Annotated in this window: 51 protein-coding genes (1 of these 51 only partly in view); 29 read left to right on the forward strand and 22 right to left on the reverse strand. The window is 76.4% G+C overall.

Annotated features, from left to right (window positions below; translation table 11 throughout):
- The 8 genes from ACYVQV_RS12620 to ACYVQV_RS12655 form a co-directional block, all read left to right on the forward strand.
- Positions 1-803, forward strand: an 803-nt coding sequence (locus tag ACYVQV_RS12620) for a D-glycero-alpha-D-manno-heptose-1,7-bisphosphate 7-phosphatase (RefSeq protein ID WP_461023651.1), incomplete at its 5' end; no start/stop codon positions are given.
- Positions 800-1,981, forward strand: coding sequence for a glycosyltransferase family 9 protein (locus tag ACYVQV_RS12625; protein WP_461023652.1), 1,182 nt, complete (start codon positions 800-802; stop codon positions 1,979-1,981). The genes ACYVQV_RS12620 and ACYVQV_RS12625, both read left to right, overlap by 4 nt.
- A complete protein-coding gene (locus tag ACYVQV_RS12630) occupies positions 1,978-2,937 on the forward strand; it encodes a glycosyltransferase (protein WP_461023653.1) in 960 nt (319 codons plus the stop codon). Before ACYVQV_RS12625 ends, ACYVQV_RS12630 begins: the two co-directional genes overlap by 4 nt.
- The gene (locus ACYVQV_RS12635; protein WP_461023654.1) at positions 2,934-4,178 is read left to right on the forward strand and encodes a glycosyltransferase; all 1,245 of its coding nucleotides are present in this window, start codon (positions 2,934-2,936) and stop codon (positions 4,176-4,178) included. The genes ACYVQV_RS12630 and ACYVQV_RS12635 overlap by 4 nt, the downstream gene beginning before the upstream one ends.
- 65 nt (positions 4,179-4,243) lie before the next feature.
- Complete coding sequence (locus ACYVQV_RS12640; protein WP_461023747.1) at positions 4,244-4,897, forward strand: D-sedoheptulose-7-phosphate isomerase; 654 nt, start codon at positions 4,244-4,246, stop codon at positions 4,895-4,897.
- Positions 4,894-6,558, forward strand: coding sequence for a PfkB family carbohydrate kinase (locus ACYVQV_RS12645; RefSeq protein WP_461023655.1), 1,665 nt, complete (start codon positions 4,894-4,896; stop codon positions 6,556-6,558). The genes ACYVQV_RS12640 and ACYVQV_RS12645 overlap by 4 nt, the downstream gene beginning before the upstream one ends.
- On the forward strand, positions 6,555-7,283 hold the full coding sequence (locus ACYVQV_RS12650) for an SDR family oxidoreductase (RefSeq protein WP_461023656.1): 729 nt from the start codon (positions 6,555-6,557) through the stop codon (positions 7,281-7,283). Before ACYVQV_RS12645 ends, ACYVQV_RS12650 begins: the two co-directional genes overlap by 4 nt.
- Positions 7,280-8,386, forward strand: coding sequence for a glycosyltransferase family 9 protein (locus tag ACYVQV_RS12655; protein ID WP_461023657.1), 1,107 nt, complete (start codon positions 7,280-7,282; stop codon positions 8,384-8,386). Before ACYVQV_RS12650 ends, ACYVQV_RS12655 begins: the two co-directional genes overlap by 4 nt.
- 95 nt (positions 8,387-8,481) lie before the next feature.
- On the opposite strand, the gene ACYVQV_RS12660 is transcribed toward ACYVQV_RS12655, so the two are convergent.
- The gene (locus ACYVQV_RS12660; protein WP_461023658.1) at positions 8,482-9,576 is read right to left on the reverse strand and encodes a UDP-glucuronic acid decarboxylase family protein; all 1,095 of its coding nucleotides are present in this window, start codon (positions 9,574-9,576) and stop codon (positions 8,482-8,484) included.
- The gene (locus ACYVQV_RS12665; RefSeq protein WP_461023659.1) at positions 9,573-10,517 is read right to left on the reverse strand and encodes a glycosyltransferase family 2 protein; all 945 of its coding nucleotides are present in this window, start codon (positions 10,515-10,517) and stop codon (positions 9,573-9,575) included. The genes ACYVQV_RS12660 and ACYVQV_RS12665 overlap by 4 nt, the downstream gene beginning before the upstream one ends.
- Before the next feature lie 302 nt (positions 10,518-10,819).
- Between ACYVQV_RS12665 and ACYVQV_RS12670 the strand changes: the two genes are divergently transcribed.
- From ACYVQV_RS12670 to ACYVQV_RS12685, 4 genes are all read left to right on the forward strand, one after another.
- Complete coding sequence (locus ACYVQV_RS12670) at positions 10,820-11,146, forward strand: hypothetical protein (protein WP_461023660.1); 327 nt, start codon at positions 10,820-10,822, stop codon at positions 11,144-11,146.
- A gap of 179 nt (positions 11,147-11,325) precedes the next feature.
- Positions 11,326-12,468 carry a glycosyltransferase family protein gene (locus ACYVQV_RS12675; RefSeq protein ID WP_461023661.1) on the forward strand — a complete coding sequence of 381 codons (1,143 nt, stop codon included), beginning with the start codon at positions 11,326-11,328 and terminating at the stop codon, positions 12,466-12,468.
- Positions 12,465-13,328, forward strand: coding sequence for a SigB/SigF/SigG family RNA polymerase sigma factor (locus tag ACYVQV_RS12680; protein WP_461023662.1), 864 nt, complete (start codon positions 12,465-12,467; stop codon positions 13,326-13,328). Before ACYVQV_RS12675 ends, ACYVQV_RS12680 begins: the two co-directional genes overlap by 4 nt.
- A 44-nt stretch (positions 13,329-13,372) precedes the next feature.
- Positions 13,373-14,173, forward strand: a complete 801-nt coding sequence (locus tag ACYVQV_RS12685) for an MBL fold metallo-hydrolase (protein WP_461023663.1) — start codon at positions 13,373-13,375, stop codon at positions 14,171-14,173.
- Positions 14,174-14,233: 60 nt separating this feature from the next.
- Here the strand turns inward: ACYVQV_RS12685 and ACYVQV_RS12690 are convergent, their stop codons facing one another.
- A complete protein-coding gene (locus ACYVQV_RS12690; protein ID WP_461023664.1) occupies positions 14,234-14,686 on the reverse strand; it encodes a DUF4383 domain-containing protein in 453 nt (150 codons plus the stop codon).
- A gap of 154 nt (positions 14,687-14,840) precedes the next feature.
- On the opposite strand from ACYVQV_RS12690, the gene ACYVQV_RS12695 reads away from it, so the two are divergent.
- The gene (locus ACYVQV_RS12695; protein ID WP_461023665.1) at positions 14,841-15,719 is read left to right on the forward strand and encodes an SDR family oxidoreductase; all 879 of its coding nucleotides are present in this window, start codon (positions 14,841-14,843) and stop codon (positions 15,717-15,719) included.
- 27 nt (positions 15,720-15,746) lie between these two features.
- On the opposite strand, the gene ACYVQV_RS12700 is transcribed toward ACYVQV_RS12695, so the two are convergent.
- From ACYVQV_RS12700 to ACYVQV_RS12710, 3 genes are read right to left on the reverse strand one after another with little or no spacing between them, the layout of a single operon-like run.
- Positions 15,747-17,963 (reverse strand): catalase, encoded by a 2,217-nt coding sequence (locus tag ACYVQV_RS12700; RefSeq protein WP_461023666.1) that lies wholly within the window; start codon positions 17,961-17,963, stop codon positions 15,747-15,749.
- The gene (locus ACYVQV_RS12705) at positions 17,929-19,023 is read right to left on the reverse strand and encodes a glycosyltransferase family 2 protein (protein ID WP_461023667.1); all 1,095 of its coding nucleotides are present in this window, start codon (positions 19,021-19,023) and stop codon (positions 17,929-17,931) included. Before ACYVQV_RS12705 ends, ACYVQV_RS12700 begins: the two co-directional genes overlap by 35 nt.
- 2 nt (positions 19,024-19,025) lie before the next feature.
- On the reverse strand, positions 19,026-20,069 hold the full coding sequence (locus tag ACYVQV_RS12710) for an iron-containing redox enzyme family protein (RefSeq protein WP_461023668.1): 1,044 nt from the start codon (positions 20,067-20,069) through the stop codon (positions 19,026-19,028).
- Positions 20,070-20,485: 416 nt separating this feature from the next.
- Here ACYVQV_RS12710 and ACYVQV_RS12715 point away from each other — a divergent pair, with 416 nt between their 5' ends.
- On the forward strand, positions 20,486-20,683 hold the full coding sequence (locus ACYVQV_RS12715) for a CDGSH iron-sulfur domain-containing protein (RefSeq protein WP_461023669.1): 198 nt from the start codon (positions 20,486-20,488) through the stop codon (positions 20,681-20,683).
- A gap of 43 nt (positions 20,684-20,726) precedes the next feature.
- Here ACYVQV_RS12715 and ACYVQV_RS12720 read toward each other — a convergent pair whose 3' ends face one another.
- Positions 20,727-21,533, reverse strand: coding sequence for a tryptophan-rich sensory protein (locus ACYVQV_RS12720; RefSeq protein ID WP_461023670.1), 807 nt, complete (start codon positions 21,531-21,533; stop codon positions 20,727-20,729).
- Positions 21,534-21,703: 170 nt separating this feature from the next.
- On the opposite strand from ACYVQV_RS12720, the gene ACYVQV_RS12725 reads away from it, so the two are divergent.
- Together ACYVQV_RS12725 and ACYVQV_RS12730 are read left to right on the forward strand one after the other, a co-directional pair.
- The gene (locus tag ACYVQV_RS12725; RefSeq protein WP_461023671.1) at positions 21,704-22,117 is read left to right on the forward strand and encodes a CBS domain-containing protein; all 414 of its coding nucleotides are present in this window, start codon (positions 21,704-21,706) and stop codon (positions 22,115-22,117) included.
- A gap of 15 nt (positions 22,118-22,132) precedes the next feature.
- Positions 22,133-23,680, forward strand: a complete 1,548-nt coding sequence (locus ACYVQV_RS12730; RefSeq protein WP_461023672.1) for an FAD-dependent oxidoreductase — start codon at positions 22,133-22,135, stop codon at positions 23,678-23,680.
- 106 nt (positions 23,681-23,786) lie between these two features.
- Here the strand turns inward: ACYVQV_RS12730 and ACYVQV_RS12735 are convergent, their stop codons facing one another.
- Complete coding sequence (locus ACYVQV_RS12735; RefSeq protein ID WP_461023673.1) at positions 23,787-23,996, reverse strand: dsRBD fold-containing protein; 210 nt, start codon at positions 23,994-23,996, stop codon at positions 23,787-23,789.
- 304 nt (positions 23,997-24,300) lie between these two features.
- Here ACYVQV_RS12735 and ACYVQV_RS12740 point away from each other — a divergent pair, with 304 nt between their 5' ends.
- On the forward strand, positions 24,301-24,714 hold the full coding sequence (locus tag ACYVQV_RS12740) for a DUF2795 domain-containing protein (RefSeq protein ID WP_461023674.1): 414 nt from the start codon (positions 24,301-24,303) through the stop codon (positions 24,712-24,714).
- A gap of 182 nt (positions 24,715-24,896) precedes the next feature.
- On the opposite strand, the gene ACYVQV_RS12745 is transcribed toward ACYVQV_RS12740, so the two are convergent.
- Positions 24,897-26,549, reverse strand: coding sequence for an FAD-binding oxidoreductase (locus tag ACYVQV_RS12745; RefSeq protein WP_461023675.1), 1,653 nt, complete (start codon positions 26,547-26,549; stop codon positions 24,897-24,899).
- Between the two features lie 17 nt (positions 26,550-26,566).
- Between ACYVQV_RS12745 and ACYVQV_RS12750 the strand changes: the two genes are divergently transcribed.
- The 6 genes from ACYVQV_RS12750 to ACYVQV_RS12775 all read left to right on the forward strand — a co-directional run bounded on the left by ACYVQV_RS12750 (position 26,567) and on the right by ACYVQV_RS12775 (position 35,487).
- Entirely contained in the window at positions 26,567-27,259 is a 693-nt protein-coding gene (locus ACYVQV_RS12750; RefSeq protein WP_461023676.1) for a TetR/AcrR family transcriptional regulator, read from the forward strand.
- The gene (locus ACYVQV_RS12755) at positions 27,256-28,842 is read left to right on the forward strand and encodes a glycerol-3-phosphate dehydrogenase/oxidase (RefSeq protein WP_461023677.1); all 1,587 of its coding nucleotides are present in this window, start codon (positions 27,256-27,258) and stop codon (positions 28,840-28,842) included. Before ACYVQV_RS12750 ends, ACYVQV_RS12755 begins: the two co-directional genes overlap by 4 nt.
- 129 nt (positions 28,843-28,971) lie before the next feature.
- The gene (locus ACYVQV_RS12760) at positions 28,972-30,732 is read left to right on the forward strand and encodes an HD-GYP domain-containing protein (protein ID WP_461023678.1); all 1,761 of its coding nucleotides are present in this window, start codon (positions 28,972-28,974) and stop codon (positions 30,730-30,732) included.
- 46 nt (positions 30,733-30,778) lie between these two features.
- A complete protein-coding gene (locus tag ACYVQV_RS12765; RefSeq protein WP_461023679.1) occupies positions 30,779-32,710 on the forward strand; it encodes a DNA/RNA non-specific endonuclease in 1,932 nt (643 codons plus the stop codon).
- A gap of 104 nt (positions 32,711-32,814) precedes the next feature.
- Positions 32,815-34,830, forward strand: a complete 2,016-nt coding sequence (locus tag ACYVQV_RS12770) for a putative bifunctional diguanylate cyclase/phosphodiesterase (protein WP_461023680.1) — start codon at positions 32,815-32,817, stop codon at positions 34,828-34,830.
- A gap of 87 nt (positions 34,831-34,917) precedes the next feature.
- Positions 34,918-35,487: a DUF1360 domain-containing protein gene (locus tag ACYVQV_RS12775; RefSeq protein WP_461023681.1), complete on the forward strand. Its 570-nt coding sequence runs from the start codon at positions 34,918-34,920 to the stop codon at positions 35,485-35,487.
- 106 nt (positions 35,488-35,593) lie between these two features.
- On the opposite strand, the gene ACYVQV_RS12780 is transcribed toward ACYVQV_RS12775, so the two are convergent.
- Positions 35,594-35,797, reverse strand: a complete 204-nt coding sequence (locus tag ACYVQV_RS12780) for a PLD nuclease N-terminal domain-containing protein (RefSeq protein ID WP_461023748.1) — start codon at positions 35,795-35,797, stop codon at positions 35,594-35,596.
- A gap of 226 nt (positions 35,798-36,023) precedes the next feature.
- On the opposite strand from ACYVQV_RS12780, the gene ACYVQV_RS12785 reads away from it, so the two are divergent.
- A complete protein-coding gene (locus tag ACYVQV_RS12785) occupies positions 36,024-36,386 on the forward strand; it encodes a nuclear transport factor 2 family protein (protein ID WP_461023682.1) in 363 nt (120 codons plus the stop codon).
- Between the two features lie 28 nt (positions 36,387-36,414).
- On the opposite strand, the gene ACYVQV_RS12790 is transcribed toward ACYVQV_RS12785, so the two are convergent.
- A complete protein-coding gene (locus ACYVQV_RS12790; protein ID WP_461023683.1) occupies positions 36,415-37,758 on the reverse strand; it encodes an aminotransferase class III-fold pyridoxal phosphate-dependent enzyme in 1,344 nt (447 codons plus the stop codon).
- 80 nt (positions 37,759-37,838) lie between these two features.
- Here ACYVQV_RS12790 and ACYVQV_RS12795 point away from each other — a divergent pair, with 80 nt between their 5' ends.
- Complete coding sequence (locus ACYVQV_RS12795) at positions 37,839-38,690, forward strand: hypothetical protein (RefSeq protein ID WP_461023684.1); 852 nt, start codon at positions 37,839-37,841, stop codon at positions 38,688-38,690.
- Between the two features lie 72 nt (positions 38,691-38,762).
- Here ACYVQV_RS12795 and ppdK read toward each other — a convergent pair whose 3' ends face one another.
- Positions 38,763-41,471, reverse strand: coding sequence for a pyruvate, phosphate dikinase (ppdK, locus tag ACYVQV_RS12800; protein ID WP_461023685.1), 2,709 nt, complete (start codon positions 41,469-41,471; stop codon positions 38,763-38,765).
- 222 nt (positions 41,472-41,693) lie between these two features.
- Between ppdK and ACYVQV_RS12805 the strand changes: the two genes are divergently transcribed.
- Positions 41,694-43,109, forward strand: coding sequence for an amidase (locus tag ACYVQV_RS12805; RefSeq protein WP_461023686.1), 1,416 nt, complete (start codon positions 41,694-41,696; stop codon positions 43,107-43,109).
- 4 nt (positions 43,110-43,113) lie between these two features.
- On the opposite strand, the gene ACYVQV_RS12810 is transcribed toward ACYVQV_RS12805, so the two are convergent.
- Positions 43,114-43,842: an NYN domain-containing protein gene (locus tag ACYVQV_RS12810; protein ID WP_461023687.1), complete on the reverse strand. Its 729-nt coding sequence runs from the start codon at positions 43,840-43,842 to the stop codon at positions 43,114-43,116.
- A gap of 79 nt (positions 43,843-43,921) precedes the next feature.
- Here ACYVQV_RS12810 and ACYVQV_RS12815 point away from each other — a divergent pair, with 79 nt between their 5' ends.
- Positions 43,922-44,317: a VOC family protein gene (locus tag ACYVQV_RS12815; RefSeq protein ID WP_461023688.1), complete on the forward strand. Its 396-nt coding sequence runs from the start codon at positions 43,922-43,924 to the stop codon at positions 44,315-44,317.
- Positions 44,318-44,359: 42 nt separating this feature from the next.
- Here ACYVQV_RS12815 and ACYVQV_RS12820 read toward each other — a convergent pair whose 3' ends face one another.
- From ACYVQV_RS12820 to ACYVQV_RS12855, 8 genes are all read right to left on the reverse strand, one after another.
- A complete protein-coding gene (locus ACYVQV_RS12820; protein WP_461023689.1) occupies positions 44,360-44,536 on the reverse strand; it encodes a hypothetical protein in 177 nt (58 codons plus the stop codon).
- 17 nt (positions 44,537-44,553) lie between these two features.
- Complete coding sequence (locus ACYVQV_RS12825) at positions 44,554-44,688, reverse strand: hypothetical protein (RefSeq protein ID WP_461023690.1); 135 nt, start codon at positions 44,686-44,688, stop codon at positions 44,554-44,556.
- 118 nt (positions 44,689-44,806) lie between these two features.
- Positions 44,807-45,787 (reverse strand): Gfo/Idh/MocA family protein, encoded by a 981-nt coding sequence (locus tag ACYVQV_RS12830; protein WP_461023691.1) that lies wholly within the window; start codon positions 45,785-45,787, stop codon positions 44,807-44,809.
- Complete coding sequence (locus ACYVQV_RS12835) at positions 45,784-47,313, reverse strand: GH1 family beta-glucosidase (protein WP_461023692.1); 1,530 nt, start codon at positions 47,311-47,313, stop codon at positions 45,784-45,786. The genes ACYVQV_RS12830 and ACYVQV_RS12835 overlap by 4 nt, the downstream gene beginning before the upstream one ends.
- A 103-nt stretch (positions 47,314-47,416) precedes the next feature.
- Positions 47,417-48,313 (reverse strand): carbohydrate ABC transporter permease, encoded by an 897-nt coding sequence (locus ACYVQV_RS12840; RefSeq protein ID WP_461023693.1) that lies wholly within the window; start codon positions 48,311-48,313, stop codon positions 47,417-47,419.
- Complete coding sequence (locus ACYVQV_RS12845) at positions 48,310-49,353, reverse strand: carbohydrate ABC transporter permease (protein ID WP_461023694.1); 1,044 nt, start codon at positions 49,351-49,353, stop codon at positions 48,310-48,312. The genes ACYVQV_RS12840 and ACYVQV_RS12845 overlap by 4 nt, the downstream gene beginning before the upstream one ends.
- Before the next feature lie 112 nt (positions 49,354-49,465).
- Positions 49,466-50,767, reverse strand: coding sequence for an ABC transporter substrate-binding protein (locus ACYVQV_RS12850; protein ID WP_461023695.1), 1,302 nt, complete (start codon positions 50,765-50,767; stop codon positions 49,466-49,468).
- Between the two features lie 201 nt (positions 50,768-50,968).
- Positions 50,969-51,991 carry a LacI family DNA-binding transcriptional regulator gene (locus ACYVQV_RS12855; protein WP_461023696.1) on the reverse strand — a complete coding sequence of 341 codons (1,023 nt, stop codon included), beginning with the start codon at positions 51,989-51,991 and terminating at the stop codon, positions 50,969-50,971.
- A gap of 182 nt (positions 51,992-52,173) precedes the next feature.
- On the opposite strand from ACYVQV_RS12855, the gene ACYVQV_RS12860 reads away from it, so the two are divergent.
- Together ACYVQV_RS12860 and ACYVQV_RS12865 are read left to right on the forward strand one after the other, a co-directional pair.
- Positions 52,174-54,657, forward strand: a complete 2,484-nt coding sequence (locus tag ACYVQV_RS12860) for a transketolase-like TK C-terminal-containing protein (protein ID WP_461023697.1) — start codon at positions 52,174-52,176, stop codon at positions 54,655-54,657.
- Positions 54,658-54,664: 7 nt separating this feature from the next.
- Positions 54,665-55,915 carry an ROK family transcriptional regulator gene (locus ACYVQV_RS12865; RefSeq protein WP_461023698.1) on the forward strand — a complete coding sequence of 417 codons (1,251 nt, stop codon included), beginning with the start codon at positions 54,665-54,667 and terminating at the stop codon, positions 55,913-55,915.
- A gap of 9 nt (positions 55,916-55,924) precedes the next feature.
- Here ACYVQV_RS12865 and ACYVQV_RS12870 read toward each other — a convergent pair whose 3' ends face one another.
- On the reverse strand, positions 55,925-56,685 hold the 3' portion of the coding sequence (locus ACYVQV_RS12870; protein WP_461023699.1) for a DivIVA domain-containing protein. It continues 481 nt past the right edge of the window; 761 of the gene's 1,242 nt are visible here — the last part of the coding sequence; its start codon lies beyond the right edge, outside the window — the gene reads right to left on this strand; it ends in the stop codon at positions 55,925-55,927.

A 56,685-nucleotide genomic window follows, 5' to 3' on the forward strand; every position in this document is an offset into this window, starting at 1 on the left:
GCCTGACGCTGGACCTGCTGGTCCGCCGGCTCGCGCCCGGTCCGCGGCCGTGGCAGCCCGGCGGGGCCGCGGAGTGGCGCCGGATGCTGCTGACCACGCCCCTGCTGCCCTTCGCCGCCGCCCGGCACCGGGTCGCCGGCGAGGTCCGGCACCGCGGTGCGGGCCCGTGGCCGCCGCCGCTGCGCGCGGTGCTGCTGGACCGCGACGGCACGCTCGTGCACGACGTGCCGTACAACGGCGACCCGGACCTCGTGCGCCCCGTCGACGGGGCGGCGTCCGCCGTCCGCCGGCTGCGTGCCGCGGGCCTGCGGGTCGGCGTGGTGACCAACCAGTCCGGCATCGGGCGCGGCCTGCTCACCCGCGACCAGGTGGACGCCGTCAACGCCCGCGTCGAGACCCTGCTCGGCCCGTTCGGCACCTGGCAGGTCTGCCCGCACGCGCCGCAGGACGGGTGCCGCTGCCGCAAGCCCGCCCCGGGGATGGTCGAGTCGGCCGCCCGGGCGCTCGGGGTGCACCCGAGCGAGTGCGCCGTGGTCGGCGACATCGGTGCCGACGTCCGGGCCGCGCTCGCAGCCGGCGCACGACCCGTCCTCGTCCCCACGCCCGTCACCCGGCCGGAGGAGGTGGCCGCCGCACCCGAGGTGGCGACCAGCCTCGCGGCCGCGGTCGACCTGCTGCTGGGTTTGGCGCCCGGGGAGCGCTCCGCGGACGACGTCGAGAGGCCCGCGGGTCGCCCCGTCGACCGCCCCGTCGACCGCACCGTCGACCGCCCCGTCGAGACGCCCGCGCAGGTGCGCTCGTGACCGCCGAGCACGCCGGCGCGCGCCGCGCCGAGCACCCCGGCGGCCAGCCCGTCGGCGGGACGGTGCTCGTCGTCCGCCTCGACAGCGACGGCGACGTCCTGCTCAGCGGTCCGGCGGTCCGCGCCCTGGCCGCGACCGCGGACGCCGTCGACCTGCTCGTCTCGCCCGCCGGGGAGGCGGCCGCGCGGCTGCTGCCCGCCGTGCGGGACGTCCTCGTCTTCGACGCGCCGTGGAGCGGGTACCGGCCCCCGCCGGTCGACCCGGCGGCCACGGAGCGTCTCCTCGAGGACCTCCGGGCCCGGCGGTACGACCGGGCCGTCGTCCTCACCTCCTTCCACCAGAGCCCGCTGCCCGCCGCGCTGCTGCTGCGGCTGGCCGCTGTGCCGTTCGTCGCCGCGACCAGCGAGGACTACCCCGGCTCCCTGCTCGACGTGCGGCACCACCGCCCGGACGGGGCGCACGAGGTCGAGGCGGCGCTGGACCTGGCCCGGGCCGCCGGCGGTCACCTGCCGCCGGACGACACCGGCGCCCTCGCGGTGCGGCGCCCGTTGCCGGACCACCGCGACCTCGTCGCGGCCGAGCGGTACGTGGTGCTGCACCCGACGGCGTCGGTGCCGGCGCGATCACTCACCGTCGAGCACGCCGGAGCGGTGGTGGCCGCCCTCGCCGCGGCGGGCCGGCACGTCGTCGTCACCGGCGCCCCGGCCGACACCGGTCGGGTCGGCGCGGTGGTGGCGCGGGCGTGCGCCGACGCCGCCGCGTGGAGTGGGCACCCCGGGGTGACCGACCTGTCCGGGTGCACCGACCTGCCCCGCCTGGCCGGGGTCCTCGCCGGCGCGGACTGCGTCGTGGCGGTCAACACCGGACCGGCGCACCTGGCGGCCGCCGTCGGCACCCCCGTGGTCAGCCTCTTCGCCCCGGTCGTCCCCGCCGACCGGTGGGCCCCGTGGTGCGTGCCCGTCGAGCTCCTCGGCGACCAGCACGCGGCCTGCGCGGGCAGCCGGGCCCGCACCTGCCCGGTCGAGGGCCACCCGTGCCTGGCCGGCGTCGACCCCGCCGCCGTCGCGGCGGCCGTCGACCGGCTCGCGCCCGCCCCCGTGCCCTCCGCCCCACCCGGTAGACCACCCCGCGGCGCGACCGCCAGCGCCGCACTGACGCCGACCGGAGGTGGCGCGTGAGGATCCTCGTCTGGCACGTGCACGGCTCCTGGGCCACCTCGTTCGTCCAGGGTGGCCACGAGTACCTGGTCCCCGTCCTGCCGGGCCGGGGACCCGACGGCCGCGGGCGCGCGCGCACCTGGGACTGGCCCGCCTCGGTGCGCGAGGTCACCCCGGAGCAGCTCGCGGACGAGCCGGTCGACGTCGTCGTCCTCCAGCGCCCGCACGAGCACGACCTCGTCCGGGACTGGACCGGTCGGGTCCCGGGCGCCGACCTGCCCGCCGTGCACGTCGAGCACGACACCCCCCGCGAGCACCCGTTCGCGCAGCGGCACCCCGTCGCGGACAGACCCGGCACGCACCTGGTCCACGTCACCCACTTCAACCGGCTCGCCTGGGACGCCGGCGACGCACCGACCAGCGTCATCGAGCACGGCGTCCTCGACCCCGGACCGCTGTGGACCGGGGAGCTGGAGGCGCTCGCCGTCGTCGTCAACGAGCCGGTCAAGCGCAGCCGCCTCGCCGGCACCGACCTCGTGGCGGGCCTGGCGCGGCAGGTGCCCGTCGACGTCTTCGGCATGGGGATGGCAGCGCTCGAGGACGCCGTCCCGGCGCTCGCCGGGCGCACCCACGACGACCTGCCGCAGCACGCGATGCACGCGGCCCTCGCCCGGCGCCGGGCGTACCTGCACCCGTTCCGCTGGACCAGCCTGGGTCTCGCCCTGGTCGAGGCGATGACCCTCGGGATGCCCGTGCTGGGCCTGGCCACCACCGAGGCGCCGCGCGCCGTCCCGCCCGGCGCCGGCGTCCTCTCCTGCGACCCCGAGGAGCTGCTCGCCGTCGCGCGGCGTTGGCTCGCCGACCCCGACGAGGCGCGGGCGGTGGGCCACGCGGCCCGCGCCCACGCCCTCGACCGCTACGGACTGCACCGGTTCCTGGACGACTGGGACCGCCTGCTGGAAGGAGTGACCCGATGAGGATCGCGATGGTCTCCGAGCACGCCAGCCCCCTGGCCGTGCTCGGCGAGGCGGACGCCGGGGGCCAGAACGTGCACGTCGCGTCGCTCGCCGGGGCGCTCGCCGACCGGGGGCACGACGTCCAGGTCCTGACCCGCCGGGACTCGCCCGGGCTCGCCGAGGTCGAGGCGCTGAGGCCGGGGGTGGACGTCGTCCACGTCCCCGCGGGACCGCCCGAGCACCTGCCGAAGGACGACCTGGCCCCGCACATGCCGGCCTTCGGCCGCTGGCTCGCGCGCCGGTGGCAGGCCCGCCCGCCGGACGTCGTCCACGCGCACTTCTGGATGTCCGGGGTCGCGGCCCTGGAGGCCCGCCGGTCGGTCGGCGTCCCGACCGCGCTGACGTTCCACGCGCTCGGGGTCGTCAAGCGCCGCCACCAGGGCTCCCGCGACACCAGCCCGGCGGACCGGGTGGACGTCGAGCGCCGCATCGCCTCGGCCGCCGACGCGGTCGTCGCCACCTGCACCGACGAGGTGCGCGAGCTCGCCGCCCTCGGCGTGGCGACCGGGCACGTGGACGTCGTCCCGTGCGGCGTCGACACCGCGCACTTCACCCCGCTGCACGACGTCGGGGACGACCCCGGTCCGTGGACCCGGCCCCGCGGCGGCGGCAGGCTGCTGTGCCTCGGCCGGATGGTCGAGCGCAAGGGCGTCGACACCGTCATCGAGGCGCTGCGGCACCTGCCGGGCGCCGAGGTCGTCGTCGCCGGTGGCCCCGCCGCGGCCGAGGTCGCCGACGACCCGGAGGGACGCCGGCTGTTGGACGTGGCCCGCCGGGAGCGGGTCGCCGACCGGGTCCGGCTCGTCGGGCGGGTCGGCCACGACGACGTCCCGGCCCTCGTGCGCTCCTGCGACGTCGTCGTGACCACGCCCTGGTACGAGCCGTTCGGGATCGTCCCGCTGGAGGCGATGGCGTGCGGGCGACCGCTCGTCGGCAGCGCCGTCGGCGGCCTGCTCGACTCGGTGGCCGACGGGGAGACCGGGCTGCTCGTGCCGCCCCGCGACCCCCTCGCCGTCGCCGCGGCCGTGCGCAGGGTGCTCGACGACCCCCGCCTCGCCGCCCGGTTGGGGCGGGCGGCCCGGCGGCGCGCGGTGGAGACCTACGACTGGGCCCGCGTCGCCGAGGCGACGGAGCGCGTGTACGCCGGGATGACGCGGCGGGTCGACCTCACGCAGGTGCGGACCCGGGTGGGCGCCCTGTGAGCGCGCCGAACGGGCACCCGCGCCGCGCGCCGGCTCCCGAACCGGCCCTCGACCCGAACGGCTGGCTGGCGCCGCACCTGGAGGAGCTGCACCGCGGCCTGGACAGCCTGACCGCGCAGCGCGGCACCGTCGAGGCGTGGGGACGTCACCTCGCGCGGACCCTGTGCGGCGGCGGCCGTCTGCTGGCCGCGGGCAACGGCGGCAGCGCCGCGGAGGCGCAGCACCTCACCGCCGAGCTCGTCGGCAGGTTCTGCGGCGAGCGGCGGCCGCTGTCGGCGCTGAGCCTGTGCTCGGAGACCTCCAGCCTGACGGCGCTGCTCAACGACTACGGCGCCGACGAGGTGTTCGCGCGCCAGGTCGACGCGCACGGCCGGCCCGGGGACGTGCTCGTCCTGCTGTCGACCAGCGGCCGCAGCCCGAACGTGCTGGCCGCAGCCGAGCGGGGTCGTGCGGGCGGGCTGACGGTGTGGGCGCTGACCGGTCCGGCGCCGAACCCGCTGGCCGCGCTCGCCGACGAGGTCCTCGCCGTCGACGCCCCGTCCACGGCTGCCGTGCAGGAGGTCCAGCTCGTGGCCGTGCACGCCCTGTGCGCCGCGCTCGACGCGGCCGTCGCGGACGCTGACGACGCCGCCGCCGCCGATGACGCCGACGCCGCCGCCGCCGACGACGCGGTGGTGACGGCGGACCTGACCCTCGACGTCCGGGAGGTGCGGGTGTGACCGGCCCGCGCCGGACCTCCGAGCGGACGTCCTTGGCCTCGGAGCGGACCGGCACCGGGCCGGCCCGCCGGCCCCGGGTGACGGTGGTCGGTGACGTCGTGCTCGACGTCGACGTCGTCGGCGAGGCCACCCGGCTCTGCCCGGACGCGCCGGTCCCGGTCCTCGACGCGACCGACCGCCGGTCGAGCCCGGGTGCGGCGGGCCTGACCGCGCTGCTGTGCGCCGCGTCCGGCGCGGACGTCACGCTGGTCGCCCCGCTGGCGGACGACGACGCCGGGCGGACCCTGCGTGCGCTGCTCGAGGGCGCCGTGCGGGTCGTCGCGCTGGGGCACGACGGCCCGACCCGGACCAAGACCCGGCTGCGCGCCGGCGGGCAGTCCCTGCTGCGGCTGGACGAGGGCGGGCCGGCCGCACCGACGGGCCGGGTGCCTGCGGAGGCCGCCGAGACGGTCCGGGACGCCGACGTGGTCCTGGTGTCCGACTACGGCGCCGGGACCGCGGCCGAACCGGCGCTGCGGGACCTGCTGGCCCGCCGCGCCGCCACCGGCCGGCGGCGGCTCGTCGTGTGGGACCCGCACCCCCGCGGACCGCTGCCGGTGCCGGGGTGCACGGTCGTCACCCCGAACCTCGCCGAGGGCCGCGGCGCGCTCGGCGACGGGCACGCCGCGAGCGCGCCGGACGAGGTGGCTGCGGCTTTGCGCGAGCACTGGCGCGCGACGGCGGTGTGCGTGACCACCGGGGCGTCCGGCGCCGTCGTCTCGCTGTCCGGCAGCGAGCCGCTGCGGGTGCCGGTCCCGGCCGCGGCCTCCGGTGACCCCTGTGGCGCGGGGGACCGGTTCGCGGCGACGGTCGCGGTCGGCCTGGCCTCCGGCGCCGTCGTCACCGACGCGGTCGTCGCGGCCGTGCGGGACGCGAGCGCCTGGGTGGCGGCCGGGGGAGCCGCGGGGTTCCGTGACGTCGACGGCGTGCACGACGTCGACGACGCGGGCCCCGGCGGTCCGGCGGTGCCGGGTCGTGCTCCGTCCCGCGACGTCGAGGCGCCCGGCGGTGAGTCGCCCGGCGGTGAGTCGCCCGGTGACGAGGTGCCCGGTGACGAGGTGCCCGGTGCCGAGGTGCCCGGTGCCGCGCACGAGGACGTGGACGCCGTCGTGGCCAGGCTCCGCCGGCCCGGCCGGACCCTCGTCGCCACCGGAGGCTGCTTCGACGTCCTGCACGCCGGTCACGTCGCCTGCCTGCAGGCCGCGCGCGGTCTCGGGGACGCGCTCGTCGTGCTGCTCAACTCCGACGCGTCGGTCCGCCGGGCCAAGGGCCCGGACCGGCCGGCCGTTCCGCAGGCCGACCGGGCCCGCGTGCTGCGCGGGCTCGCCTGCGTCGACGCCGTCGTCGTCTTCGACGAGGACGAACCCACCGCCGTCCTCGACCGGCTGCGTCCCGACGTGTGGGTCAAGGGCGGCGACTACGGCGGGACCGAGCTGCCGGAGGCCGAGACCGTCCGCCGCCACGGCGGCCGGGTGGCGCTGCTGCCGTACCTGCGCGGCCGGTCCAGCACCCGGATCCTCGCGCGGGCCGCCAGCACCCCATCACCGTCCCCGACCAGCGGGCCGCCGCCGGCGCCCGCACGACCGCACGCACCCGACCACCGAACCGGAGGAACCCCGTGACCACCACCCCCCAGACCGCCACCACCGCCGCGGACGAGGCCGGCGTCCTCGCCCGCGTCTACGTCACCGGCGGGGCCAGCGGGTTGGGCGCTGCCGTCGTCCAGGCCGTCCGCAAGCACGGCGGGCAGGCCTACGTCCTCGACCTGGAGGCGCCGCAGGAGGACGTCGAGCACGAGCTCGTCGACCTGTCCGACACCGGGGACGCCGCCCGGGCCGTGGCCGCGCTCGCCGAGCGCGTCGGACCGCCGACGGCCGTCGTCACCGCCGCCGGCACCGACGCGTGCGGGCCGCTGGAGACGGTGCCCGTCGAGACGTGGGAGCGGGTCGTCAAGGTCAACCTGCTCGGGACGGCGGCCGTCGTGCGCGCGGCCCTGCCGCACCTGCTCGCCTGCCACGGCGGCGTCGTGACGGTCGCCTCCACCCTCGGTCTGAAGGCGGTCGGGGACGCGACCGCCTACTGCGCCAGCAAGTTCGGCGTGGTCGGGTTCACCAGGGCGCTCGCCACCGAGCTGGCCGGCCGGGTCGGGGTGACCCTGCTCGTGCCCGGGGGGATGAGCACCCGCTTCTTCGACGGCCGCCCCGACCAGTACAAGCCCGGTCCGGACGCCGTGCTCAACGACCCCGGCGTCGTCGCCGACCTCGTCGTCACCGCGCTCACCCAGCCCCGCGGCTCCCAGCTGCGCGAGCTGGTCGCCTGCACCGAGACCGAGCCCTCCTGGCCGTGACGGCCGGGCCGGGCGCCGGCCGCGACGGCGGGCCGGTCGCCGCTGCCGGTGACCGGCCCGTCGTCCTGGTGCTGCGGGCCCTGGGGCTGGGTGACCTGCTGACCGCCGTCCCGGCCCTGCGCGGCGTGCGCCGGGCCTGGCCCGGGCACCACGTGGTGCTGGCCTGCCCGCGGCCGCTGGGCGACCTGCTGCGCCGGCGCGGGCTCGTCGACGAGGTGCTCGACGTCACCGGCGTGCGCACCCTGCCGCGGGCGCTGCCCCCGCTGGTGCGACCGGACGGCTCGCTGCGGCCCGTGGACGTCGCGGTCAACCTGCACGGCCGCGGGCCGCAGAGCCACCGGCTGGTAGCCGGCACCGGCGCCCCGCGGGTCGTCGCCTTCCACCAGCCGGCGGCCGGTCACCACGACGGGCCGGCGTGGCGGGACGACGAGCACGAGGTCGACCGGTGGTGCCGGCTCCTGGAGTGGGCGGGCGGACCCTGCGGCCGCGAGGACCTGCGGCTACCCGTCGACCCGGCGCCGGTCACCCACCGGGGGGCCGTCGTCGTCCACCCGGGCGCCGCGGCGGGCTCCCGCCGCTGGCCGGTCGAGCGCTGGGAGCAGGTCGTCCGCGCGCTCGTGGACGCCGGGCACCCGGTGGTCTGCACCGGCAGCGGCGCGCAGGAGGCGGCGGCGTGCGCTGCGCTGACCGCGGCCGGGGCGAGCGACCTGTGCGACCGCCTGGACCTGGAGGGGCTGCTCGGTGTCGTGGGTTCGGCCGCCCTGGTCCTTTGCGGGGACACCGGTGTCGCGCACGTCGCCACGGCGACGGGAACGCCGTCCGTGGTGCTGTTCGGGCCCGTCAGCCCGGCCCTGTGGGGACCCGCCGTCGACCCGCACCGGCACACGGTGCTGTGGGGCGGTGACACGGACGCGGGCTCCCTCGACGGCGGCCTCGACGGCCTCGACGCCGGCCTCGACGCCGGTCCCGACGACGGTCTCGAGGACCGCCGGGGCCCCGGGGACCCGCACGCCGACGCGGTCGACGCGCGCCTCGCCGCGGTCACCGTCGACCAGGTGCTCGCAGCAGCCGAGCACCACCTGCCGCGCCCCGCCATCACCTGACCTGCTCCCCCCACCGGGGTTTGCGCACCGAGACGGGGTGATCGCGGCTGGATCACCCCGTCCTGCTGAGCAAAGGTGCACGAGGTGAGCAGGGGTCAGGGGACGAACTGGGCCCCGTAGCGGTGGCCGTTGCCCGCGAACCACCCCACGGTCGCCTCCAGCCCCTCCTGCCAGGGCACGACGGGCTGCCACCCGAGCAGCTCGCGCGCCCGCGTCGTGTCCGGGCGGCGCACCTGCGGGTCGTCGACGGGCCGGCCGACGTGCAGGACGCCCGACCGCGACCCGGTCGCGGCGATGACGTCCAGGGCGATCTGCAGCACGCTCATCTCGTCGGGGTTGCCGAGGTTCACCGGACCTGGCAGGTCGCTGCGGCACATGCTCAGCAGGCCGTCGACCAGGTCGTCGACGTAGCAGACGGAGCGGGTCTGCGACCCGTCCCCGGTCACGGTGAGGGGTTCGCCGGCCAAGGCCTGCCGGATGAAGGTCGGGATGGCCCGGCCGTCGTCCGGGCGCATCCGCGGCCCGTACGTGTTGAAGATCCGCACGATGCCGGTGTCCACGCCGTGGGTGCAGCGGAACGCCGTCGTCAGCGCCTCGGCGTACCGCTTCGCCTCGTCGTACACCGAGCGCGGTCCCACCGGGTTCACGTTGCCCCAGTACGTCTCCGGCTGCGGGTGCACCTGCGGGTCGCCGTACACCTCGGAGGTGGACGTGAGGACGAAGCGGGCGCCCTTGCGCCGGGCCAGGTCCAGGGCGTTGCGGGTGCCGACCGACCCGACCTCGAGCGTCTCCAGCGGCAGCCGCTGGTAGTCGACCGGCGACGCGGGGCAGGCCATGTGCACGACCAGGTCGACCGGGCCGGCGACGTCCAGGCCACGGGTCAGGTCCGTGCGCACGCTGCGGAACCGCGCGTGCGCCGCGACAGGGGCCAGGTTCACCGGCGACCCGGTGACGAAGCTGTCGACGGACACCACCTCGGCGCCGCCCTCGACCAGCGCCTGGCACAGGTGGCTGCCCAGGAAGCCCGCGCCTCCGGTCACCACCACCCGGCGCGGCCACGGCCGCCGCGACGGGCCGTCCCGCAGGTCGACCTCCCGCAGGTCGACGTCCTGAAGGTCGACCTCCCGCAGGTCCACGACGGGCCCGTCGGCCCGTCGCCCCGCGCCGTCCACGACCCCCTCGTCAGTCATGGCCGTCTCCTTCCCCGTACGGGTGCCTCCATGCGCCCTGCCTGCGCAGCGGCCTGCGCCGCCGCGTCGCCGGCGACCGCGCGCAGCAGCCGCTCGACGTCCGGGTCCGGCCGTCGGCGGTCCCGGACCAGCCAGGGCAGCGCGGCCACGACGTCGCTGAGCGCACCGCGCGTCGCGGGGTCCCCCGGTGCGGTGCGCACGGCGTCCACCAGCCCGGCCAGCGCCACCCGGGCGGGCCGGCGCAGCAGCGCGGTCCACAGGTCGTTGCGCAGGGCCGTCCGGGAGCGCCCGGGCCGGTGCAGGCCCGCGGGCGCGTGCTCCGCGACGACGTCCGGCACGTGGGCCAGGTCCCAGCCCGCCCGCAGCAGGTCGACCGCGAGCAGCTGCTCCTCGCCGCCGACGCCGTAGCGCGGGTGGAAGCCACCGGCCTGCAGGTAGGCCTCCCGGCGCACCACCGCCCCGCACGCGACGAACCCGGTGACGCGCGGACCGGCGCCCGGCACGGTCCCGGCCCGACCCTCCGCGAGGACGGTGTTCAGCGGGTCGGGTTCGCCCTGCGGCTGCACCGTCACCGACGCGGCGACCACGGCCAGGCGTGGCACGGCGTCCAGGACGTCGGCCGCCAGGTCCAGCGCACCGGGCGCCCACCAGGAGTCGTCGTCGGCGAAGGCGACGTACGGGGTCCGCGCCGCGCGCACACCGAGGGTGCGACCGGCCGAGCCGAGGTTGGTCCCGGCGGCCACGACCTCGACGCCGGGGAACCGCGTGCGGACGGCGTCCGCCGTCCCGTCCCGGGAGTCGTTGTCCACCAGGACGACGCGCGGCCGCGGACGCAGCCCGAGCAGCCGCGGCAGGGTCGTCAGCACCCGCTCGCGGCGGTCCCGGGTGATGACGACGACGGTGATGCGCCGGTCCCGGGGTCCGTCCTGCGGCGGGCTCACCGGCCCGGCGGGAGCGCCGGGCGGGGGCAGCCGCCCGTCCCGTCCTCGATCACCACGCCTCCCGTCCCGGCGCCTGGACGACGCCGCGTGGCGCCCCGTACCCCGTCCCGTGACTCGGATGCCTGCCCGCTCGGACGGGCGCTCGGACGGCGGGGTCCGACACGCACGGTGACGCGCTGCCCTGCACACGGGCACGGAGGGTGTGCGGCGCTGCCGACGGGGTACGGCCTGCGCGTACCGGCGCCGGCACCCCGGGCCCGCGTCGCACGCACCCGCACGGCTCGCACGACGGAGGAGGACACGTGGACGGTCAGCCGCTTCCCGACCTGGACCACCTCGCGCTCGGGGAGGTCACCCACCGGATCCGGACCCTGGAACGACCCGACGTCGAGGCGACGGTCGAGCACGAGCGCCAGCACGCGAACCGCCCCGCGGTGCTGCAGGTGCTGGAGGCGCGGCTGCGCGAGCTCGACGAGGGCGCCGAGCCGACCGGCGGCAGCAGCCAGGCACCGACACCGCCGCCGCCCGAGGGCGGCTCCGCGGTCGGTCCCGAGACGCAGGGGCCGGTCGTCAACCCGCCGAGCCAGGGGGTCCCCACGAACCCGGCCCAGCCGCGGTCCACCGGCTGAGCCGGGGGCCGGGCAGGGTCGCCGCAGCGCTGCGGCGGGCGCGGCGGCCGGGGCTGCGGCTGGCCGCGGCGGTCGAGGTGCGGGCCCGCGGGACCGCGAGTAGAACCGAGGGGTGGGGTCCCCGGGCCCCGCACGGGTCGAGAACACGGCCGCTCCGACCACCGTCAGGACGTCGCACCGTGAGCGCACCCCTCGCACACTCCCTCCTGCTCGTCCGGCCCCGAGGGCGGGACGGGCAGGACGACCACTCCGCCCACGCCGCCCTGCTGGCGGCCCTCGACGAGGCCACGGGTGGCGACGTCGTCGACGTCCCCGTGCCGGTCGGCGGGGACGACGTCGAGCAGTGGCTGCCCGCCGCGGTCCGCCAGGTCCGTGCCGCGCTGGACCGGTCCGGCGGACCGCGCGGAGGCGGCGACGTGCCCGTCGTCCACGCCGTGGGCTGCGGGGCCGTCCTCGCGGCCACCGCCGCCTGCGCGCCGCCCGGGACGACGGTCGTGGCGCACGTCGGCGACGGTCCGCCGCCGTCCGCCGACCGTGCGGACCGACGCTGTGGCCGGCTGCTGTGGGCGGCAGCGCGGACGGCGCAGGTCGTCGTCACCGACTCGGGCTGGGCCCGGGAGCGGGCGGTGGCGCACGGCGTCGACCCGGCGCGGGCCGTCCGCGCCATGCCCGTCGCCGCGGCGGCGGACGCGGACGCGTGGGCACCGGCCGGTCACGGTCGGCGGGTGCTGCTCGTCGGCGCCCTCGGCCGGGGGAGCGCGGGAGCGGACGTGCTCGCGGCGCTCCGCCCGCTGGTGCACGTGGACGTCGTCGTCGGCGTGCCCGCCGGGTCCGGCGCCGCGTTCCGCCGGGGGGTGGAGGAGGCGCTCGCAGGTCTGCCGGAGGCGTGCCGACCGCCAGGCGCGCGGCTGCGTGTCGCCCCGCTCGACGGCCGCTCGCTGGCGGAGGCGGACCTCGTCGTCGACGCGGGCTGCGAGGACGAGGGCTCCCACGGGGTCGTGGCGGCCATGACGCACCGGCGGGCGGTCGTCGCGCCGGCGACCGGCCCGCGGCCGGAGGTCCTCGTGGACGGCGTCACCGGGCGCCTCGTCGACGGCCACGGTGCGCGGGAGTGGGCGCGCGTGCTCGGCCCCCTGCTCGACGACCCGTTCCGGTTGGAGGCCTACGGGGAGGCGGGCGCGGACCGGGCCCGCGCGGTGCTGTGCCCCCGCCGCCGAGCCGGTCTGGTGCTGCGGCTCCACGACGGCGGGTCCGAGGCGTCGGCGAACGGTCTTCCGCGGCTCCTGCCCGGTGACCACGCGCTCGTGGGCGTGGCGTCGTGAGCCGCGGCGCGGGAACGGCGACCGGCCCGTCCGACGACGTCGTCGTGCGGGGGGCCGCGAGCGGCCCCGGCGGTCTCGCCGACGTCCCGGACGAGGAGTCCGACCGGCAGGCGCTCGAGCACTCGGTCCCGGACCGGCTGCTGCGGGAGGCGGCCCGCTGCGGTGACCCCGGTCGTGCCCGCAGGCTGCGGGAGGAGGCGGTGCGCGCGGCGATGCCGGTCGCCCGCTCCATCGCCGTGCGGTACCGCGACCGGGGAGAGTCGTTGGACGACCTGGTGCAGGTGGCCTACCTCGGACTGGTCAAGGCGGTCGACGGCTTCGACGCCGAGCACCCGTCGGACTTCCTCGGCTACGCCACCCCGAGCATCAGCGGCGAGGTGCGCCGCTGGTTCCGCGACCGCGGGTGGGACGTGCGCCCGCCGCGCCGCGTGCAGGAGCTGCGGAGCACCGTCGGGCAGGTGGTGCAGGAGCTGACGCAGACCCTCGGCCGCGCCCCCACCGTCCGGGAGATCGCCGAGCGCGCGGCCAGCACGCCGGAGCAGGTCACCGAGGCGCTGGTCGCGGCGTCCGCGTACAGCTCGGACTCCCTGGACGCGCCCGTGGGTCGCCGGGACGACGTCTCGCTGGGGGACACGCTGCCGGAGCCGGACGACGACCTGGACGGCGTCGAGGACCGGGTGGCGCTCGCACCGCTGCTCGCCGCGCTGCCCCCACGGGACCGGCACGTGCTGGCGCTGCGGTTCTACCGGGGCCTGACCCAGAGCGAGATCGCCGAGGACATCGGCGTCACGCAGATGCAGGTCTCCCGGATCATCAGCAAGTCCCTGACGGTCCTGCGCCGTCAGCTGCTCGCCGGCTGACCGGACCGCGTTTGCTGCCGCGGTCCGGCGGGTACGGCGTCCCCGTGGACCCTGCCGACGACGCGACGCTCGAGCACGTGGGGACCGCCACGACGGTCCTGCGGCTCGGGCCCTTCACCCTGCTCACCGACCCGAACTTCCTGCACCGCGGGCAGCGGGCCTGCCTCGGCAAGGGGCTGTTCTCCAAGCGCCGCACCGAACCCTCCCTGCAGCCCGCCGACCTGCCGGCGCTGGACGCGGTGGTGCTCTCGCACCTGCACGGCGACCACTTCGACCGGGTCGCGCGCCGCGAGCTCGACCGCGACCTGCCCGTGCTGACGACGCCGGCGGCCGCGCGCCGGCTGCGGTCGTGGGGGTTCGCCGAGGCCGACGGGATGTCGACCTGGCAGAGCCGGACCCTCACCCGTGGGGACGCGACCCTGGAGGTGACCTCCGTGCCGGGGGAGCACGCGCCCGGGCCGGCGAAGGCGCTGCTGCCGCCCGTGATGGGGACCGTCCTGGCGCTGACCGAACCGGGCCGGCCGCCCCTGCGGGTCTACGTCACCGGCGACACCCTGTACCGGCCGTGGCTGCGCGAGGTCGGTGACCGGTGCGGCCCGCTGGACGCGATGGTGGTCCACCTCGGCGGGACGCGGGTGCTCGGCCTGCTGGTCACGATGGACGCCGACCAGGGCGCGCAGCTCGTCAGCCTCCTACGGCCGGGCGTGACCGTTCCCGTCCACTACGACGACTACACCGTGTTCCGCTCACCGCTGAGCGACTTCGTGGCCGAGTGGGAGCACCGGCGCCTGCCCGGCCAGCTGCGCGTCGTCCGGCGCGGTGAACGGGTCAGCCTGCGTCCCTGACCGGCGCCCTCGACCCGCCGTCCCCGACGGGGGCAGGGCGGGGTGAGGGTGCGGGTCGGGTCAACGACGCGCGGTCCGCGCGCTGCGGCCGCCGAGGGCCAGCCCCAGGCCGACCATGCCGACGCCGAGCACCAGGTGCAGCCAGTCGTCGGCGGTGTTCAGCGGCACGAAGTTCCCCGCCGACTCGGAGTCCACGAGCAGCCCGTACAGCCACAGGACCAGGTAGACGACCCCGCCGCCGACGAGGAACGCCCGGGCGCCGGACGCCGTCCGTGACATCGCGATCCCGGCGATCCCGAACAGCAGGTGCACGACGTTGTGCAGCACCGACACCTGGAAGATCCCGAGCAGCATCGCCTCGGACTCGTGACCGGCGACCTGCATCGCGTCGTAGTCCGTGGTGATGCCCGGGACGAACCCGGCGACCCCCACGAGCAGGAACGTCGCCCCGACGACCAGGGCGGCCATCTGGACGGTGCTGCGCCCCGAGGTCCGGTGAGCCTGCGTGGTCATGGTGCCCCCTCTCGGTCCGGCCGGACCGACCTGCGGCCCGGTGCCTGGTCCGGCCCGGAGCACCCGGGCCGGCACCGGACGACGTACCCGCCGGGCCAGGGCCCATGCGTGCGGCCGGCGTGCGCTGCGCGGAGGTGCGGGCGACGCTGGTGCGATGACGTCCCTGGAGATGCTCGCCCGTTCGCTGCGTCCCCGGTCACTGACGGGCAAGGTCGCGCTGGTCACCGGCGCGACCGCCGGGATCGGCCGGGCCGTCGTCGAGCGGCTGTCCGACGCCGGGGCCGTGGTCGTCGCGGTCGCACGGGACGACGCGGCGCTGGCCGAGCTGGCCCGGACGCTGCCCGGGGTCAGCGCCCACCCCGCCGACCTCGCCGACGACGTCGAGCGCCGGGACCTCGTGGAGGCGGTGCTGCGCCGCCACGGCCGCGTCGACGTGCTGGTCGCCGACGTCGGGATCGGGTGGGTCGGCGAGGTCGCCGACATGACCACCGAGCAGGTGCGCCGCGTCGTCGACGTCAACGTCACCGCCACCGTCGACCTGACCCGCCAGGTGGTGCGCCACCAGCTGGACCGCCGGGACGGCGACGTCGTCCTGCTCGGCTCGGGGGCCGCGTGGTTCTCGATGCCGCCGCTGACGGTGTACTGCGCGACGAAGGCGGCGGTCGAGGGCTTCGGGGAGGGCCTGCGGCGCGAGGTGATGACCCGCGGCGTGCGCGTGCACGTGGTCAACCCCGGTTTCGTCGCCACGGAGTTCGCCGCCCGCTCGGGTGGTGACGAGCCGGGGGAGGTCGACGGCACCCCGCGTCCCGGGCCCGGGCTGGCGCCCGAGCGCGTGGCCCGGGCCGTGGAGCGGGCCCTGACCCGTCCCGGCTGGCACACCGTCAGCGTGCCCCGGGTGATGGGGCTGACCCGCGTCGCGCGGCTGCCGTTGGCCCAGCAGGTGGCCGACGTCGTCGTCGGCGTGGCCGGGCCGGCACTGGCCCGGCTCGGCCCGCGGATGGCCGCGGACCGAGCCGGATCCGGCCTGCGCTGACACGCAGCCCGCGTCGACGCGCCGCCCTCAGGGGGCCGTGAACAGCGGCGGCATCCGGTCCCAGACCCGGTGCTCCGCCATCAGCGTCGCCACCTCGGCGAGCACCGCCTCGGCGTCCTCACCGACCACGACGCCCGGCCCCGCCGTCGGCACCGCGGACGCCCCGAGCGCCCGCTCGGCGTCGCCCCAGCCGCCGAGGGCCTTGCCGTGCCGGTACGCCTCGGACAGGAACAGCACCACCCGGGGGTCGAGCTCGTCGCCACCCGTGCCCGGCGCCGCGCCGGCCACGAGGACGGCGTCGAACTCCACCGACCGCGCCGTGGCGTAGCTGCGCTGGGCCGTCACCGTCGTCCCGCCGCCGTCGACCTCGCCGCCGGTGGGGGCGACGACGTGCGGGACCATCCCCGCGGCGTCCACCGCGTCCCGCACGGACGCGACCTGATCGACGTCCGCGCCGGGCAGGACGACGACGGCGACCTGCCGCCCGCTCGTCGGCCACCGCTCGCCCACCTGGCGCAGGGCCGGGCTGGGCTCGGCGTGCGGCAGCGGCCCGTCCGCGTCGGGGGCCGGCAGCCCGAGCAGCGCCGCCACGCGCGCGCACAGGTCGGTGTCGACGCGGGCCAGGACGGCGAGCTGGCGCTCGCGGATCGACTGCTCGTAGCACTTGCCCAGCTCGAACGCGTACGCGTCGACGACGTGCTGCTGCTCGACCGGCGTCAGGCTCAGCCAGAACAGCCGGACCTGGCTGAGGTGGTCGGCGAACGACGCCGGCGCCTGCCGGACCTTGGCCCCCGACACCGCGGTGGGCACCTCGACGAGCACGTCGGTGGCGTCGAGCTCCTCGCCCGGGACGGGCACGCCGCCGTCCAGGCTGTTCGGCTGGTACGGCGCAACGCCCTCGTGCACGGCGTGCTGGTGGAAGCCGTCGCGCAGCATGTCGTTGACGGGCGCGTGCGACCTGTTCACGGGGATCTGCGGGAAGTTCGGCCCGCCGAGCCGCGTCAGCTGGGTGTCCAGGTAGGAGAACAGGCGACCCTGCAGCAGCGGGTCGTCGGTGACGTCGATCCCCGGGACGAGGTGCCCGGGGTGGAACGCGACCTGCTCGGTCTCGGCGAAGTAGTTCGTCGGGTTGCCGTTCAGCGTCAGCCGCCCGATCCGCTGGACCGGCGCGAGCTCCTCCGGGACGATCTTCGTCGGGTCGAGCAGGTCGATGCCCTCGAACGTCTGCTCCGGGGTGTCGGGGAAGACCTGGATGCCGAGCTCCCACTCGGGGAAGGCCCCCGCCTCGATGGCGTCGCCGAGGTCGCGCCGGTGGTAGTCGGGGTCCATGCCGGCGAGCATCTGCGCCTCCTCCCACACCAGGGAGTGGGCGCCGAGCACGGGCTTCCAGTGGAACTTCACGAGGGTGGTGCCCCCGTCGGCGTCGACGAGGCGGAACGTGTGGATCCCGAAGCCCTCCATCATCCGGTAGGAGCGCGGGATCGCCCGGTCCGACATCTGCCAGATGACGTGGTGCTGCGCCTCGGTGTGCAGGGACACGAAGTCCCAGAAGGTGTCGTGGGCGCTCTGCGCCTGCGGGATCTCGCGGTCCGGGTGCGGCTTCGCGGCGTGGACGATGTCGGGGAACTTGATGGCGTCCTGGATGAAGAACACCGGGAAGTTGTTGCCGACGAGGTCGAACACGCCCTCGGAGGTGTAGAACTTCGTCGCGAACCCGCGGGTGTCGCGGACCGTGTCGGCGGAGCCCCGGGAGCCGACGACCGTCGAGAAGCGCACGAAGACGGGCGTCTCGACGTCCTTGGCGAGGAACGCGGCCCGCGTCACGGACGCCGCCGTGCCGTAGGCGCGGAAGACGCCGTGCGCGCCGGCGCCGCGGGCGTGCACGGCGCGCTCGGGGATCCGCTCGTGGTCGAAGTGCATGATCTTCTCGCGCAGGTGGTGGTCCTGCAGCAGCACCGGTCCGCGCGGGCCGGCCTTCAGCGAGTGGTCGGTGTCGCGCAGCCGGGTGCCGCCGGCGGTGGTGAGCCGGTCCCCCTGCTGCCCGCGGGCCCGCTCGGGAGGGGGACCGTCCGTGGCGGTGGTCCTCACACCGGTGGCCGTCACCGGCTCCGGCGCCGTCTGGTCCGGCTTCGGCGGCGGCATCGTGCGCTCGGCCGCCGGCGGCGGGACGACGGGCGGCGGCACGCTGCCCGGGGCTCCGGGGCGCTCGTCAGGCGACTGCTCGGGGCGCGGCGTGGCGGTCATCGTGGGGTCCTCCCGTGGTCGGCGCCGACGGCGTGGTCACGGCGTCGGGCAGCGCGCGCAGGTCCGGGCGGGGGGCGAGGTCGCGCAGGCGCCGGCGGAGCCGCCAGGTCGGCGTCGCCGCGCTGCGGATCCTCGCTCCCCGGTACGGGACACCTCCGCGCAGCGCTCGCCACACTGCCAGCCACGAGCAGATCGCGCGCTCCGAGACCCAGAGGGGGGCGAACAGGGGGACGTCGGCCGGCACGCGGTCACGGGCGCCGGCGCGACGCCGTCCCCGCTCGGCGAGGACCACCAGGCAGCCCGCCGCCACCGGCAGGAGGACGGGACGACGACGGGCGGCGAGGACGACGGCGGGCAGCGTCGCCAGCGCCCACGCCAGCCGCCACGGCTGGGCGAGGTCGTCGTAGGCCTGCCGCACCCGCTGGTCGAGGAACTGCCGGCTCGTGGGCGGACGTCGCGCCACGAGCACCTGCGGTGCGTCGACGACCCGCCCTCCGGCTGCGCGCACGGTCCGGACCATCTCGAGGTTCTCGAACATCACGTCCGGGTCCCACCCGCCGGCGGCGGCGACGACGCCGCGCCGGACCGCGAACGTCCCGGGCCAGTCACCGGCGACCGCCCGGTTGAGCAGCGACCGGGCGCCGTCCCAGCGGGCGTGCCACGGCCAGGACTCGAAGACGTTCGCCGGCCTGACCAGGTCGGCGTCGCGCAGCAGGTCCACCAGCGCGCGGAGGCTCGCGCGGTCGTAGCGGACGTCGTCGTCGGCCAGCACGACGAGGTCGTGCCGCGCCGCGAGAACCCCCGTGACCGCCCCGACGACCTTGCGGTTGAGCCCCGGTCGGTCGGCCGGTCGCAGGTGCCGCACGAGGTGGCCCCACTCCCGGTCGTGCACGGCGAAGCAGCCCGGCGCGGACCCGTCGACCACGGTGACGTCCGCCCACGCCGACAGCCGCGCCAGGTACGCGGTCATCTCCTGCAGCCGCGCGGCGGCCCGCCCACCCGCCGTGTCGTCCCAGCGCAGCGGGACGACGACCTCCACGTCGAGGACGGCGGGCGGCACGGCTACCCCGCCAGGCCCAGCAACCGGTCGGCGTCCGCCCCGGCCGGCTGCCCCGCGTCCGTGTCCGCGTCCGTGTCCGCGGGCAGGGGGGTCCGCAACGCGGTCGCCCCCGACTCCCAGGCGTCGAGCACGAGCCGGCCGACGAGACCGTCGACGCCGAGGCAGGTCCGGGCACCGAGCAGGACGTCCGGCACCAGGTCGGGCTCGGCCGCGACGAGGCTCCCGCACAGGTCGTGCGCGGCGACCTGCTCGTGGACGGCGTCGGCCTCGACGTGCTCGTCGAAGTACTCGGTGGCGTCCGGGCCCAGCCCCAGCCGCTGCAGGCCGGCGCTCATCCGGCCCGACGGCAGCGACGACGTCGCCTCGAAGGCCGCGAGGTGGCCGCAGAGGGCTCCGCGCAGCCGGTGGTGCAGCGCGAACAACGAGATCGCGTTGACCGAGGCGAGCGACGGCGCGGGGACGAGGTCGAGGTAGTCGTTGGGACGGTCGGACAGGCCGAGCGCCCGCAGCATCCGCGCGAACAGCCCGGCGTGCACCCGGTCGGGGTGCCCGCCGCCGTACTCGTCGGCCTGGATCTCGACGAGCGCGGCCTTCGCCCGCCCGCGTAGTCGCGGGATCGCGAAGGTGTGCGGGTCGGCCTCCTTGAGCTGGTAGACGGTGCGCATCGCCATCAGCTCGCGCACCTGGTCGAGGGTGGCGTGGCGGGCGACGTACGCCGCGACGGGGCCGCCCACCGGGCCGTCACCCTCCGTCGCCAGGCGCAGCAGTGCAGCCGGTAGCTCCTCGGGCGCGACGTCGTCCGCCGAGCCGCCGGGCGCAGACCCGCCGTCCACCGGTCCGTCGGCGTCGAAGCGACGTCGCAAGGCCGCCTCGAACGCCGCCTCGACGACCGCGCGGGCCGCGAGCAGGTCGGAGGACCACTCCCAGCCGCCGTCCGCGCCGTCCAGGCCGTAGTGCAGCTCGTAGGCCAGGTACAGCGCGAGCTGGACGTCCTCGTCGACGAGGAGGTCGCGGCTGCGGTCCACGGCGACGCGAGCGGTGGTCACGAGGCCCGGAACAGGTCGCACCGGGCCGGTGACGGCGTCCAGGACGGCTGCGCTGAGTGGTCCGCGAGCGTCGCACCACGACATGTCGGTTCCCTTTCCCCGGGGTGACGGCGGCAAACCCGCACGCCGGCCCGGCGGGCGCACCCGGCGGGCCGGACCTACCGTGACCGCAGAGCAGCCACCTCGCATCTCGTGCGGTGGTGGAGGCCGCGCGACCGTGCGGCCGGGGGCGGACGGACGTGATGGAGGTCGCCGTGGCCGGTGGTCAGGGTGCTGGTGGTCAGGGTGCTGGTGGTCAGGGTGCTGGTGGTCAGGGTGCTGGTGGTCAGGGTGTGCGAGGCCGCCGGGCGGACGACGGGGTCGTGACCCCGTTGACGACGGCGACGCGCCCGCGGCCCGACCGGACGGAGCCGCCCGTGACGGTGACCGCGTACCCGGACGGGCCGCTGGTCGTGCGCGGTGGCGCCGAGGTCGTCGGCGAGGACGGGCGCCCGGTGGGACGCCCGCGGGCGTCGGTGGCCCTGTGCCGGTGCGGGATGTCCGGCCGGGCGCCGCTGTGCGACGGCAGCCACCAGGTCGCCGCACGGGCCCGGCGGCGTCGCGACCGCAGCTGACCCTGTGGTCGGGGTCGGGGTCGGGGTCGGGGCCGGGGGCGCCTCAGCGCCGGTGGCGGGCGGCGCCCGCCACGGTGACGACCGCGACCGCGACCGCACCGACGGCTGCGGTGACCCACGCCGCGGTGGACGGCGGCCCGTCGCCGAGCCGCGCGACGACCACCCAGGCCAGCGCCCACGTCACGGCCGCACCGAAGGCGACCCGCCCGCGGGCGGACCACGACACCGCGCAGCCGACGACCGCCGCGACCGCCAGCATCGCGACCGCCCACACCTCCCGGCCGGGCGCCAGGTCCCCGTACCCCGCCTCCACGAGGGTCGTCGAGGCGTTCGCGACCGTGGCCACGCTCACCCACCCCAGGTACAGGCCGGTCGTCCCGTCGAGGAGGACGCCCTCCACGCGGGACGCGGGACGGTCCCGCAGCAGCAGCGCGTACGCGCGGGCCAGCACCGCCAGCAGCGCCGCGATGACGGCGACCGACAGCCACGTCAGCTCGGCCCGGGCCACCAGGATCCACGTCAGGTTGAGGACCATGGACGCCAGCACCCACCAGCGCACCCGGTCCAGCCGGGGCAGGTCGCGGCGGGACGGCGCGGCCTGCCACACGGCCAGCGCGACCAGCCCCGCGTAGATGACGCTCCAGATGCTGAAGGCGGTCCCGGCGGGCACCACCAGGGACGCCTGCGGCGACAGGTCGCCGTCGCCGACCTCGCCGATGGACGGGCCGCCGAACGCGCCCGTGCCGATCAGCAGGGCCAGGACGGCGACCACGCCGCCCGCCAGCAGCAGCACCTGCCGCAGCAGCCCCAGGTCCCCGGATCCGTGGTCCACGTGCGTCGTCGACGTCATGCACCGATCCTCCGGTGCCCCGGGCGCCGGCGCCCGTCGAGCGGCTCGTCCGGTGCAGGTGGGGGCAGGTAGGGGCCGGTGGGTGCCGGCGCGTGGGGTCAGGACGTTTGGCTCGCCGGGTGCGGGGCACGGTTGCACCGGCCACACCCACCACCAGGACGGAGGACGCCATGACCACCGCGCGCGACATCATGACCGAGGGCGCCGACTGCGTCCGCACCACCGACACCCTCGTCGACGCCGCCCGCCGGATGCGGGACCTCGACGTCGGTGCGCTGCCGATCTGCGGGGACGACGACCGGTTGCACGGCGTCGTCACCGACCGCGACATCGTCGTCAAGTGCCTCGCCGAGGGTGGCGACCCGACGTCCGCGACGGTCGCCGACCTCGGCGAGTTCGAGGTCGTCACGATCGGCGCGGACGACGACGTCGACGAGGTGCTGCGGACCATGTCCGAGCACAAGGTCCGCCGCCTGCCGGTGATCGACGGTCACCGGCTCGTCGGCATGGTCGCCCAGGCCGACGTCGCCCGGGCGCTGCCGGAGCGCAAGGTCGGCGACGTCCTCGAGGCCATCTCCAGCTGACGAGAGGGGAACCGGGTGAGCCCGACCACCGGCACGCCGCTGCTGCGACCGCTGTGGGACCTGCCGCAGCCGGCGGGCGGACCGCCGGGCGAGGACGTCGACTGCGACGTCGCCGTCGTGGGCGCGGGGGTGGTCGGGCTCACCGCGGCCGTCGTCCTCGCCGAGGCGGGACTGGGTGTCCGCGTGCTGGAGGCCCGTCAGGTCGGCGCCGGCACCACGGGCGGGTCGACCGCGAAGGTCACGCTGGCCCAGGGCACCCGGTTCTCCGAGCTGTGCGACCGGCACGGGGTGGACGCCGTCCTGCACTACGCGCAGGCCAACCTCGATGGGCAGCGGTGGCTGGGGGAGCGCGCGCGGTCGGCCGGTCACCCGGCCCAGGTGCGCGACGCCGTCAGCTACGCCACGACCGCGACGGGACGTCGCGCGCTCGAGCAGGAGGCCGCGGCGATGTCGGCTGCGGGGGTCGTCCCGGACGTCGTCGACGACCCCGGGCTGCCCTGGCCGACCACCGGGGCGCTCGTGCTGCCCGGCCAGCTGCAGGTCGACCCGGGGCGGCACCTGGCCGGTCTGCGGGCGCAGGCCGAGGTGGCCGGCGCCGTCGTCCACGAGGGGACGACCGTCTCGGTGCTCGCCACCTCCGACGGCGCGTCGCTGCGCTGCGTCCGGACCGCCGACGGCTCCGCGGCCGGGACGGTGCGGGCGCGCTGGGTGATCGTGGCCAGCGGCATGCCGTTCCCGGACCGGGCGGCGTTCTTCGCCCGGCAGGAGCCGGTGCGCTCGTACTGCGTCGCGGTGCGGGTCCGCGGACCGCACCCGCAGGCGATGCTGCTGTCCGTCGACCAGCCCACCCGGTCGGTGCGCACCGCCGGCGACGGCGTGGTGGTGGTCGGCGGCAACGGGCACGTCGTGGGTCGCGCCACCGACACCGACCAGCGGCTCGACGACCTCGAGGCGTTCGCCCGCGACCACCTCGACGTCACCGCGGTGACCCACCGCTGGGCGGCGCAGGACCACCGGACCGCCGACGGGCTGCCGTTCGTCGGTCGGCTGCTGCCGTGGCAGGGCTCGGTGCTGGTGGCCACCGGCTTCGCGAAGTGGGGGATGGCCGCGGGGACGGCCGCCGGTCTCGGCCTCGCCGGCACGGTGCTCGGCGAGCCGCCGGCGTGGTCGGCGTCCTGGGACCCGTGGCGCCCGACCGGGCTGCGCCAGCTCCCGCGGTTGGCGTCGTTCAACGCCGGGGTGGGGCTGCGGCTCGCCCAGGGATGGGCGGAGACGGTCCTCGGCGCCGTCCGGCACGCCGTCGGGGACCAGGCCGACGACGGTGCGGCGCCCGCCGAGGGCGAGGGTCGCGTCCGGCTGGCCGGTGCGCAGCCGCCGGTGGCGGAGTCGTGCGTGGACGGCGTCGTCCACCGCGTCGGCGCGGTCTGCCCGCACCTGGGCGGGGTGGTGCGGTGGAACCCGGGCGAGCGCACGTGGGACTGCCCGCTGCACGGCAGCAGGTTCGCCGCGGACGGCTCGCGGCTGGAGGGGCCGGCGACGCGGGGTCTGGCACCACGCGACTGACCGCGGCGTCGAGGGTTGAGCTGGCCGGCCCGTCGCGGTCCGGGCGGTGGACGTCGTCCGGCCGTCGGCGCCGCCGGTGCACCCGTCAGCGCCGCCGCTCCACCCGTCAGCGCTGCAGGTGCACCTCGTGGTGCTCGACCGCGCTGATGTCACCGGACGCCGTGGCCAGCAGCCGGTCCGCCAGGTCCCGCAGGGCGCGCGAGACGGCGACCTCCTCGCCGATCTCGGGCACGTCCTCGTCGGCGGGGTTGCGGCGGGCCCGGCCCTGACCGTGCAGGGGGTCCGGCCCGGGGCCGCCGTGCTGCGCGGTGCGCATCACGGCGTGCGCGGGGTGCTGTCGTCGTGGTCGAAGACCTGGACCTCGACGTGCCAGGTGCTGGTGCGGTTCATGGCTGGCTCCCGCCTGCGTCGTCGGCCACGGGCCCGCGCCGTTCGTCCGTGCGGGCGCGTGGTCGGTTCGGCCCCCTCGACGGGACCAGCCAACCTGACCGGTCCGGTGCCCGGCAGGGCCGGAGGTCCCGTGCCCGGGGTGCGTTCGCGGGGTCGCCGCGCAGCGACGAGGCTGGTGGGGAGGGTGTGCGGCCACCGTGCACCCGAGTCGCACCGAGGAGGAGGACCGCATGTCGGAGCAGTCCGGAGGATCCAGGAGCCCGCTGCGTGACGAGGAGCTGGCGCACGAGGTCAGCGGCCAGGTGCAGGGGGGCCGCAGCAGCCGGGCGGAGGAGTGGCGCGAGCCCGAGCCGGCCGGTGACGACCAGCCGACCGGTGACCGGGGGACGGTGCCGGAGGACCGCCGGGGGACGCCGCCGGGGATGACCTCGGGCGACGTCGACGAGCGCTCGGACATCGCCCGATTCCTCGGCATCGGCGCCTTCCCGGGCGACCGGGACGCGCTGGTGCGGGTCGCGCAGGGCAACGGCGCGACCGACGCGGTGCTCGCCGACCTGGGCCGGCTGCCCGAGGGCCGGCAGTTCGAGAACGTGCAGGACGTCGCCCGCGAGCTGGGGGTGGGGACGGAGCAGCGCCGCACCTGACGCAGGGGCACGAGAGGGCTCGCAGGGCCCGCGAGACGGACCCGCTGGCTCGCGAGACGGACGGACACGCCGTCGCCGGTTCGCTGGCGACGGCGTGTCCGTCCGTCTCGTGGGAGGGGTGGTGTGCGGGTGGGACGGGGGCGCGGGCGGGGTGGGTTCGGTGCGGGTGGGCGTGGGCGGCGTCAGCCGGGTGGGACGAGCTTGCCCGGGTTGAGGACGCCGTCGGGGTCCAGCGCCTCCTTGACGGCGCGCAGCACCCGGACGCCGACGTCCCCGACCTCGGCGCGCACCCACGGCAGGTGGTCGACGCCGACGGCGTGGTGGTGGGTGGCGGTCGCCCCGTGCGCGGCGATGGTGTCCGAGGCGGCGCGCTTGACCCGTGCCCACTGGGCCACCGGGTCGTCGTCCTGCCGGCCGACCACGGTGAGGTACAGCGAGGCGCCGGTCCGGTAGAGGTGCGACACGTGCACCTGCACGATCGGGTCCTGTCCCGGCAGGGCGGCGCGGACGGCGGACCGCAGCGCCGCGTGCAGGGCCGGCAGGTCCGCCCAGGTGGTCGCGGTCTCGAGCGTCTCCACGAGGACGTCGTGGTCGAGCAGGGCGTCCCGCAGGTACGGGCCGTGGAAGCGCCCGCGCTCCCACGCGCGCCCCGGCCCGGCGCCCAGCGGCAGCCCGCCGTGCCGGCGCAGCAGACGCGCGGCCGCCCGCCGTCGCGTGCGCACGTCGTCCGCCGTCCCCTCCCACCCCAGCACGGCGAGCACACCGCCCGCGCGGCCGCGGGCCGCGAGGTACCCGCGCAGCGCCCGGGCCCCCGCCGACCCCCCGGCGAGGGCGAGGGTGGTGGCGGTCTCCTCCTCGTCGGACAGCCGGCAGACGTCCGGTGCCCACCCGTGCCGCAGGTCCTGCGCCAGCGCGCGGAAGGCCTCGACCCCGTGGGCGAACGAGGGGAAGGACCACCCGGCGCGGACGACGGCCTCGGGCCGGCGGTGCACGGCCAGGGTCGCCGACGTCACCACCCCGTAGGCGCCCTCGGACCCGACGAGGACGTCCAGCAGCCGGGGCCCGGCGGCGCTCGCCGGTCCCCGTCCGAGGTCCAGGTCGCCGACCGGGGTGGCGCAGGTGAGGCCGACCACCATGTCCTCGACGCGGCCGTACCCGGTCGACGCCTGGCCCGCGGAGCGGGTGGCGACGTACCCGCCGACGGTGGCCATCTCCCAGCTCTGCGGGGTGTGGCCGAGGGTCAGGCCGTGCGGGGCGAGCGCCGCCTCGGCGGCGGGGGTGCGCAGGCCGGCGCCGAGGGTGGCGGTGAGCGAGACCGGGTCGACGGCCAGCAGCCGGTCGAGCCGGTGCAGGTCGAGGGCGACGACGGCGTCCAGGCCACCGCGCAGCGGCTCCAGGCCGCCGACGACGCTCGTGCCGCCCCCGGTCGGGACGACGGCGACGCGGTGCCGCGCGCACGCCTCCAGGACGGCTCGCACCTCGTCGTGGTCGGCCGGTGAGACGACGGCGTCGGGCGCGGCGGGGTCGCCGGCGCGCCGGCGCAGCAGGTCCGTGTAGGAGCGGCCCCCGGCGTGGGTGGCGCGCGCGTCGTCGTCGGTGCGGACGTGGTCGCGGCTCACCGTGCCGACGAGGGCGTCGAGCGCTGCGCCCTCCAGTCGGGTGGGCGGCAGGTCCGGGCGAGCGGTGGGCCGGGGCGGGCCGGGTCGCAGCAGCCCCCGCTCCGCCAGGGTCCGGTGGACGTGCCGGGGGAGGCCCACGGCGTGCTCCGGCGTTCCCCACGGGGCCCAGGCCGCCGGGCGCTCGGGGCGGCGGGGGGTGGTGCGCGTCGTCCACATGCGGTACACAGTGACACATGACGTCTCGACGTAACAAGGGCGCGACCCGCGGTGCGGTGGACGGCGCTGGTCACGACGCGGCCGACGATCCCGCCGACGTCCCGACTGACGTCCCGGCCGACGGCGCAGCCCAGGACCCCGTGCAGGACCCCGTGCAGGACGCCGTGCTGGACGCCGCACGCGAGCTCGTCCTGGCCGTCGGCGTCCGCCGCACCACGGCGACGGACGTGGCCCGGCGCGCCGGGATCAGCCGGATGACGCTGTACCGGCGCTACCCCGACGTGCAGACCGTCCTGACCGCGTTGCTCACCCGCGAGGTCACCGAGCTGCTCGCGGCGGTCGTGCACGAGGCCGGCTCCGGCACCGCCCGCGAGCGGCTGGTCGGCACGGCGCTGGGGATGGTCCGCCGCCTGCGCGACGACCCGCTGCTCGCCCGCATCCTCGACGTCGACCCCGAGCTGCTGCTGCCGTACGTGGTGGACCGGTCCGGGACGAGCCAGACCCTGCTGCGCGCCGCGCTCGCCGCCGTCGTCGCCCAGGGGCAGGACGACGGCTCGGTGCGCGTCGCGGACGTCGACACCGTGACCCGCGTCGTCCAGCTGACCGTCCAGTCCTTCGTGCTGTCGGCCCGGGTCGTGGACCGGGAGGCCGACACCGAGGCGGTGCTCGCCGAGCTCGCCGTCCTGCTCGAGCGGTACCTGGCACCGTGAGCGCGACAGGCGGCGGCCGTGACGACCGGGGCGGCCGCGGACGACCCGACTCCCGGCTGGACGCCGCCCGCCGCCGCGCCGACCTGCACCGCCTCGCGGAGGAGCCGTTCGACGTCCTCGTCGTCGGGGGCGGCGTCACCGGCGCCGGGACGGCCCTGGACGCCGCCACGCGGGGGCTGCGGGTCGCCCTCGTCGAGCGCGCCGACCTCGCCAACGGCACGTCGCGGTGGTCCAGCAAGCTCGTCCACGGCGGCCTGAGGTACCTCGCCGGCGGGGACGTGGCCCTGGCCTGGGAGTCGGCCCGCGAGCGCCACCTGCTGATGGAGCGGGTCGCCCCGCACCTGACCCGGCCGCTCGGGTTCCTCGTCCCGCTGACCGACGACGTGCCGCCCGCGCAGGCCGCGCTGATGCGCACGGGGCTGCGGCTCGCCGACGGCCTGCGCCGCGCCGCCGGCACCCCCGGCACCACCCTGCCCGCGCCCCGGCACGTCCCCGCGCCGGAGGCGCTCGGTCTCGTACCCGCGATGCGGTCCACCGGCCGGCGCGGCGCGCTGCTGCACTGGGACGGGGGCCTGGAGGACGACGCCCGGCTGGTCGTGGCCCTCGCCCGCACCGCCGCCCTGCACGGTGCCGCCGTCGTCACCCGGGCCGCCGTCCACGCCGCGGGGGGCGGTCGCGCGGTGGTCGAGGACGTCCTGACGGGCGAGCGGGTCGAGGTCCGCGCCCGGGTCGTCGTCAACGCCACCGGCGTGTGGGCCACGGGCCTCGCGCCCGGCCTGGAGCTGCGCCCCAGCCGGGGCACGCACGTCGTCCTGCCGGCGTCCGTGCTCGGCCACCCCCGTGCGGGAGTGAACGTGCCCGTCCCCGGGGAGCGCAACCGGTTCGTGTTCGCCGTCCCGCACGACGACGGCACCGTGCACGTGGGCCTGACCGACGACCCGGTGGACGAGGTCACCGACGAACCGCGGCCCGGCCCGGGCGACGTCGAGCGGCTGCTGGAGGTCCTCGGACGCGTGCTCACCGACCCGCCCACGGTCGCCGACGTGCTGGGTGCGTACGCGGGGCTGCGGCCGCTGGTCCTGGCCGGTCGGGCGGGCGGCGCGGCCGCCGGCGGCGGGTCCAGCGCGGACCTCTCGCGCCGCCACCTCGTGCGGACGGTCGACGGGCTGGTCACCGTCGTCGGCGGCAAGCTGACGACCTACCGGCGGATGGCTGAGGACGCCGTGGACGCCGCCGTCCGCGCCGGCGGGCTGGACGCCGGGCCGTGCGTGACGGCGTCCACCGGGCTCGTCGGGGCGGTGCCGCGCACGCTGCTCCCGGCGGTCCGCGCGCCCCGGCGGCTGGTCCGCCGCTACGGCGCCGAGGCGGTCACCGTGGCCGCGCTCGCCGACCGGGACCCCGCCCTGCTCGAGCCCGTCGTCGACGGGTCACCGGTCCTGGCCGTCGAGCTGCTGTTCGGGGTGCTCGCCGAGGGCGCGCTGACGGTCGAGGACCTGCTGGCGCGGCGGACGCGGCTGTCGCTCGTCCCCCGGGACGCCGACGCCGCGAGGGACGCCGCGAGCGAGCTGCTGGCCCGCGGCTGACGCGACGGGCCGCCGCGACGGGCCGGTCCCGCCGAGCGGGTGGACCCGCGGCGCAACCGGGTGACCGTGGCCGCCACGGGCTGCAGCCGGCCACCCCGCGTGCCGACGCGGCGGGGAGAGGGGAGCCGCATGCCCACCGCACCACAGCAGCCACCAGCACGACCAGCGCAGCCGGCGCCGACGCCGTCCCCGCCCCGCTCCGGGAGGGGCCGCTCGACCGGCGCCACCGCCGGAGCCGACGGCAGCCGCTGGGAGGCGCGACCCGTCCTGGCCGCGCTGGTCCGGGTCGTCGTGCTCGCCATCCCGTTCGCCGCGGTCGTGACCGCGACGCTGCTGCTGCGGCGCGCGCTGCCCGCCGGCTGGCCGCTGTGGGTCCACGTCACCGTCCTGCTGGGGGCGGGTGTCGCCGTCGCCCTGCTGACCGAGCGGCTCAGCCGCCGGTTGCTGCCGCTGGCCGTGCTGCTGCGGATGACCATGCTGTTCCCCGACCGGGCGCCCTCGCGGATCGCCGTGCTGCGCGGCGCCACGAGCACGCGCCAGCTCACCGAGCGGCTGCGCGACCCGGACCGCGACGCCGCCACCACCGCGCGGCTCATGCTCTCGCTCGTCACCGCCCTCGGCGACCACGACAAGCGCACCCGGGGGCACTCCGAGCGCACCCGGATGCTGGCCGACCTGCTCGGCGAGGAGCTGCGGCTGCCGCAGGCCGACCGCGACCGGCTGCGGTGGGCGGCGCTCCTGCACGACATCGGCAAGCTCGACGTCGCCCCCTACCTGCTGACCAAGCCCGGCGCCCTGACCGACGGCGAGTGGGAGCGGATGCGGCAGCACCCCGTCGCCGGGGCCCGGATCGCCGCGCCGCTCCTGGACTGGCTCGGGCCGTGGGGGCCGGGCATCGAGCACCACCACGAGCGGTGGGACGGGTCCGGGTACCCGCACGGGCTGGCGGGTGAGGACATCTCCCTCGCCGGCCGGCTCGTCAGCGTCGTCGACGCGTTCGAGACGATGACCGCGGCCCGTACGTACAAGCAGCCGATGTCCACCCGGACGGCCCGCGCCGAGCTCGCCCGCAGCGCCGGCACGCACTTCGACCCGCACGTGGTCCGGGCCTTCCTGGGCATCTCCCTGCCCCGGCTGCTGTGGAGCATGGGCCCCCTGTCCCTGCTCGTGCACCTGCCGTACTGGCACTCCCTGCAGACCGCGGGGACGCAGCTGGCCGCGGGGGTGTCGTCCTCGGCGACCGCCGCGGGGACGGCCGCGGCCGTCGGGGTCGGGGTCGCGACGGGCACGGTCGCCGTGGCCGGGCCGGTCGCCCCGGCGCCGCCCGCCGTCGTGAGCGAGGTGGGACCGGGACGCTCACCGGCCGAGGAGCCGGCGCCCGGTCCGTCGGGTGACGAGGCCGGCGGCCCCTTGCGCCCGACCGGTCCCGCGGCGGGTCCGACGGTCGGTCCGACGAGCGCGCCACCCACTGCGCCGACGAGCGCGCCACCCACTGCGCCGACGAGCGCGCCACCCACTGCGCCGACGAGCGCGCCCACCTCGGGTCCTCCGAGCCCCTCGCCGACCGCTCAACCGACTCCTCAGCCGACGGCCCGGCCGACCGGACAGCCCCCGGGCAGCCAGCCGCCGGACCGTGGGCCCGGCCCCGCCGGACCCACCGCTCGTCCACCGGCCCCGCCCGGTCCGTCCTCCGGTCCATCCGGCCGCGACTCGACCCCGCAGGGCCCACCGGCGGCCGGCGGCGGTGGGACGCCGGCAGGCGCCGGGAGCGGCGGCGCACCATCGGGCGCCGGGGGCGGCGGCGCACCATCGGGCGCCGGGGGTGGTGGTGCACCGGCGAACGCCACCGGCGACGGGCCGGGTATCACCGACGCCCGACCGGGCTCCTGACCCCAGGAGCCGTGCGCTCGCACGGCGACGCGGCAGGAGGCCCCAGATGCCCACCACCCGGCCCCGGACGAACCCGACCAGCCCGACCAGCGCGACCAGCCCGGCGGCGACCAGCCTCGCGACGTCCCGGAGACCGGACGCGGTGACCCGCGTGCTCGCGGACCCCGAGCTCGCCGGGGAGCTCGGCCGCCTCGCACGGCGCCGCCGGGCCGTCCACCCCCAGGAGGCCGCACCCGCCGCTGCACCGCCCCCGTTCGGCGGCGCCGAACGCGGCGAGCACCTCAGCGAGGCGATCGTCCTGCGGTTCGGGCGCCCCACCCTCGTCGTGCGCAACGACACGTTCGAGGTGCCCGAGGCCGACACGTGGCGCTCGCGGCTCGAGCCGTTCAAGGCCCGTCTCGACGCCGCGCTGCGGTCGGTCGGCCGCGTCGAGGTCCTCGGGGTGGGCGCCGACTTCGTCGGCACGGCGTGGGTCGTCGCCCCGGGCGTCGTGGTGACCAACCGGCACGTCGCGCTGCTCTTCGCCCGCGGCACCGGGACGGACGTCTCCCTGCGCACCGCCCCCGACGGCAGGCCCTACCAGGTGCGGGTCGACTTCGCCGAGGAGCACGGCCTGGCCCGCAGCCTCGAGGTCCCGGTCAGCCGGGTGCTGTACGTCGCCGACGACGACGACTCCTCACCCGACCTGGCCGTGCTCGAGCTCACCGGCGAGCCCGCGCAGCTGCCGCCGCCGGTGCCGCTCGCCGAGGCCGACCCGCCCGCGGGTGCGGTGGTCGCGACGGTCGGCTACCCCGCCGAGGACCCGCGCAACGACGCCGCCGACCAGGCCCGCCTCTTCGGTGGCGTGTTCGACGTCAAGCGGCTGGCACCCGGTGAGGTCGTCACGGCCACCGACGCCGGGTTCACCCACGACTGCACGACGCTCGGCGGCAGCTCCGGGTCCGTCGTCCTCGACGTGGCCTCGGGGGCCGCCGTCGGACTGCACTTCGCCGGCCGGTACCTGGACGCCAACTACGCCGTCGGGGTGGCCGCCCTGCGCCGGCACCTCGAGCTGGCCGGCGTGCGCCTGCCGACGGCCGCCCCCGTTGTCCCGGTCCCCGCGCCACGCCGCCCGCCGGCACCGGGACCGGGACCGTTGCGGCACCGGACCGGGTTCGACGAGACGTTCCTCGGCGACGGGCACCTTCGCGTCCCGCTGCCCGGGCTCGTCGGGGACGCCGCCCGCGACGCCGTCGTCGTCGACCCCGACGCCGACGGCACCGCCCGGCACCGGCTCGACTACCAGCACTTCAGCGTCGTCCTCGACGGCCGCCGCCGGCTGGCGCGGTTCACCGCCGTCATGATCGACGGGGCGCGGACGCGACGGCTCAAGCGCAGCCGTGACCGGTGGTCGCTCGACCCCCGCGTGCCGGCCGACGTCCAGGTCGGCGAGGAGCTCTACGCCGACAACGACCTGGACCGCGGGCACCTGGTGCGCCGCCTCGACCCGGCGTGGGGCACCGCCAAGGCGGCCGAGCGCGGCAACGACGACACGTTCTACTTCACGAACTGCACCCCCCAGCACGCCCGGTTCAACCAGCGCACGTGGCTGGAGCTCGAGGACTACCTGCTCGACTCCGCGGCCACCCGGGGCTTCCGCGCGTGCGTCCTGACCGGTCCGGTGCTCGCCGAGGACGACCCCGCGTACCGGGGTGTCGCGCTGCCGCGCAGCTACTGGAAGGTGGCCGTCATGGTCCGCGCCGAGTCCGACGAGCTCAGCGCCACCGGGTACGTCGTCAGCCAGGCGGACCTGCTCACCGACCTCGAGCTCGTCTACGGCGCGTTCCGGACCTACCAGGTGCCGCTGCGACGCGTCGAGGCCATGACCGACCTGCGGTTCGGTCCGCTCCGCGACGCCGACCCGCTGGAGACGGCGGACGAGGCCGCGGTCGTGCAGGTCACCCGGGAGGTGCACGGACCGGCCGACCTCGCGCTGTGACCTCCCGTGGGCCGGTGCGCCCGGCCGGGCGCGCCAACGGGTGACGGCGACGACCCGCGGGCGACTCTCCCTCACCCCGGTGGCGGCCCGTCCGATGGGACGGCATGCACCGGGACCGGCACTCCGCGGTGGCGGGGACCCGGCTCTTCATCGTGTACGCGGTGGCGAGCCTCGTCCCCGTCCTGCTGCTCGGTGCGGGCCTGGCCGAGAGCCAGCGCCGGGACGCCGTCCGGCACGGCCTCGAGCTGGGCCGGTCGCAGGCCGCGGTCGTCGCGGACACGGTCGTCGCGCCGTCCCTGGACGGCGTCGACCTGTCCTCCGGTCTGACCCGTACCCAGCGCGAGAGCCTGGGCGACGCCACCCGCACCGTCCTGGACAGCGGCGCGGTGCTCGCGCTGCGGCTGCGCACGTGGCGCGGCGACGTGGTGTTCGACGGCTCGGTGCTCGACGGTTCGGGCGCCGGCGCCCCGGCCGTGGCGGCCGACCACCCGGCGTTCCGGGCGGCCGCCGACGGGCAGGTGCACGTGCGCGTCCTGCCCGACGGCGTGGACGGGCCGACCATCCGCGTCCTGCAGCCCGCCACCGCGGCCAGCACCGGCCGGCCGGTGGGGGTCCTCGAGGTGGTGCTCCCGTACGCGACGGTCGCCGACCAGGTCGAGGCGTCGGTCGCCGGGACGCGCTGGCGGCTCGTCGGCGGTCTCGGCGCGCTGTACGTCGTCCTGGGCGCCATCTCCTGGTCGACGTCCCGCCGGCTGCGCCACCACGCGCGCCGGGCCGCGCGCGACGCGCTGCACGACCCGCTGACGGGGCTGCCGAACCGCGAGCTGTTCCGTCGCAGGGTCACCGAGGCGACCCGGCGCGGCGAGCCCTTCGCCGTCGTGCTGGTGGACCTCGACCGCTTCAAGGCCGTCAACGACAGCCTGGGGCACCACGCCGGCGACCAGCTGCTCACCGAGGTGGCCCGCCGCCTCGGGGAGGTGCTGCGCACCGACGACGTCGTGGCGCGGCTCGGCGGCGACGAGTTCGGCCTGCTCCTCGCCGGGACCGGTGACGCCGACGGTGCCCGCGAGCTGGCCGACCGGGTGCGCGAGGCCGTCTCCGCCGACACGGTCCTGGACGGCGTGCCGGTCAGCACCGAGGCCAGCCTCGGGGTGGCGTTGCACCCCCGCGACGGGGACGACGTCGAGACGCTGCTGCGCAGCGCCGACGCCGCCATGCACGTCGCCAAGCGCGGCACCAGCAGCGTCGTCGTCTTCGACCCGCTCAAGGTCGGCACGCACGGTCCCGGCGCTGCCGGTCTCAGCGTCCAGCGGGAGATGCGCCGGGCCATCGAGGACGGCGAGCTGCGCCTGCACTACCAGCCGAAGGTGGACCTGGCCTCCGGGCGCGTCACCGGTGTCGAGGCGCTGGTGCGCTGGCAGCACCCCGAGCGCGGGCTGCTCCCGCCGGCCGAGTTCCTGCCGTTCGTCGAGCAGTCCGGGCTGATCACCCCGCTCACCGAGTGGGTGCTGCGCAACGCGCTCGGCGACTGCGCCCGGTGGCGCGCGCAGGGCGCCGGCTGGGGCGTCGCCGTGAACGTCTCCGCCCGCAACCTCGAGGCCGACGGCTTCGCCGACCTGGTCGTCGACCTGGTCACCGCCAGCGGCGTGCCGACGTCCGCGCTGCAGCTCGAGGTCACGGAGACCGCGCTCGCGGTCGACCTGGAGGTCGCCGCCGGGACGCTGGAGGTCCTCAACGGCCACGGGATCGGGACGTCGCTCGACGACTTCGGGGTCGGCTACGCCAGCCTGTCGCACCTGCGGTCGCTGGCGATCACGGAGGTCAAGATCGACCGCGGGTTCGTCCGGCACGTGGAGACGAGTGACGAGGACCGCGAGGTGGTCCGGTCGCTGATCCAGCTCGCCCACGGCCTGGGCCTGCACGTCACCGCCGAGGGCGTGGAGACGGCGGAGGCCGCCACGTGGCTGCAGGCCGCCGGGTGCGACAGCGCGCAGGGCTACCACTTCTCCCGGCCGGTCCCCTGGGAGGAGCTGGCGGTGGCCGGCGACGCGCGGTTGGCGGACCTCCTGCCCGCCCAGCGCGTCGTGCCGCAGTCCGTGCTCACCGCGCCGGACGCCTGACCGCCGGTCGTCCCGCGCGCTCGCACGCCGGGGCGTCCTGCCCGAGGATCGGGGGAGCGCCCCAGCCGCCGACGCGCAGGAGACCCCATGAGCGCACCGACCGACCGTGCCACCCGCCCGGCGGGGCTGCGTCCGGGTGCCGTGCGGGACTGGTTCCACCGCACGCGCCGCACGTACGAGGAGGGCCACGAGCGGGCCGAGGGACGCCCGCTGCGCGGGTACGCGGTGCTGCTGGCGACGTACCTGGTGCTGGTCGGCACGGGGGTCGTGCTGGTGCGCCGCCGGACCGCCCGCGGCGGGCCCGTCGACGTCCCGTCGGTCGCCGACGTGCTGCTGCTGGCGGTCGCGACGTTCCGGCTGAGCCGCACGGTGGCCAAGGACGCCGTGCTCGCGCCGCTGCGCGCGCCGTTCGCCACCTACCAGGGGCGCGGCGGTCCCGGTGAGGTGATGGAGGCGCCGCGGCCCGGCCCGGTGCGGCACGCGGTCGGCGAGCTCGTCACCTGCCCGTTCTGCCTGGCGCAGTGGGTCGCCACCACCGGGGCGTTCGGGATGCTGCTGCGACCCCGCGCCACCCGGTGGGCGGCCGGCGTCCTGGCCGCCGTCGCCGGGGCCGACGCCCTGCACCTGGGCTTCGCGCGCCTGCAGGGCGGCGACTGAACCCGGGCCCCGTCACCCAGGCGACCCACCCACCGTTCCCACCCCCCCGGTGCGCACTGATCGTCAGACCGTCCTGGGGGTGATCACCCCCAGGACGGTCTGACGATCAGTGGGTGGGGGAGCGGCGGCGGCCCTTGACGAAGTAGGCGATCGGCCCGACCCAGTTGATCCCGATGACGGCGGCCCACTTCAGCTTGCTGCCGTTGACCTCGTCCCTCGGCCGCCGGGCGAGGTCCACCCACGCCGTGAGGGCCAGCGAGAGCTGGACGCTGAACGCCACCAGCGCCGCGGTCCGCTGCCGGGACGTCATGTCCTCCCACTTCCTGCGCTTCACCACCGTGCCCACCGGAACCTCCCTCGTCCGTCTCCAGCGCGACCTTCGTCCACCCTGCCCCACTGATCGTCAGACACCCGTGGGGGTGATGACCCCCAGGACGGTCTGACGATCAGTGGGGTGGGCGGGGGACCATGCTGCCGCGGGGTCGGCCGGCGCGAAAGGGACCGACGTCCTCCGGGGACGTGCCAGGATCGCCGGGGTGGACCGCCGGCAGCTGGACGACGTGGTGGAGCGGGAGCTGCGGCTGCTGGACCCGGGCGTCCGCCGCGACGGGGACGGCGTCCTGGCGCTGCTGCACCCCGACTTCGTCGAGCACGGGTCGTCCGGGCGGCGGTGGGACGCCGCGGGCGTGGCGCGGTCGCTGGCCGACGCGGACGACGAACCGACGGTCACCGCCGACGACGTGCAGGCCGCGCCGCTGGCCCCGGACGTGGTGCTCGTGACGTACCGGGCCACGAGCGCGGGACGGACGTCGCTGCGCGCGTCGGTGTGGGTGCGCACCCAGGACCGGGGGTGGTTGCTCCGCTTCCACCAGGGCACCCCCGTCCCGCCGACGGGGTGACGGCGCGGCGACGGGGGGTGAGCGCCGCTCAGCCGACGTAGTGGTGCCCGATCGCCCCCAGGGCGGTGTCGACCGCGGCCAGGCCCTCGCGCGCCTCGTCGTCCGTGACCGTGCACGGCGGGACGACGTGCAGCCGGTTGTCCGCGGTGAACGGCAGCACCCCGGCGCCCTTCAACGCGGTGACGAGCTCCCCCATCGCCGGGGAGGTGCCGCCGTAGGGGGCGAGCGGCTCCTTCGTCGCGCGGTCGGAGACGAGCTCCAGCGCCCAGAACACCCCGAGCCCGCGGACGTCGCCGACGACCGGGTGCCGGTCGGCGAGCTCGCGCAGGCCCGGCCCGAGGACGTCCCGCCCGACGCGGTCGGCGTTCTCCACGATCCCCTCGTCGTGCATGGCGCGCATCGTCGCGACGGCGGCGGCGCACGCGAGCGGGTGCCCGGAGTAGGTCAACCCGCCGGGGAAGGGCCGCTCGTCGAACGTCGCCGCGATCGCGTCGCTGATCACGACCCCGCCGAGCGGGACGTACCCGGAGTTGACGCCCTTGGCGAACGTGATGAGGTCGGGCACGACGTCGAAGTGCTCGAAGGCGAACCACCTGCCGGTGCGCCCGAAGCCGGCCATCACCTCGTCGAGGACGAGCACGATCCCGTGCCGGTCGCAGATCTCCCGGACGCCGGCGAGGTAGCCGGGCGGCGGCGGGATGATCCCCGAGGTGCCGGGCACGGTCTCCAGCACGATCGCGGCGATCGTGGCGGGGCCCTCCAACTCGACGGTCTGCGTCAGGTGCTCCAGCGCGCGCCGCGACTCCTGCTCGGGGGAGTCCGCGTGGAACGGTGACCGGTACGGGAACGGGCCCATCACGTGCACCGTCCCGGCGCTGCCGTGGTCGTTGGCCCACCGGCGCGGGCCGCCGGTGACGTTGATCGCCGTGTGCGTGCCGCCGTGGTAGGAGCGGTACGTCGAGAGCACCTTGACCCGGCCGGTGTGCAGCCGCGCCATCCGCACGGCGTACTCGACCGCCTCCGCGCCGGCGTTGGTGAAGAACACCTTCTGCATCCCGGACGGCGCGAGGTCGGCCACCATGGACGCCGCGAGCGAGCGCTGGTCGTTCGCGTGCTGCGGCGCGACCGTGCAGAGGCGACCGGCCTGCTCCTGGATGGCGGCGACGACCGCGGGGTGCTGGTGGCCGATGTTGGTGTTCACCAGCTGGGAGGACAGGTCGAGGAGCCGGTTGCCGTCGCCGTCCCAGACGTACGAGCCCTCGGCGCGCTCGATGACCATCGGGTTCAGCGACGCCTGCGCCGACCAGGAGTGGAACGCGTGGGCGCGGTCGAGGTCGTGGACCTCGGCGGCGGTGGGGCGGGGCAGCGACATGACCTCTTCCTACCAGCCGGCCGGTGGGCTCGTCGGGTGGCGTGCGCAGTCGGTGGCCTGCCGTCGGTAGGGTCCGGCGGGTGCTGGGACTGGGCAGGCTGCTGGGTGGGGCGCGCACGGGCACGCTGACCGTGGTGGACGACTGCGAGGTCCACGGCGAGAGCCTGCGGCTGCTGCGGCTGGAGGGGCCCTGGAACCCGGCGGCGGTCGACCGGTTCCGGTCCGCCGGCTGCGACGGGCTGGAGTGGCACCTGGGCCCCCGCGACACCGGGCAGACGGCCGACTCCCTGGTCGACCTGGTCGACGTCATCACCTACCTCGACGTCGTCGACGAGGCAGGGGACCTCGACCCCGCGGCGGTGGCCCGGCTGACCGGGTTGCGGCTGCTCGCCCTGACCCGCGAGCGCGACGGCGTCCGGGCGCGTCCCGACCTGTCGGGGCTGGTTGCCCTGCGCACGCTCGAGCTGGACGACGGCCCCGGCCTGGACGTCCCGGCGCTCCCGCTGCTGGAGCGCCTGCGCGTGGACCGCTTCCGCGGTGGCCGGCTCTCGGTCCTGCCGCTCCCGCGGACCGTCACGGACCTGTCCGTCTCCTGCGTCGAACCGCGTCCCGGCCGGCTCGACGTGGACCGGGAGGGACTCAGCTGGCTGATGGTGAGCAACCTGCGGGTCGACTCCCTGGCCGAGCTGCGGGCGCCCGACCTGGAGGTGCTGTCCGTCTCGTTCCCGACGCAGGACGTCGAGCTCGACCTGGCGCCGCTGGCGCGGGCTCCCCGGCTGCGCTTCCTGCGGCTGCAGGGGCCGGCGACCGTGCGCGGCCTGGACGCGCTGGCCGGTCTGGACCACCTGGAGACGGCGACGTTCGTGGACGTGGCGGTGCCACCCGACACGGTTGCCGCGGTGCCCGCGCTCACCGTGACCAGCAGCCGCTGAACGCGGCGGCCCGGTCGCGCTCGGGCGACCGGGCCGTCGCGGGCGACGGGTCAGGCCGGTGTCAGGCCGGTGTCAGGCGGTGCCGCCGGTCCGGCCGGGCTGCTCGCGCACCACGCCGGCGCGGCCGGCCTCCAGCCGCGCCAGCGGGACCCGGAACGGCGAGCAGGACACGTAGTCCAGCCCCACCGACTCGAAGAAGTGCACCGAGTCCGGGTCGCCGCCGTGCTCCCCGCACACGCCGAGCTTGAGGCCGGGACGGGTGGCGCGGCCGGACTCGGCGCCGATGCGCACGAGCTCGCCGACGCCGTCCACGTCGATCGACTCGAACGGGGAGACACCGAAGATCCCCTTCTCCAGGTAGTGGGAGAAGAACGCCGCCTCGACGTCGTCCCGGCTGAAGCCCCACGTGGTCTGGGTGAGGTCGTTCGTGCCGAAGGAGAAGAACTCGGCGGACTCGGCGATCTGGCCGGCGGTGAGCGCCGCGCGCGGCAGCTCGATCATCGTGCCCACGAGGAACTCCAGGTGCGCCCCGGTCTCGGCGCGGACCTCCCGGGCGACCTGGGCGATGTCGTCCTTGACGGACTCGAACTCCTGCACCGCCCCGACGAGCGGGATCATGATCTCGACGCGCGGCACGCCACCGGCCTTCTGCCGGGCGGCGGCGGCCTCGAGGATGGCCCGCGCCTGCATGGCGAACAGCCCGGGGACGACGAGCCCGAGCCGCACGCCGCGCAGCCCGAGCATCGGGTTCTGCTCGTGCAGGCGGTGCACCGCCTGCAGCAGCCGCAGGTCGCCCTCGACAGCCTCGCCACGGGCCTCCGCGACGGCGACGCGCACGGACAGCTGGGTGATGTCGGGCAGGAACTCGTGCAGCGGCGGGTCGAGCAGCCGGATGGTCACCGGCAGCCCGTCCATCGCCTCGAAGATCTCGGTGAAGTCGGCGCGCTGCAGCGGCAGCAGCTCGGCGAGCACCTTCTCCCGCTCGGCGTCGGTGTCCGCGAGGATCAGCTGCTCGACCATCTCCCGGCGCTCGCCGAGGAACATGTGCTCGGTGCGGCACAGGCCGATGCCCTGGGCGCCGAACCGGCGGGCGCGGGCGGCGTCCTCGGCGGTGTCGGCGTTGGCGCGCACCGCCATCCGCCGGGTGCCGTCGGCGGTGCGCAGGAGCCGGTCGACCGCCCGCACGAGGTCGTCGGCCTCGTCGGAGTCCGCCGACAGCTGGCCCTCGAAGTACCGGACGACGGGGGAGTCGACGACCTCCACCTCGCCGAGGAACACCTCGCCGGTGGTCCCGTCGATGGAGACGACGGTGCCCTCCTCGTAGACGGTGCCGTCGGGACCGGTGAAGCGGCGGCCCTTGGTGTCGACGTCGAGCTCCTCGGCGCCGCACACGCACGTCTTGCCCATGCCGCGGGCGACGACGGCGGCGTGGGAGGTCTTGCCGCCCCGGCTGGTGAGGATGCCCTCGGCGGCGATCATGCCGTTGAGGTCGTCGGGGTTGGTCTCGCGGCGGACGAGGATGACCCGCTCCCCGGAGCGGGACCACTTCACCGCGGTGTAGGAGTCGAAGACGACCTTGCCGACCGCGGCGCCGGGGGAGGCGCTCATGCCGGTGGCGATCCGCTGGTGGGCGCTCGCGTCGGCGAAGTGGGGGAACATCAGCTGGGACAGCTGGGCGCCGTTGACCCGCTGCAGCGCCTCCTGCTCGTCGATGAGCCCCTCGTCGACGAGCTGCGTCGCGATCCGGAACGCCGCCGCGGCGGTGCGCTTGCCCACCCGCGTCTGCAGCATCCACAGCTTGCCGCGCTCGATCGTGAACTCGATGTCGCACAGGTCCCGGTAGTGCTCCTCGAGCGTGCGCATGATCTGCATCAGCTCGGCGTAGCTCGTCGCGTCCAGGCCCTCGAGGTCCGCCAGCGAGAGCGTGTTCCGGATCCCGGCGACGACGTCCTCGCCCTGGGCGTTCGGCAGGTAGTCGCCGTAGACGCCCTTGGCGCCGGACGCCGGGTCGCGGGTGAACGCCACGCCGGTCCCGGAGTCCGCCGACATGTTGCCGAACACCATCGAGCAGACGTTGACGGCGGTGCCGAGGTCGGCGGGGATGCGCTCCTGGCGCCGGTAGAGCACCGCCCGGTCGGCGTTCCAGGACCGGAACACGGCCTGGACGGCGAGGTCCATCTGCTCGCGCGGGTCCTGCGGGAACTCCCGGCCGGCGTGGTCGCGGACGACGCCCTTGAACGTCTCGACGAGGGCGCGCAGGTCCTCGGCGTCGAGGTCGAGGTCGTTGGCGGTGCCCTTCGCGGTCTTCGCCGCGTCCAGGGCGTCCTCGAAGTGCTCGCCGTCGACCTCCAGCACCGTCTTGCCGAACATCTGGATCAACCGGCGGTAGGAGTCCTGGGCGAACCGCTCGTTGCCCGAGCGCTCGGCCAGGCCGCGCACGGACTCGTCGTTCAGCCCGATGTTGAGGACGGTCTCCATCATGCCGGGCATCGAGAACTTCGCGCCCGAGCGCACGGACACGAGCAGCGGGTCGTCCGCCTGGCCCAGGCGGCGTCCCATCCGCTCCTCGAGGGCGGCCAGGTGGGCGTCGACCTCGGCCCGCAGGCCCTCGGGTTCGCGGCCGTCGCGCAGGTAGGCCTGGCAGGCCTCGGTGGTGATGGTGAAGCCCGGTGGCACGGGCAGGCCCATCCGGGTCATCTCGGCGAGGTTGGCGCCCTTGCCGCCGAGCAGGTCCTTGAGGTCCTTGTGGCCCTCGGTGAAGTCGTACACGAACTTGGTCATGCGTCCTGAACCCCTTCGTCCGCCGGCTCGCCCGGGAGGCTAGGCCCAATGTGCCGGACCCGCGCCCCGGCGACGAGCGAATGTGAGCCCGGCGACACCACCGGGCGGAACGCCGTGCCCGGCCGTGGGGCGGCGGCGGGTGCGCCCGTGCCGCCCACCGGCACACCAGCCCGGGGTGCCGCCCGCAGCGCGTGGCCGCGCGGTCGCTGGGACAGTGGGGGGATGGGTGACGACCTGTGCTTCCTGCCCGCGACCGAGCTGGCGGCGCTGCTGCGTCGCCGCGAGCTGTCCGCGGTCGAGCTCCTCGAGGCCTCCCTCGCGCGGATCGAGCGGGTGAACCCGCAGGTGAACGCGATCGTCACCCTGGACGCGGACGGCGCGCGGCGGCAAGCGCGCGCGGCGGACGACGCGCTGTCACGGGGTGACGAGGTGGGCCCGTTGCACGGCCTGCCGTACGGCGTGAAGGACACCCACGAGACCGGCGGGCTGCGGACGACGTGGGGGTCGCCGGTGCGTGCCGAGCACGTGCCCGAGCACGACGAGCTCGTGGTCGCCCGCGCCGCGGCCGCGGGCGCCGTCCGGGTCGGCAAGACGAACGTCCCGGAGTTCGCCGCCGGGTCGCACACGACCAACCCCGTGTTCGGGCCCACCCGCAACCCCTACGACCCGAGCCGGTCGGCCGGCGGGTCCAGCGGCGGGTCCGCGGCCGCCCTGGCGGCCGGGATGGTGGCCCTCGCCGACGGAAGCGACATGGGCGGCTCGCTGCGCAACCCCGCCGCGTTCTGCAACGTCGTCGGGCTGCGGCCCTCGGCCGGCCGGGTGCCGAGCCACCCCGTGCCGTTCGGGTGGTCGACGCTCAGCGTGCAGGGGCCCATGGGCCGCACCGTCGGGGACGTCGCGCTCGGCCTGCGCGCCCTCGCCGGCCCCGACCCCCGCGCGCCCCTGTCGCTGCAGGACGACGGGTCGCTGTTCGCCGTGGACCTGCCGGACCGGCTCGACGGGCTGCGCGTCGCGTGGACGCCGGACCTCGGGGGGCTCGTCCCGGTCGAGCCGGAGGTGCTCGAGGCGCTGCGGCCGACGGTCGGGCTGCTGGACGGGCTGGGTGCCCGGGTCGAGGAGGCGTGCCCGGACCTGCGCGAGGCCGACGAGGTGTTCCACACGCTGCGCGCGTGGTTGTTCGCGGCGAACCTCGGCGACGTCGTCGACCGCCACCCGGACCAGGTGAAGGACACGATCCACTGGAACGTCGGGGTGGGCCGCGGGCTCACCGTGGCCGACGTGGCCCGCGCCGAGCAGGCGCACACCCGCCTGCACGAGGAGGTGGTGCGCTTCTTCGGCGACTACGACGTGCTGCTCGCCCCGGTCACCCAGGTCGTCCCGTTCGACGTGGACGTCGAGTACCCGACCGTCGTCGCCGGGCGCCGGATGCCGGATTACCTCGGGTGGATGCGGTCGGTGTCGCTGGTGTCGGCGACGGGGTGCCCGGCGCTGTCGGTCCCCGGCGGCTTCACCCCGACCGGTCTGCCCGTGGGCCTGCAGGTGGTCGCCGCGCCGCGGCACGACCTGCGGGTGCTGCAGGTCGGGCACGCCGTCGAGCAGGCCACCGGCCACTGGCGGCGCCGGCCCGTCACGACCTGACGCGTCAGCGGTTGCGGCGGTCGCGGATGAGGACGACCTGCTCGCGGCGCCGGACCTCGAACAGCTCGGTGGCCTCGATCAGGTCGCTGAGCTTGCGGAACCCGTGGTTGCGCGGGTCGAACGACGCCTGGTTGGCGATCTGGTTGCCGACCTGGCCGAGGTGCGCCCAGCCGTCGTCCCCGGCGGCCGCGTCGACCGCGTTGCGCAGCAGGTGCACGAGCCGGGTGTCGCCCTTGAGCTGCTGGGTGTCGGCGGCCCGCCGCGGGGGCTCGGTCGCGGACGGCTCGACGAGCCCCTCGACGTAGGTGAACTGCGAGCACGCGTTCACGAACGGCTCGGGCGTCTTCTTCTCCCCGAAGCCGTAGACCTTCACGCCCTCGGTGAGGATGCGCATGACCAGCGGGGTGAAGTCCGCGTCGCTGGACACGATCGCGAACGCGTCGAGGGTGCCCGCGTACAGCAGGTCCATGGCGTCGATGACCATCGCCATGTCGGAGGCGTTCTTGCCGCTGCTGTAGGCGAACTGCTGGATGGGCCGGATCGCGTAGGTGTGCAGGGTGGCCTCCCACGACTTGAGGTGGGGGCTCTTCCAGTTGCCGTACGCGCGCCGCACGTTCGCCGCGCCGTGCCGGGCGACCTCGGCGAGGATGACCTCGATCTTGGAGGCGGGGGCGTTGTCGGCGTCGATGAGCAGCGCGATGCGCTTCTCCCGGTCGTCGGGTGGTGGGGTCACGGGCCGACCCTATGGCGCCCCGCGGTCCCCGGGCACGGTGGCACAGTGGACCAGGGGCCGACGACACCGAGGAGGGACCGTGTCCAGGGTGGTGCACTTCGAGATCCACGCCGACGACGTGGAGCGGGCCAAGGCGTTCTACGCGACCGTCTTCGGGTGGACGTTCGAGGACTACGGCTACGTCACGGGTGGCACCTACTGGGGTGTGCGCACCGGGCCGCAGTCCGAGCCGGGCATCGACGGCGGCCTGCTGCACCGCGCCGGCGCGCACCCGGCGTCGACGGCGGGAGCGAACGCGTTCGTCGCGACGGTCGGTGTCGCGGACTACGACGAGACGGAGCGCCGGATCCTCGCGGCCGGCGGGGAGGTGGTCGTCCCGAAGGCGGCGCTGACGGCGATGGCGTGGCAGGGGTACTACCGCGACACCGAGGGCAACACCTTCGGGGTGCACCAGCCGGACCCCGAGGCCGCCTGAGTCACGGGGCGTGCGTCCGGGGCTCCCGGGCCCCGGACGCGCTCAGTCGTCCTCCTCCTCGCCGGTGCTGTCGCCCGGCTCGCGCTCCTCCTGCTCGCGGTCGCTGCCGACCTCGTCGTCGCATCCGGCGGCCGCCGTCAGCGGCAGCGCCAGCGCGACGAGCGGGACGACGGCGGCCCGGCGCCAGCGGGCGCGGCGGGGGAGCCCTCGGTCGCTCACGCGGTCCTCGCCGCCGCTCAGCGTGCGGTGCCGCGGCTGGAGCGGACCTTGGCGATCATCGACTTGATCTTCTGCTGGTTGTGCGGCTTGCGGGCCTCGTCGTAGGCCTTCTTCGCCAGCCCCGCCTTCGTGATCTTGCTCAGCAGTCCCATGGTGGCTCCTCTCCCCGGACCGGCTCGTCGGTCCTCGTGTCGGTCCTGACGGCAGCATCCCCCGGTCCGGGCCGAAGCGCGCGCCGAGCGGGGGAGCGCGCCGGGCGCAGCGGCCGGCTCAGGTGGTGACCGGCAGCGGGGCGGCGACCAGCGCCCGGCAGCGGTCCAGGACGTCGGCCACGGCGACCGTCGTGCGCAGCGGCAGCACGGGGCTCTCGGTCAGCCCGGCGGCCAGGCAGTCCTGGACGTGCTCGAGCAGGTGCGCGTAGCCCGTGCCGCGACGTCCCCGGTCCACGCGGGAGGCGGGGCCGCCGTCGGGCGTCACCAGCACCGAGGGGGCCCGCTCGAACGAGGGGGCCACCTCGATGCGCCCACGGTCGCACCAGACCGTCGCCCGCCCGTCCGTGCGGCCCGTCAGGGACGTCGACAGCAGCGACGTCCCCCCGCCCTCGTGGGTCAGCAGCACCGCGGTGTCCAGGTCGACACCGGTCGGGGACAGGCGGGCGGTGGCCTGCACCGTCCGGACCGGTCCGAGCAGCGCCAGGGCGAGCCAGACCGCGTACACGCCGCCGTCCAGGAGCGCGCCGCCGCCCAGGGCGGGGTCGTGGAAGCGGCTGGTGGGGTCGTCCGGGACGGCCCAGCCGAGCGAGGCCTGCAGCACCAGCGGCGGACCGAGTGGGCCCTCGCCGACGAGCTCGCGCAGGTGCACGACGTTCGGCAGGCACGCCGTCCAGAGGTTCTCGACGCACAGCAGGCCGTGCTCCCGGGCGGCCCCCACGAGCCGGCGCGTGTCCGCGCCGCTGCAGGTGAGGGGCTTCTCGACCAGGACCGCCTTGCCCGCGCGCAGGGCCCGCTCGGCCGCGGCCAGGTGGTGGGCGTGCGGGGTGGCGACGTAGACGACGTCGACGGTCGGGTCGGCGACCAGCCCGGCGTACGACCCGTGCGCCCTGGCGAAGCCGTGCTCGTCGGCGAACGCCGTGGCCCGGGCGCCGTCCCGGGACCCGACGGCCGCGAGCACGGCGCCCGGCACGAGCCGCAGGTCCCGGGCGACGGCCGCCGCCACCCGCCCGGGACCCAGGACCCCCCAGCCCACGCTCACGCCGGGGCGCCCCCCGTGTCGCCCCCGGTGTCGCCCCCCGTGTGACCCTGCGCGCGGACGTGCGCGGCGTACCAGTGCGCGCTGGCCTTCGGCGTCCGCACCTGCGTCTCGTAGTCGACGTGGACGATGCCGAACCTCTTGTCGTAGCCCCACGCCCACTCGAAGTTGTCCAGCAGCGACCACACGAAGTACGCCCGGACGTCGGCGCCCGCGCGGACGGCGTCCGCGAGGGCCCGCAGGTGGGTGCGCAGGTAGGCCACGCGGTCGGGGTCGTCGACCCGGCCGTCCGGACCGACCACGTCGGGGTAGGCGGCGCCGTTCTCGGTGACCATCAGCGGCAGGCCCGGGTGCTCGCGGTGCAGCCGGACGAGCAGCTCGGTCAGCCCGCGCGGGTCCACGCTCCAGCCCATGTCCGTGTACGGGCCGGGCTGCTGCGGGAACTCCAGGTCCTCGCACGCCGGCCAGGCGCTCGCCGCGCCGTCGCCGTGGCCGTCGGCCTCCGCCCGCGGGCTGACGCCGTCCCAGGCGCGCACGACGGTGGGCGAGTAGTAGTTCACGCCGAGGACGTCGAGCGGCTGGTGGATCGCCTCGAGGTCGCCGTCGCGCACGAAGCCCCAGTCGGTCACCGACTCCGTGGCGCGCAGCACGTCCGCCGGGTACGAGCCGCGCAGAACCGGGTCGAGCCAGACCCGGTTCTGCAGCCCGTCGATGCGCTCTGCGGCCGCCGCGTCGGCGGCGGAGTCGGAGGCCGGGCGCACCCAGGCGAGGTTGAGGGTCAGCCCGACCTGCGCCGTCGGCGCCGCGGCACGCACGGCCTGTGCGCCCAGGCCGTGCGCGAGGTTGAGGTGGTGGACGGCGGCCAGGGTGGCGGCGTGGTCGGTGCGGCCGGGGGCGTGCACCCCGCTGCCGTAGCCCAGGTACGCCGAGCACCAGGGCTCGTTGAGCGTGATGAAGGTGCCGACCCGGTCACCGAGCCGGCCGGCGACCACGCCGGCGTAGTCGGCGAACGCCTCGGCCGTGCCGCGGGCCGGCCAGCCGCCCGCGTCCTCCAGCGCCTGCGGGAGGTCCCAGTGGTACAGGGTCACCGCCGGCTCGATCCCCGCCTCCAGCAGCTCGTCGACGAGCCGGTCGTAGAAGGCGAGGCCCTCCTCGCTGACGGGACCCGGGCCGCCCGGGCCCACGTGGGGCAGCACCCGCGGCCAGGACACCGAGAACCGGTAGGCCTGCAGGCCGAGCGCCCTCATCAGGGCCACGTCCTCGCGGTAGCGGTGGACGTGGTCGCAGGCCACGTCCCCGGTGTCGCCGTTCGCGACCCGTCCCGGGGTGTGGCTGAAGGTGTCCCAGATGGACGGCGTGCGGCCGTGCTCGGTGACGGCGCCCTCGATCTGGTACGCCGCGGTGGCCGCTCCCCAGACGAAGCCGGGGGGCAGCCCCAGGTCGCCGACCCCCGCTGCGGTGGGGTCGGTGAGCGGGTGGACCGCGTCGGGTCCGGTGGAGGTCGCCGCGCTGATGAAGTCGGTGCTCATGGGTGGTCGGCGCCGGCGGCGCCTGCTCCGTCCTGTCGTCGTGCGTTCTGGTCTGATGCCGGCCCGGTTGCTCCGGACGGTGGTCGCTCGGTCACTACCTGCATCATCCCTTGACCGCCCCGGCGACGATCCCGCTGACGATCTGGCGCCCGAGCAGGACGAACACCACGACGACCGGCAGGGTGCCGACGAGCGTCCCGGCCATGATCACCGCCGTGTCCGGCACGTACCCGCTGCCGAGGTTGTTCAGCGCCACCTGCACCGTGGGGTTCGAGGAGTTCAGGGCGATCACCGGCCAGAAGAAGTCGTTCCAGGCGGTCATGAACGTCAGCATCCCGAGCACGGCCATCCCGGGCCGGGCGATGGGCAGGACGATGCTCCAGAAGGTCCGCAGCGACGTCGCCCCGTCGACCCGCGCGGCCTCGAGCAGCTCGTCGGGCAGCGCCTGGGCGAGGTACTGGCGCATGAAGAACACGCCGAACGCCGTCACCAGCGAGGGCAGGATCACCGACGACAGCCGCCCGGCCAGCCCGAGGTCCGCCATCACCGCGTACAGCGGCACGACGCCGAGCGTCGGCGGGATCATCATCGTGCCGAGCGTCAGGGCGAACAGCGCGTCGCGGCCGCGGAACCGCAGCTTGGCGAAGGCGAAGCCGGCGAGCGTGCAGAACAGCAGCGTGCTCACGGTGACGACCCCGGAGACGACGACCGAGTTGGTGATGGCCAGCCCGATGCTCTGCTGCTCCAGCGCGGTGGTGACGTTCTGCCACAGGTACGGGCCGGGTGTGAGCGGCGGCGGCGACTGGGTCATCTCCGACATGGGACGGCTCGCGGCGACGAGCATGTAGTAGAACGGCGCGACGAAGCACAGCGCGGTCAGCCCCAGCAGGGCGTAGGTGGCCCAGCCGGCGCGGTGCCCGCCGGCGGCGACGCGGCCGCGACGGCGTCGGGGCGGGACGGGGGCGACCAGCGCCCCGCTGCGGACGGAGGTGGTGGTCACGACGCCTCCCCGGCGGTGTCGGTGGCGGTGGCGGAGGATGAGGACGTGCTCCGCCGTGGCGTGCGCTCGCGGCCCCGCCGCCGCACCAGCGCGGCGTTGACCAGCACGAGCACGATGATGAGCAGGAAGGTCACCCACGCCACGGCCGCGGCGCGACCGAGGCTGCCGTACTGCCAGCCCTGCTGGTACATGAAGAGCCCCAGCGTCTGGTACTGGTGCACCGCCCCGCCGTTCGGCGTCCCGCCACCGAACAGCAGCGGCTCGCCGAAGAGCTGGGTCGCGCCGATGGTGGAGACCACCACGGTGAACAGGATGGTCGGCCGCAGCCCGGGCAGGGTGACGTGCCGGAACTGCTGCCAGCGGTTGGCGCCGTCGAGCGACGCTGACTCGTACAGCTCGTAGGGGATCGACTGCATCCCGGCGAGGTAGATGAGCGCGTTGTACCCGGTCCACCGCCAGGTGACGATGACGGCGATCGCCACCTGCGCCGTCCAGTTGCCGTTGCGCCAGTCCAGCGCGTCGACGCCGACGACCGACAGCAGCCAGTTCGCGAAGCCGCCGTCGCGGCCGAAGATCTGGGCGAACACGAGCGTGGCCGCTGCCACCGACGTCGCGTACGGCATGATCATCGAGACGCGGAAGAACGTCCGGGCCCGCATCCGGTAGTTGAGCAGGTGCGCCAGGCCGAGGGCCAGCGCCAGCTGCGGGACGGTGGAGAGCACGCCGATGGTGAACGTCTTCCACAGCGCGTTCCAGAACAGGTCGTTGGTCAGCAGCCAGCGGTAGTTCTCGACGCCCACCCAGGAGGAGTCCGAGCCGAGCCGGAAGTCGTGCAGGCTGATCCACGCGGTGTACACGAGCGGGAAGAGCCCGAAGGCCGCGAACACCAGGAAGAACGGCGCGACGTAGACGTACGGCGCGGAGCGGGCCTCCCAGCGGAACAGCCGCGCGCGTAGCGGCGACCGGCGGCGGGGCGCGCCGGGAGCCGGGGGCGTCGTCCCGGTCGCCCGGGCGGGAGCGGTGGTGGCGGGTGCGGACACGGGGGACCTCCGGTCGGGGCCGCGTGGGTGGTGGTCGCGGGGTGGCCGGTCGCTCCGGCCACCCCGCGACGGCTGCTCCCGTCCGGTGGACGGGAGGGGCCGGTCGGGCCGGTCAGCCGACCTGGGTCTCGATCTCCGCCAGGGCGTTCTGCCACGCCTCGTCGGGGGAGACGCCGTTGCTCTCGACGGAGACGAGCGCCTGGGTCAGCGCGTTCTTGATGACGCCGTCGGCCGGTCCGAGCAGCTGCGTGGGCGCGGCCTCCGCGGAGGTCGTGAACACCTGGCCGATCGGGGCGCCGTTGAAGTACTCGTCCGTGGTGTCGCCGACCAGCGCGATGCCCTCGGTGTTGGAGGGGAAGTTGCCGACCTGGGAGAAGACCTCGGCCTGCTGCTCGCCGTCGGTCAGCCAGCGGATCAGCTCCGCGGCCTCCTCCTTGTTCTCGCTGGCCTCCGGGATCGCCAGGTAGGCGCCTCCCCAGTTGCCGCCCTGGCCGCCGGGCAGCGTGGTGATGTTCCACGTGCCGCTGCCGGCGTCACCGGCCTTGCCCTTGATGTAGCCGATCATCCACGAGGGGCAGGCGATGGAGGCGAAGGCGCCGTTGCCGAAGCCGGCGTCCCAGCTGCCGTCGCCGACGAACTGCTCGAGCCGGGCGGTCAGCCCCGCCTGGGACGCGGCGGCCGCGGTGTCGAACGCCTCGCGGACGGCCGGGTTGGTGTCGTGGACGAGCTCGCCGTCCTCGTCGTAGTAGATCTCGGCCTCGGTGGAGACGATGGCGTTGTACAGGCCGCCCGCGGAGTCGTGGAACGCCGAGCCCTCGGGGGCGTTGGCGGCGTACTCCTGGCCCAGGGCGAGGAAGCCGTCCCAGTCGTCCATCCGGGCGGCGACCTCGGCCGGGTCGGTGGGCAGCCCGGCCTGCTCGAACAGGTCGGTGCGGTAGCAGATCGCCATCGGGCCGATGTCGGTCCCCATCCCGATCACCTTGCCGTCGGGGGTGGTGGCGGCGGCGCTCTTCCAGTCGACGTAGTTCTCGACCTGGTCGCCGGCGGCCGTCTCGGACAGGTCGACCCACTTGTCGGCCTGGTTGGCGACCACGTCGGCGATGCGGGCGACCTCGATCCCCTGGATGTCGGCCAGGCCGCTGCCGGAGTTCAGCTTGGTCTGGAGGGCCGGCCAGTACCGGTCCTCGCCCTGGGTCGACTCGTACCGGATCTCCACGTCCGGGTTCTCCTCCATGTAGCGGTCGAGGAGCCCGGACTCCTCGAAGCCGAACGTTCCGAACAGGCTGACGGTCAGCACGGTCGTGCCGTCCTCGGAGCCGGCCTGGTCGCTGCCCCCGGAGCCGCAGGCCCCGAGCAGCAGCGACCCGGACACGGCGGTGGCGCACAGCGCCACGGTGCGGCGGGGCAGCTTCATCGTTCCTCCTCGGGCCCGCAGGCCACTCGACCCGGCGCTCGCGTGGGATTGCGTGGGAGCGCTCTCATGTCGTGCACATCACACGCGGGCGAACGGCCGGTGTCAAGACCTCGCTCGTCCTGCGGTCGCCGCGAGTCCCTCGACCGGCGGCGGATTCCGTGGGCGTGTCCGGTCCGTCGCCGGGCGTAGCGGCGAGGGCGCTCAGGCGCTCTGGCGCACCACGAGCTCGGTGTCCAGGACCACGGACGTGGTCGGGCTCCCGGCCGCCTGGTCCAGCAGCAGACGGGCCATCTGCCGGCCCATCGCCTCGAGCGGCTGGCGCACCGTCGTCAACGGCGGGTGGGCCGCGGCGGCGACGGGCACGTCGTCGAACCCGACGACGGCGACGTCCTGCGGGACCCGCAGGCCTCGCTCCTGAAGCGTCTGCAGCGCACCCACGGCCATCAGGTCGTTCGCCGCGAAGACCCCGTCCACGCGGGCGCCGCGGTCCAGCAGGACGGCCATCGCCCGCCGGCCGCTGTCCATCCCGAAGTCGCCCTCGACCACCAGCTCCGGCGGCAGGTCGAGCCCGGCCCCCCGCAGCGCCTCCCGCAGGCCGGTCAGCCGGTCGGTCCCCGCGGTCATGTCCGAGGGCCCGGTGATGGTGGCGACCCGCCGGCAGCCGCGCTCGACGAGCACCTGACCGGCGGCGCGGCCGCCCGCGACGTTGTCCGGGCTGACGTACGGCAGCGACCGGCGGCCGGACTGGGGCCGGCCCGCGATCACCACCGGGACCCCCAGCCGCTGGACCCTGGCCGGCAACGGGTCGTCGCCGTGCAGGGACAGGAACATCGCGCCGTCCAGGTGGCCACCCGCCGCGTACTCGACGAACCGCGCGCGGTCGTCGTCCGTCGCGACGATGACGAACACCAGCTGGCGCCGGCGCTCTGCCGCGGCCGCCTGGGCGCCCCGCAGCACGTTGGCGAAGAACGGGTCGGCGAAGAACCGCTCGCCCGACTCCGACACCACGAAGGCCAGCGCGTCGCTGCGCCGGGTGACCAGCGCCCGCGCGGCCTGGTTCGGGGCGTACGACAGCTCCGCCGCGGCGGCCTGGACGGCCTGCTTCGCGTGCTCGCTCACCCGCGCGGACCCGGCGAGCACCCGGCTCGCGGTCGAGCGCGACACCCCCGCGAGCGCGGCGACGGACTCGAGCGTGGGGGCCTGGCGGCGGGTGCTCGGCTCCACGGTCGCTCCTCGTCTGGTCGGCCACCCGGCGGGCGTCCGGCGCGACGGCGCGCCGGCGCGGCCAGTATGCCGACCGGGCCGACCCGACGCCGGGTCACCGGGGAGGCCCGGCGGTGACGGCTAGGATCCGCGCACGGACGGCGCGACGGCGCGCCGCCCGACGCGACGCGGAAGGCGAGGCGATGACCCAGGTGCCCGAGCAGGCCGGGGCCCCCGTGCCCGCGACCGTGGACGAGGCGCCGAGGGTCCCGGCGCGCGGGGTGGACCCGCGGGTCGACGTCGGCACCGACCTCGCGGTCCTGGACGAGGTGCAGCGCCGGGTGCTGTGGCTGGCCACCCGCATCGTGGACGCCGCCAACCGGGAGCGGCGGACCCAGGACGGCGTGAAGGTCGGCGGCCACCAGGCGTCCAGCGCCAGCATGGTCACCGCGATGACCGCGCTGTGGTTCTCCCACCTGGACGCGGCGGACAAGGTGAGCGTCAAGCCGCACGCGTCACCGGTCTTCCACGCCATCCAGTACCTGCTCGGCCGGCTCGACCGCTCGTACCTGACCCGGCTGCGCGAACGCGGCGGGCTGCAGTCCTACCCCAGCCGCACCAAGGACCCCGACGAGGTGGACTTCTCCACCGGGTCGGTCGGTCTCGGCCCGGCGGCGCCGCTGTTCGCGGCCGCCGTCCGCCGGTACGTCGACGCCCACTTCGGCCCACGGCCCGCCTCCCGCTTCGTCGCCCTGCTCGGCGACGCCGAGCTCGACGAGGGCAACGTGTGGGAGGCGGTCGCCGACCCCGCCACCCACGGGCTCGGCAACGTCATGTGGGTCGTGGACTTCAACCGGCAGAGCCTCGACCGCGTCGTCCCGGGCATCCGGATCGACCAGTGGCGCGCCTCGTTCGAGGCCAACGGCTGGCACGTCGTCGAGGTCAAGTACGGCCGGCGCCTGCAGGCGTTCTTCGACCGCCCGGGCGGCGAGGGCCTGCGCCGGTGGATCGACGCGATGCCCAACGAGCAGTACCAGTCGCTGTTCGGGCTGGCCGGTGCGCAGCTGCGCGAGCGGTTCCTCGACGGCGCCCCGGACGACGTCGCGCCGCTCGTCGCCGACGTCCCGGACGACGAGCTGCCCGCGCTCGTCACCGACCTCGGCGGCCACGACCTCGGCGCGATGCTCGAGGCCTACGCCGCCTGCGACGCCGAGACCACGAGGCCCAGCGTCGTCTTCGCCTACACCGTCAAGGGCTGGGGGCTGCCGACGGCCGGCAACCCCCGCAACCACTCCGCGCTGCTCACCGGCGAGCAGGTCGCGAGGCTGCGCGCGGACCTCGGCGTGGACGAGGCCCGCGAGTGGGACCGGATCGACCCCGCCACCCCCGCGGGGACGTGGGTGGCCCGCCGCGCCGAGCACCTGACCCGCTCGCCCCGCTCGCCGCGGATCGACGTCCAGGTGCCGGAGTCCACCGGCGTGCGGGTCTCCAAGCCCGTGAGCACGCAGGAGGTCTTCGGCCGGGTCCTCGTCGACCTGTCCCGCCACGAGCAGCTCGCCCGCTACCTCGTGACGACGGCGCCGGACGTGGCGACGTCGACCAACCTCGCCGGCTTCATCAACCGGATGGGCGTGTTCGCCCCCGCCGACCGGCGCGCCTGGTCGCCCGACCCGGTGCTGCGCTGGGCCGAGGGCCCGTCCGGCCAGCACATCGAGCTCGGCATCTCCGAGATGAACCTGTTCCTGCTGCTCGGCCAGCTCGGGCTGTCCTGGGACCTGTCGGACCAGCCGCTCGTGCCGGTCGGCACCGTCTACGACCCGTTCGTCTGCCGCGGCCTCGACGCCTTCATCTACGGCACCTACTCCGGCTCCCGCTTCGTCGTCGCGGGCACGCCGTCCGGGGTGACGCTCGCGCCGGAGGGCGGGGCGCACCAGTCGACGATCACCCCCTCGATCGGCGTCGAGCTGCCGGGGGTGACGTTCATCGAGCCCGCCTACGCCACGGCGCTGGACTGGCTGCTGTGCGACGCGGTAGGGCGGATCGCCGCCGGCGGTCACGGCGCGCCACGCACGGCCGCCCCGCACGACGACGGCGCCTACTACGTCCGCCTGACGACCCGGCCCGTCGACCAGGCCCCGTTCGAGGCGGCCCGCGCGCGGCTCGGCGACGCCGTCCTGCGCCGCCAGGTGCTCGCCGGCGCCTACCGGCTCGTGGACGCCTTCGAGGCCCACCCGCACCTGCGCGGCGAGGACGGTGGCGCACCGGCGCCCCAGGTGCACCTCGTCGGCTCGGGTGCCGTGCTGCCCGAGGTGCTCGCCGCCGCCGAGGAGCTCGCCGAGGAGGGCGTCGCGGCGCACGTCGTCGACGTGACCAGCCTCGACCGGCTGTACACCGCCTGGCAGCGCACGCTGCGCCAGGGCGTCCGGACGGCGACGGCACCGAGCGTCCCCGGGGCGCTGCGCACCGCCTTCGGCGGCCTCGGGGGAGACCGCGCCCCCGTCGTCACCGTGCACGACGGCGCCAGCCACGCGATGGCCTGGATCGGGTCGGCGCTCGGCGTGCCCGCCGTCCCGCTCGGGGTCGACGAGTTCGGCCAGTCCGGCACCGTCCACGACCTGTACGAGCTGCACGACCTGCTGCCCGGGTCCGTCGTCAACGCGGCGCTGGCCGCGCTGAGCCTGACCTGAGCGGGCCGTGACGACGGGGGAGGACGCCGGCCGGCGCCCTCCGCCCCCACGCCGCGGCGGCCCGGCGACGACCCATGCCCGGCGGGCGCGCGACGTCGGCGAGCGCGCCGACGGCATGCGCCGGCACAACGTCGCGGCGCTGCTGCGCGCCGTCGTCGCCCGGGGCCGGACGACGCGGGTCGAGCTCGCCCGGCTGACCGGCCTGTCCGCGCCGACCGTCACGGTCGCGGTCGGCGCGCTGCTGGAGGCCGGGGTCCTGCGCGAGCTCGAGCCGCGGCCGGGCAGCCGCGGTCGCCCGGCCGTGCCGCTGGTGCTCGACGGCCGGCGCGGGCTCGTGCGCTCGGTGCACGTCGGGCGGCACGAGGTGCACGTCGGTCTCGTGGGCCTGGACGCCACCGTCGTCGCCCGGCACGTCGTCGCGCACCGCGCCCCCACCCCGGAGGAGGTGGTCGCCACCGTGAGCAGGTCGGTCCGGGCGCTCGAGGCGAGGACGCCCGCCGGCGCCCGCGTGCTGCGGACCGGGGTGACCTGCGGCGGGCAGGTGAGCAGCGAGACCGGCACGGTGCTGCTGCACGCCGGGCTCGGATGGCGCGACGTCCGGCTCGCCGCGGCGGTCGGCGCCGCCGTCCCCGAGCCCGTGGTGCTCGAGCAGTCCATCCGGGCCGCGGCCGGGTACGAGCTGCTGTTCGGCTACGGCCGGTCCGCCGACGACTTCGCCCTGCTCCACGTCGGCACGGGCATCGGCGTCGCGCTGGTGCAGGACGGACGGGTCCGCACCGGGGCGACCGCCTCGGCCGGGTCGGTGGGTCACCTGCAGGTGCAGCGCGGGCCCCGCGCGCCGCAGTGCCCGTGCGGTCGTCGGGGCTGCTTCCAGGTCGTGGCCGGTGACGACGCGGTGGTGCAGCGGGTCCGGGCCGACGGGCTGGACGTCGGCGGGGTGGACGACGTCGTGGAGGCCGCGCGGTCCGGTCGGGCCGCGGCCGTCGAGGCGCTGCGCTCGCGCGCGCAGGCCGTCGCCACGGCCGCCGCGGCCCTCGTGGACCTCTACGACCCGGGGGCGCTGGTGCTGCGCGGGTCCATCACGCGGCTGCACGAGCACCAGGTCGACGTGCTGTGCCGCGAGCTCGACCGGCTGGCGCACCTGCCGGACGCCGGCTCCCGAGTGGTGGTGGGCGACCGGTCGGGCGACTCCGAGGTCCTGGTGGCCGCAGCCCCCGCGATCGCCGCCGTCCTGGACGACCCGTTCGCGGGGGCCTGAGCGGCGTCGTCAGCGACGCTGCGTCGCGAGCACCTCGGCGTCCGCGGACGCCGCGTCGCCGGAGGCGACCTCGTCGGCCCCGTCCCCGTCGACAGAGCCGTCCGCGTCGACCGAGCCGTCCGCGTCGGTCGGGTCGTCCTCGTCGACCGGGGCACCGGCCTGCTCGGCGTCGGTCAGGTCGACCACCTCGGCGCCGGCCGGGGCCTGCTGCGTCGGGGCGCCCTGCTCGTCGGCCACGTCGTCGGTCGCCTCGTCCGCCTGCGGCGCGGTGTGCTGGCCGGCGTCCGGCGTGCTGTGCGCGTCCTCCTGGAGCAGCGCCATGGACGCCCCGCCGGACAGCGTCGCCAGCATCTGCCGCACGTTGGCGAGCTGGGCGTTGATGCTGTCGCGCCGCTGGGTGGCGGCAGCCAGCTCGCGCTCGGACTCCGCGCGGATCTTGTCGGCGCGGGCCTTCGCGGCGCTGACCAGCTCCTGGGCCTGCTGCCCGGCGTCGGCGAGCAGCCGCTGAGCGGCCCGCTCGGCCTCGGTGCGGGTCCGCTCCGCCTCGGCCTGGACCTGCTCGGCCTCCTCCTGCGCGGCGGTGAGCTGCTGCTCGGCGGCGGCCGTGCGGGCGGTGAAGTCCTGCTCGGCCCGCTCGCGGCGCTGGGCGAGCGTGGTCTCGAAGTCGGCCGCCGCCTGCGCGGCCCGGGCGCGCTGCTGCTCGTAGACGGCCTCGGCCTCCTCGCGACGGGCCGTCGCGTCGCGGTCCGCGGCGTCGAGCAGGTCGTCGG

This window comes from Thalassiella azotivora, from assembly GCF_054781695.1.

Excerpts from the sequence above, each read along its gene's own strand:
- ACYVQV_RS12805 (WP_461023686.1), top strand. The coding sequence starts at position 41,694 with ATGGGTGACGACCTGTGCTTCCTGCCCGCGACCGAGCTGGCGGCGCTG.
- ACYVQV_RS12780 (WP_461023748.1), bottom strand. The coding sequence starts at position 35,797 with ATGACGTCCCGGCAGCGGACCGCGGCGCTGGTGGCGTTCAGCGTCCAG.
- ACYVQV_RS12860 (WP_461023697.1), top strand. The coding sequence starts at position 52,174 with ATGACCCAGGTGCCCGAGCAGGCCGGGGCCCCCGTGCCCGCGACCGTG.
- ACYVQV_RS12750 (WP_461023676.1), top strand. The coding sequence starts at position 26,567 with ATGACGTCTCGACGTAACAAGGGCGCGACCCGCGGTGCGGTGGACGGC.
- ACYVQV_RS12660 (WP_461023658.1), bottom strand. The coding sequence starts at position 9,576 with ATGACTGACGAGGGGGTCGTGGACGGCGCGGGGCGACGGGCCGACGGG.
- ACYVQV_RS12725 (WP_461023671.1), top strand. The coding sequence starts at position 21,704 with ATGACCACCGCGCGCGACATCATGACCGAGGGCGCCGACTGCGTCCGC.
- ACYVQV_RS12850 (WP_461023695.1), bottom strand. The coding sequence starts at position 50,767 with ATGAAGCTGCCCCGCCGCACCGTGGCGCTGTGCGCCACCGCCGTGTCC.
- ACYVQV_RS12735 (WP_461023673.1), bottom strand. The coding sequence starts at position 23,996 with ATGCGCACCGCGCAGCACGGCGGCCCCGGGCCGGACCCCCTGCACGGT.
- ACYVQV_RS12695 (WP_461023665.1), top strand. The coding sequence starts at position 14,841 with ATGACGTCCCTGGAGATGCTCGCCCGTTCGCTGCGTCCCCGGTCACTG.
- ACYVQV_RS12745 (WP_461023675.1), bottom strand. The coding sequence starts at position 26,549 with ATGTGGACGACGCGCACCACCCCCCGCCGCCCCGAGCGCCCGGCGGCC.
- ACYVQV_RS12720 (WP_461023670.1), bottom strand. The coding sequence starts at position 21,533 with ATGACGTCGACGACGCACGTGGACCACGGATCCGGGGACCTGGGGCTG.
- ACYVQV_RS12825 (WP_461023690.1), bottom strand. The coding sequence starts at position 44,688 with ATGGGACTGCTGAGCAAGATCACGAAGGCGGGGCTGGCGAAGAAGGCC.
- ppdK (WP_461023685.1), bottom strand. The coding sequence starts at position 41,471 with ATGACCAAGTTCGTGTACGACTTCACCGAGGGCCACAAGGACCTCAAG.
- ACYVQV_RS12740 (WP_461023674.1), top strand. The coding sequence starts at position 24,301 with ATGTCGGAGCAGTCCGGAGGATCCAGGAGCCCGCTGCGTGACGAGGAG.
- ACYVQV_RS12765 (WP_461023679.1), top strand. The coding sequence starts at position 30,779 with ATGCCCACCACCCGGCCCCGGACGAACCCGACCAGCCCGACCAGCGCG.
- ACYVQV_RS12790 (WP_461023683.1), bottom strand. The coding sequence starts at position 37,758 with ATGTCGCTGCCCCGCCCCACCGCCGCCGAGGTCCACGACCTCGACCGC.
- ACYVQV_RS12835 (WP_461023692.1), bottom strand. The coding sequence starts at position 47,313 with ATGAGCACCGACTTCATCAGCGCGGCGACCTCCACCGGACCCGACGCG.
- ACYVQV_RS12700 (WP_461023666.1), bottom strand. The coding sequence starts at position 17,963 with ATGACCGCCACGCCGCGCCCCGAGCAGTCGCCTGACGAGCGCCCCGGA.
- ACYVQV_RS12635 (WP_461023654.1), top strand. The coding sequence starts at position 2,934 with ATGAGGATCGCGATGGTCTCCGAGCACGCCAGCCCCCTGGCCGTGCTC.
- ACYVQV_RS12775 (WP_461023681.1), top strand. The coding sequence starts at position 34,918 with ATGAGCGCACCGACCGACCGTGCCACCCGCCCGGCGGGGCTGCGTCCG.
- ACYVQV_RS12770 (WP_461023680.1), top strand. The coding sequence starts at position 32,815 with ATGCACCGGGACCGGCACTCCGCGGTGGCGGGGACCCGGCTCTTCATC.
- ACYVQV_RS12690 (WP_461023664.1), bottom strand. The coding sequence starts at position 14,686 with ATGACCACGCAGGCTCACCGGACCTCGGGGCGCAGCACCGTCCAGATG.
- ACYVQV_RS12760 (WP_461023678.1), top strand. The coding sequence starts at position 28,972 with ATGCCCACCGCACCACAGCAGCCACCAGCACGACCAGCGCAGCCGGCG.